The 57,671-nt window shown below is 41.1% G+C and carries 50 protein-coding genes and 1 tRNA gene (2 of these 51 cut by a window edge); 25 read left to right on the top strand and 26 right to left on the bottom strand.

Going from position 1 to position 57,671, the window contains the following annotated elements:
- Together IPO83_14660 and IPO83_14655 are read left to right on the top strand one after the other, a co-directional pair.
- A protein-coding gene (locus tag IPO83_14660; protein ID MBK9732493.1) for a class I SAM-dependent methyltransferase crosses the window boundary here: on the top strand, positions 1–418 show its 3' portion. Its footprint begins 416 nt before the window's first position; 418 of the gene's 834 nt are visible here — the last part of the coding sequence; its start codon lies beyond the left edge, outside the window; its stop codon occupies positions 416–418.
- A 31-nt stretch (positions 419–449) separates the two neighbouring features.
- Entirely contained in the window at positions 450–770 is a 321-nt protein-coding gene (locus tag IPO83_14655; protein ID MBK9732492.1) for an SCP2 sterol-binding domain-containing protein, read from the top strand.
- A gap of 67 nt (positions 771–837) precedes the next feature.
- Here IPO83_14655 and IPO83_14650 read toward each other — a convergent pair whose 3' ends face one another.
- Complete coding sequence (locus IPO83_14650) at positions 838–1,413, bottom strand: DUF2202 domain-containing protein (GenBank protein ID MBK9732491.1); 576 nt, start codon at positions 1,411–1,413, stop codon at positions 838–840.
- A 199-nt stretch (positions 1,414–1,612) separates the two neighbouring features.
- Between IPO83_14650 and IPO83_14645 the strand changes: the two genes are divergently transcribed.
- From IPO83_14645 to IPO83_14635, 3 genes are all read left to right on the top strand, one after another.
- Positions 1,613–2,710, top strand: coding sequence for a hypothetical protein (locus IPO83_14645; GenBank protein MBK9732490.1), 1,098 nt, complete (start codon positions 1,613–1,615; stop codon positions 2,708–2,710).
- A gap of 610 nt (positions 2,711–3,320) precedes the next feature.
- Positions 3,321–3,458 (top strand): hypothetical protein, encoded by a 138-nt coding sequence (locus IPO83_14640; GenBank protein ID MBK9732489.1) that lies wholly within the window; start codon positions 3,321–3,323, stop codon positions 3,456–3,458.
- Positions 3,459–3,681: 223 nt separating this feature from the next.
- On the top strand, positions 3,682–4,068 hold the full coding sequence (locus IPO83_14635; GenBank protein ID MBK9732488.1) for a hypothetical protein: 387 nt from the start codon (positions 3,682–3,684) through the stop codon (positions 4,066–4,068).
- A 25-nt stretch (positions 4,069–4,093) separates the two neighbouring features.
- Here the strand turns inward: IPO83_14635 and IPO83_14630 are convergent, their stop codons facing one another.
- Complete coding sequence (locus IPO83_14630) at positions 4,094–4,777, bottom strand: SOS response-associated peptidase (protein MBK9732487.1); 684 nt, start codon at positions 4,775–4,777, stop codon at positions 4,094–4,096.
- 328 nt (positions 4,778–5,105) lie between these two features.
- Between IPO83_14630 and IPO83_14625 the strand changes: the two genes are divergently transcribed.
- The 6 genes from IPO83_14625 (at position 5,106) to IPO83_14600 (ending at position 13,418) form a co-directional block, all read left to right on the top strand.
- The gene (locus IPO83_14625; GenBank protein ID MBK9732486.1) at positions 5,106–5,483 is read left to right on the top strand and encodes a hypothetical protein; all 378 of its coding nucleotides are present in this window, start codon (positions 5,106–5,108) and stop codon (positions 5,481–5,483) included.
- Positions 5,484–5,695: 212 nt separating this feature from the next.
- Entirely contained in the window at positions 5,696–7,189 is a 1,494-nt protein-coding gene (locus IPO83_14620) for a T9SS type A sorting domain-containing protein (GenBank protein ID MBK9732485.1), read from the top strand.
- A 279-nt stretch (positions 7,190–7,468) separates the two neighbouring features.
- Positions 7,469–7,738 carry a hypothetical protein gene (locus IPO83_14615; GenBank protein ID MBK9732484.1) on the top strand — a complete coding sequence of 90 codons (270 nt, stop codon included), beginning with the start codon at positions 7,469–7,471 and terminating at the stop codon, positions 7,736–7,738.
- Positions 7,739–7,935: 197 nt separating this feature from the next.
- On the top strand, positions 7,936–10,854 hold the full coding sequence (locus tag IPO83_14610) for a T9SS type A sorting domain-containing protein (GenBank protein MBK9732483.1): 2,919 nt from the start codon (positions 7,936–7,938) through the stop codon (positions 10,852–10,854).
- Between the two features lie 153 nt (positions 10,855–11,007).
- On the top strand, positions 11,008–11,556 hold the full coding sequence (locus IPO83_14605) for a transposase (GenBank protein MBK9732482.1): 549 nt from the start codon (positions 11,008–11,010) through the stop codon (positions 11,554–11,556).
- A 314-nt stretch (positions 11,557–11,870) separates the two neighbouring features.
- The gene (locus tag IPO83_14600; protein MBK9732481.1) at positions 11,871–13,418 is read left to right on the top strand and encodes a T9SS type A sorting domain-containing protein; all 1,548 of its coding nucleotides are present in this window, start codon (positions 11,871–11,873) and stop codon (positions 13,416–13,418) included.
- 72 nt (positions 13,419–13,490) lie between these two features.
- Here IPO83_14600 and IPO83_14595 read toward each other — a convergent pair whose 3' ends face one another.
- On the bottom strand, positions 13,491–13,643 hold the full coding sequence (locus IPO83_14595) for a hypothetical protein (GenBank protein ID MBK9732480.1): 153 nt from the start codon (positions 13,641–13,643) through the stop codon (positions 13,491–13,493).
- Positions 13,644–13,668: 25 nt separating this feature from the next.
- Here IPO83_14595 and IPO83_14590 point away from each other — a divergent pair, with 25 nt between their 5' ends.
- Positions 13,669–13,884 (top strand): hypothetical protein, encoded by a 216-nt coding sequence (locus IPO83_14590; protein ID MBK9732479.1) that lies wholly within the window; start codon positions 13,669–13,671, stop codon positions 13,882–13,884.
- Positions 13,885–14,088: 204 nt separating this feature from the next.
- On the opposite strand, the gene IPO83_14585 is transcribed toward IPO83_14590, so the two are convergent.
- A tRNA-Arg gene (locus IPO83_14585) sits at positions 14,089–14,165 on the bottom strand.
- A gap of 225 nt (positions 14,166–14,390) precedes the next feature.
- Here IPO83_14585 and IPO83_14580 point away from each other — a divergent pair.
- A complete protein-coding gene (locus IPO83_14580; GenBank protein ID MBK9732478.1) occupies positions 14,391–14,942 on the top strand; it encodes a YqgE/AlgH family protein in 552 nt (183 codons plus the stop codon).
- A gap of 708 nt (positions 14,943–15,650) precedes the next feature.
- Here IPO83_14580 and rpoB read toward each other — a convergent pair.
- From rpoB to IPO83_14560, 4 genes are all read right to left on the bottom strand, one after another.
- Positions 15,651–19,454 carry a DNA-directed RNA polymerase subunit beta gene (gene rpoB / locus IPO83_14575; protein ID MBK9732477.1) on the bottom strand — a complete coding sequence of 1,268 codons (3,804 nt, stop codon included), beginning with the start codon at positions 19,452–19,454 and terminating at the stop codon, positions 15,651–15,653.
- Between the two features lie 164 nt (positions 19,455–19,618).
- A complete protein-coding gene (rplL, locus tag IPO83_14570; GenBank protein ID MBK9732476.1) occupies positions 19,619–19,993 on the bottom strand; it encodes a 50S ribosomal protein L7/L12 in 375 nt (124 codons plus the stop codon).
- Positions 19,994–20,101: 108 nt separating this feature from the next.
- Positions 20,102–20,626 (bottom strand): 50S ribosomal protein L10, encoded by a 525-nt coding sequence (locus IPO83_14565; GenBank protein ID MBK9732475.1) that lies wholly within the window; start codon positions 20,624–20,626, stop codon positions 20,102–20,104.
- A 1-nt stretch (position 20,627) separates the two neighbouring features.
- Positions 20,628–21,320 (bottom strand): 50S ribosomal protein L1, encoded by a 693-nt coding sequence (locus tag IPO83_14560; GenBank protein ID MBK9732474.1) that lies wholly within the window; start codon positions 21,318–21,320, stop codon positions 20,628–20,630.
- Between the two features lie 298 nt (positions 21,321–21,618).
- Here IPO83_14560 and IPO83_14555 point away from each other — a divergent pair, with 298 nt between their 5' ends.
- From IPO83_14555 to IPO83_14540, 4 genes are all read left to right on the top strand, one after another.
- On the top strand, positions 21,619–22,326 hold the full coding sequence (locus IPO83_14555; protein MBK9732473.1) for a hypothetical protein: 708 nt from the start codon (positions 21,619–21,621) through the stop codon (positions 22,324–22,326).
- A 129-nt stretch (positions 22,327–22,455) separates the two neighbouring features.
- Positions 22,456–23,154 (top strand): hypothetical protein, encoded by a 699-nt coding sequence (locus IPO83_14550; protein ID MBK9732472.1) that lies wholly within the window; start codon positions 22,456–22,458, stop codon positions 23,152–23,154.
- A 432-nt stretch (positions 23,155–23,586) separates the two neighbouring features.
- Complete coding sequence (locus IPO83_14545) at positions 23,587–23,988, top strand: hypothetical protein (GenBank protein ID MBK9732471.1); 402 nt, start codon at positions 23,587–23,589, stop codon at positions 23,986–23,988.
- A gap of 193 nt (positions 23,989–24,181) precedes the next feature.
- A complete protein-coding gene (locus tag IPO83_14540) occupies positions 24,182–24,319 on the top strand; it encodes a hypothetical protein (protein ID MBK9732470.1) in 138 nt (45 codons plus the stop codon).
- A gap of 110 nt (positions 24,320–24,429) precedes the next feature.
- Here the strand turns inward: IPO83_14540 and IPO83_14535 are convergent, their stop codons facing one another.
- Entirely contained in the window at positions 24,430–25,320 is an 891-nt protein-coding gene (locus IPO83_14535) for a hypothetical protein (protein MBK9732469.1), read from the bottom strand.
- A gap of 281 nt (positions 25,321–25,601) precedes the next feature.
- On the opposite strand from IPO83_14535, the gene IPO83_14530 reads away from it, so the two are divergent.
- The 7 genes from IPO83_14530 to msrB all read left to right on the top strand — a co-directional run bounded on the left by IPO83_14530 (position 25,602) and on the right by msrB (position 34,393).
- Entirely contained in the window at positions 25,602–27,737 is a 2,136-nt protein-coding gene (locus tag IPO83_14530) for a tail fiber domain-containing protein (GenBank protein ID MBK9732468.1), read from the top strand.
- Between the two features lie 562 nt (positions 27,738–28,299).
- A complete protein-coding gene (locus IPO83_14525) occupies positions 28,300–29,115 on the top strand; it encodes a hypothetical protein (GenBank protein ID MBK9732467.1) in 816 nt (271 codons plus the stop codon).
- A gap of 42 nt (positions 29,116–29,157) precedes the next feature.
- Positions 29,158–30,177 (top strand): S41 family peptidase, encoded by a 1,020-nt coding sequence (locus tag IPO83_14520; protein ID MBK9732466.1) that lies wholly within the window; start codon positions 29,158–29,160, stop codon positions 30,175–30,177.
- A 93-nt stretch (positions 30,178–30,270) separates the two neighbouring features.
- Positions 30,271–31,314 carry a histidine kinase gene (locus IPO83_14515; GenBank protein ID MBK9732465.1) on the top strand — a complete coding sequence of 348 codons (1,044 nt, stop codon included), beginning with the start codon at positions 30,271–30,273 and terminating at the stop codon, positions 31,312–31,314.
- Positions 31,311–32,078 (top strand): response regulator transcription factor, encoded by a 768-nt coding sequence (locus tag IPO83_14510; protein ID MBK9732464.1) that lies wholly within the window; start codon positions 31,311–31,313, stop codon positions 32,076–32,078. Before IPO83_14515 ends, IPO83_14510 begins: the two co-directional genes overlap by 4 nt.
- Before the next feature lie 242 nt (positions 32,079–32,320).
- The gene (gene cls, locus IPO83_14505; GenBank protein MBK9732463.1) at positions 32,321–33,775 is read left to right on the top strand and encodes a cardiolipin synthase; all 1,455 of its coding nucleotides are present in this window, start codon (positions 32,321–32,323) and stop codon (positions 33,773–33,775) included.
- A gap of 105 nt (positions 33,776–33,880) precedes the next feature.
- Positions 33,881–34,393, top strand: coding sequence for a peptide-methionine (R)-S-oxide reductase MsrB (gene msrB, locus IPO83_14500; GenBank protein MBK9732462.1), 513 nt, complete (start codon positions 33,881–33,883; stop codon positions 34,391–34,393).
- Positions 34,394–35,305: 912 nt separating this feature from the next.
- On the opposite strand, the gene IPO83_14495 is transcribed toward msrB, so the two are convergent.
- The 12 genes from IPO83_14495 to IPO83_14440 all read right to left on the bottom strand — a co-directional run bounded on the left by IPO83_14495 (position 35,306) and on the right by IPO83_14440 (position 47,976).
- On the bottom strand, positions 35,306–35,746 hold the full coding sequence (locus IPO83_14495; GenBank protein ID MBK9732461.1) for a c-type cytochrome: 441 nt from the start codon (positions 35,744–35,746) through the stop codon (positions 35,306–35,308).
- A gap of 105 nt (positions 35,747–35,851) precedes the next feature.
- The gene (locus IPO83_14490; protein MBK9732460.1) at positions 35,852–36,643 is read right to left on the bottom strand and encodes a tetratricopeptide repeat protein; all 792 of its coding nucleotides are present in this window, start codon (positions 36,641–36,643) and stop codon (positions 35,852–35,854) included.
- Positions 36,627–38,522: a protein BatD gene (locus IPO83_14485; protein ID MBK9732459.1), complete on the bottom strand. Its 1,896-nt coding sequence runs from the start codon at positions 38,520–38,522 to the stop codon at positions 36,627–36,629. Before IPO83_14485 ends, IPO83_14490 begins: the two co-directional genes overlap by 17 nt.
- A gap of 168 nt (positions 38,523–38,690) precedes the next feature.
- Positions 38,691–39,482, bottom strand: a complete 792-nt coding sequence (locus IPO83_14480) for a tetratricopeptide repeat protein (GenBank protein ID MBK9732458.1) — start codon at positions 39,480–39,482, stop codon at positions 38,691–38,693.
- A gap of 38 nt (positions 39,483–39,520) precedes the next feature.
- Positions 39,521–40,522 carry a VWA domain-containing protein gene (locus IPO83_14475; protein MBK9732457.1) on the bottom strand — a complete coding sequence of 334 codons (1,002 nt, stop codon included), beginning with the start codon at positions 40,520–40,522 and terminating at the stop codon, positions 39,521–39,523.
- Positions 40,523–41,536 (bottom strand): VWA domain-containing protein, encoded by a 1,014-nt coding sequence (locus IPO83_14470; protein MBK9732456.1) that lies wholly within the window; start codon positions 41,534–41,536, stop codon positions 40,523–40,525.
- Between the two features lie 373 nt (positions 41,537–41,909).
- Positions 41,910–42,881, bottom strand: coding sequence for a hypothetical protein (locus tag IPO83_14465; protein ID MBK9732455.1), 972 nt, complete (start codon positions 42,879–42,881; stop codon positions 41,910–41,912).
- Between the two features lie 32 nt (positions 42,882–42,913).
- Positions 42,914–43,828, bottom strand: a complete 915-nt coding sequence (locus IPO83_14460) for a DUF58 domain-containing protein (GenBank protein ID MBK9732454.1) — start codon at positions 43,826–43,828, stop codon at positions 42,914–42,916.
- A gap of 92 nt (positions 43,829–43,920) precedes the next feature.
- Positions 43,921–44,295, bottom strand: a complete 375-nt coding sequence (locus IPO83_14455) for a four helix bundle protein (protein MBK9732453.1) — start codon at positions 44,293–44,295, stop codon at positions 43,921–43,923.
- Positions 44,296–44,376: 81 nt separating this feature from the next.
- A complete protein-coding gene (locus IPO83_14450; protein MBK9732452.1) occupies positions 44,377–45,378 on the bottom strand; it encodes an AAA family ATPase in 1,002 nt (333 codons plus the stop codon).
- A 216-nt stretch (positions 45,379–45,594) separates the two neighbouring features.
- A complete protein-coding gene (locus IPO83_14445; GenBank protein ID MBK9732451.1) occupies positions 45,595–46,572 on the bottom strand; it encodes an ion transporter in 978 nt (325 codons plus the stop codon).
- Positions 46,573–46,806: 234 nt separating this feature from the next.
- Positions 46,807–47,976 (bottom strand): NADH:flavin oxidoreductase, encoded by a 1,170-nt coding sequence (locus IPO83_14440; protein MBK9732450.1) that lies wholly within the window; start codon positions 47,974–47,976, stop codon positions 46,807–46,809.
- Between the two features lie 108 nt (positions 47,977–48,084).
- Here IPO83_14440 and IPO83_14435 point away from each other — a divergent pair, with 108 nt between their 5' ends.
- Positions 48,085–51,099 (top strand): hypothetical protein, encoded by a 3,015-nt coding sequence (locus tag IPO83_14435; GenBank protein MBK9732449.1) that lies wholly within the window; start codon positions 48,085–48,087, stop codon positions 51,097–51,099.
- Positions 51,100–51,228: 129 nt separating this feature from the next.
- Here IPO83_14435 and fdhF read toward each other — a convergent pair whose 3' ends face one another.
- From fdhF to IPO83_14410, 5 genes are all read right to left on the bottom strand, one after another.
- Positions 51,229–54,027 (bottom strand): formate dehydrogenase subunit alpha, encoded by a 2,799-nt coding sequence (fdhF, locus tag IPO83_14430; GenBank protein ID MBK9732448.1) that lies wholly within the window; start codon positions 54,025–54,027, stop codon positions 51,229–51,231.
- 3 nt (positions 54,028–54,030) lie between these two features.
- Entirely contained in the window at positions 54,031–55,695 is a 1,665-nt protein-coding gene (locus IPO83_14425; protein ID MBK9732447.1) for an NAD(P)H-dependent oxidoreductase subunit E, read from the bottom strand.
- Positions 55,696–55,889: 194 nt separating this feature from the next.
- Positions 55,890–56,558: a phosphoglycerate mutase family protein gene (locus IPO83_14420; protein ID MBK9732446.1), complete on the bottom strand. Its 669-nt coding sequence runs from the start codon at positions 56,556–56,558 to the stop codon at positions 55,890–55,892.
- A 114-nt stretch (positions 56,559–56,672) separates the two neighbouring features.
- The gene (locus tag IPO83_14415; GenBank protein ID MBK9732445.1) at positions 56,673–57,332 is read right to left on the bottom strand and encodes a CoA pyrophosphatase; all 660 of its coding nucleotides are present in this window, start codon (positions 57,330–57,332) and stop codon (positions 56,673–56,675) included.
- Positions 57,333–57,465: 133 nt separating this feature from the next.
- A protein-coding gene (locus IPO83_14410; protein MBK9732444.1) for a tyrosine--tRNA ligase crosses the window boundary here: on the bottom strand, positions 57,466–57,671 show its end. The gene runs 1,066 nt beyond the window's last position; only the last 206 of its 1,272 coding nucleotides appear in the window; the start codon falls outside the window, past its right edge — the gene reads right to left on this strand; its stop codon occupies positions 57,466–57,468.

Raw genomic sequence — 57,671 nt, 5'->3', positions numbered from 1 at the left:
GACAGTAACGGGAATGCGTTTGTTGTTTTCTTCCTTTCATCATTTCAGACCTGAATCAGCCAAAGAAATTCTCGCAGACGCCGTAAATAAAAAGGAAGCGATAGGAATTTTTGACGCGGGTAATAAAGGTATTTTTACAATGCTCTTCGGAGTCATACTTTTGCAACCCATTGCATTTTTGGTACTCACTCCTTTTTTCAAACCTTTCCGGTGGAGCAGATTGCTGTTTACCTACCTCCTTCCGCTCATTCCTTTGTGCACCATTTGGGACGGTTGCATTTCTATACTGCGATTTTATACAGTGGAAGAGTTGAAAGTCCTTACAGAACAAATTTCGCCCAATCATTATACCTGGAAAGTGGGCCAGCTCAAAAACAGATGGGGACTAAAAGTGAATTACCTCATTGGCCATCCATAACCATCATTCGATCATAAACATACCATTCAAAATGACAGCAGCAGCACTTATTCAATCACTACCTCAAAGAATGAAAGTTGGTGCCGGCCAGGGAATCGACCTCCTTTATCATTTCAAAATTTCGGGCGAACATGGAGGCGATTTTACGGTGAAAGTTAAAGACGGCGTTTGTAGTGTTGAAAAGGGACTCAGTGGTGATCCCAAATGTGAAATTGAAGCGATGGATACGGTGTATGAAGATGTGGAAATGGGACGCACCAATGCACAGATGGCTGTACTATTCGGGAAATTGAAAGTCAGCAACATTCCATCGTTGTTGAAATTCGTTGAGATGTTTGAACGTGCCGTTTGAAAAGGGTTTCCAATAAATATAAATCCATTCGGAAAATCTGTAAAAACAGGCTCCCGAACGCTACCTCTCAGATTCCCTTTCTATTCATGATTTCATTGAAATCTTCCTTGCTCAGGATTACCGGTTGATAAAGAATTCCCAACCTGTCGAGGTTCCGGACAAATGCCACAAGGTGACTCTCAGATTCATGCAACAGGTAATTATAGGTGCCTGTAATTTCTTTGTCTGTTGAATTAGCGATAGCAATTCTCAGGTCAAGAATATCCATCTCTTCCACTTTGGCAGCGGTTCTGAACGAAGCCTGAAGACTGACACTTCCGGCAGCCACCAGATCAACATACTTTACCTGTAAATCATTATCTGAAAATAAACCACGGTTATCCTCATTTACAGCCACAGGATCTTCCAATTTATATTTTTCTATCAACAACTCCACCTGCGTCATATGGTAGGATTCACTCTCCGCTGTATTTGCAAATACTTTCTGATTCCATTTCTCATTCAACGTCAAATAAACATCTCTGGACATTTTTTCCTCTTCTCTCATTTGAAGAATGGTGCTTTTTTCATTTTCTGAAATGAGCTGAGCCATTGTAGCGGTACTTGCAATTGCAAGAACTATTGCCAGAATTATTGCTTTCATGGTCTTAAATTTTGTATAAAATTAATTTCACGGACTGCTATATTTCCTGCCAATCGTCATAGCCGCAACTGATTTTTATCAGGAACGCGAAATCCCTAGCAGGATCATAAAAAAGGATGAGATTTATCACATTCCTTTATGACTACTATCAGTTATTGAAATAGGTAACACAGGTAGTTTCACAAAATAAAATCACATTATGAATACCGTGAACAAGGATGAAATACTTGAATTAACAAGCGCGGTTCACTACCGTCCTTCGGTATCAATCATTTTAACATTTGATACTAAAATGGGCCTGACAAAGGAATTACGCCATTTACTTAAAACAGCCACAGACAAAGCAGAAAAAAAGCTCCTGGAAAATTATGCTCCTGATAGGTCTCTGCCGGTAATTCAAAAGTTGAGAAGCATGATAAATAATTTAAAATTTGACAAAAGCAAAAAAAGCATTGCCATTTTTGTATCTCCTATATTAGAAAAAGTCATCTATCTTGATATCCCGGTTGAAGAAAAAATTACGATAGATGAATCTTTTGAAGTCCGTGATCTTATCTATGCAAAGGCCCTGTCGTATCGATACCTGCTGCTCGTGCTTAGCATAAATGAAAGCAGCATATTCCTCGGCAATAACCATTCCATTGAGAAACTTGATTCAGACATGCCGCAATCGGCCAATGCATTTAAAAATGACATCGCGGAAAAAGTGGCAAATTTTTCAGATACAGCAGAAAGGAAAGAAATTGTAATGGAAAAATTTTTACGTTCCGTAGATACTTCACTGGAAAAAATACTCCATGAATATAAACTGCCTGTTTTTGTATTGGGAACCGAAAGAATTGCAGGCCATTTTAAGCACCTGACAAAAAATTCTACAGCCGTAAAATCTTACGTGCATGGTAATTTTGCAGAATCGAATCATGAACATATTATAAAGGTGGTAGCTCCTTATATAACTGCATGGCAAAAAGAAAAACAGAAAGCTGTTTTAAATCTTTTGCAGGAAGCATCGGGAAAAAAGAAGCTGGCAGAAGGTATCAGGGATGTTTGGGAGGAAGCCAGCAATCATAACGGCAGATTATTAGTAGTAGAAAAGAATTACACCTTTGCTGCCTATCAGGGTAGTAGTGCTACCGTAATCGGCAATGCCGCAGATCTGTCAGTGAATGCAGGCAACATTAAAGATGCAGTGGATGGAATAATTGAAATGGTGCTTGCAAATGGTGGTGAAATTGAATTCGCGGAAAAGGACTCATTGAAAGAGTACCGGCATATTGCACTCGTAAAATTTTATTAATACCAATTAACAGTATAAGTTGAAGGCAGGTCCATAACGGACCATTTAATTGTACGATGATGATTCTGAAATTATGATTGTCAGCTGATTAAATTTCCTTACATCATCTCTCAAAACGCTAACTTCCTTTGTTACCAAGGTCGCCCTTACCTTGTTTTGAATTCCTAAACACTATGGTTGTTCGTAAGTACCAGTAAAACCCATATTCTTTCCAATCAAAAATATCAAGATGGGATTTTCATTTTTAAAAACCCGTGTTGAATAAAAAAAGCCCCGCCACCCTGAAGGCGGGGCACAAGCCAAAAAGATACTGACTACTTGCAGCCATATCTTTAGCTGCCGGCTTAATCGTTGATTTCTTTTTTCTGTATCTAAAAATCATGCTGTTTTTTTCCTCTATCACATCACCACTTTATATTTTTATCCTCTTCCTCACAGCACCAATTTCAAATCCGCTTCAAAATTATTTTCACCACATTTTCAAAACAACAACATTCATCATATGATCGTATGAAGTTTGTCATTAGCCTTCACTGTCAGAGATGAAAAGAAGCAGCCTCTTTTAAACGTACGTTGAAATGATTTTTTATGACCACCATCATTATTCATTTTGACGATCGTCATTTTTGAAAGAAAGCAAAATAGCGTGCTTTACTACAGCATACAGGAAACACTCGACTTGCATAACAATGAAATTGGTGTAAAGGAAGAAGTGATCCTGATTTTTGAATACCAGGAAACGAGGTGAAATTCATTTCAAATAAAGCATGAGGTAAAAAAATCAGAATGGAAGCGTTCCAAAATTATAATCAGATTCAGAAACTTCTTCCGCTTCCGGCACTCACAGGTAATTTTTATGCTTACAAGTGCATGATAATTGTTGTTATGGTTTTTCAAAAGCATAAAAGATCCATTGAAATAAATGCATGCGCAGATCAAACAGGTTTATCTAAAACAAATACTTAAAAAAAATGAAAACCTTCTTACACCTGCTCCTGGGCTTTGTAGCCATGTCGTCTACTTTTTCAGGAGTGCTCCTCCTCCTTCATCCCGACGGATCAACTCTGAATTTGTCGACAGAATTGCTAAATGGAACTCCATTCAATAACTTCTTTATTCCGGGGCTGATACTTTCTGTTGTTGTAGGCGGAATGCACCTTGTGGCAATCGTGCAAAACATGAAACATGCAACCAACCAGTACACTTGGGCTATGGCAGCCGGCATCACCCTTTCCGGATGGATCACCTTTCAGCTGCTGCTGATCGGTGCGGAGCATTGGCTGCAATTGTTTTACCTCGTCATCGGAATACTTACCATTTTCATCGGTTATCATTTAAAAGGCAAATGGGCGGTATGAATTTTATGATGTTGAAAGATATCAGTCAGAATCCCAAATCTGCCTGTCCGGATTTCTGATCTTCAATCTTAACAGGAATGATATCCATTAAGAAATGCGGATATGGATTCATCATTTTAAGTAATTCTTCCGGATTAAATTGAGGATTCATCCAGTTGTCCTGAATATCCTGATCTATGATCCACGGCATTCGATTGTGGTAATCCATCACCAATGCGTTGGGTTCAGTGGTAATGATTGCATACGTCAGCAGCTTATCAGCATTCTCCGGGTTCGTCCACCAATTATATAAGCCACCGTAGTAAAATGCATCAGTACCCTTCACCGTGAAAAAATATTTCTGTTTTGTTTTCTTATCGGTCTCATAAAAACCGGAAGTCTGTACAAGGCATCGTTGTTTATTTTTCCAGAGTCCTTTCCAGGTTGGTTTTATGGTGATGGAATCATTGCGTGCATTGAAGGTGCTCTTTGCATCGCTTAACTTTTTATTCCAGCTTGAAACCAAACCGAAGCGACCTGGCCTGACTTCACTTTCTCCAAGCAGAATAATATTTCCTTTCCTGCCGGGAAATAAACTTTCATCATCCTTAGTGGATATAATCAATGGCCCGGAAGAATGGGTGATGCTGAATTTTGAACCTTCCCCGGGATGATCGTGCTGCCAACGTTTGCGGGCACGGTGTTCCAGATCTTCATAGTTATAGCACATCGCATTATTAATTTTATTTGGAATGAGGCTTGAAATTTTTTTGTGATTACAGACTCAACGGCTGAATTCAAGATCATGAATGCAATATCATAAATAATGGCAATTTTTGAATTAACTATCGATCTGCTTAATTCCTAATTGCCAAATTACTCTCAACGAAGTCACTGTCCAACTCATCCTTGCTTTTCCAAATTTTCAAATTTTTCATTTTCCCATTGCATACCCTCACTCGCGCTCGTTTGCAGGCAAGCATTGAGGGAGGCGAACGAGTGCGTATGTCCTACTTCTCTATTATAATCTTATCTTCATTTTTTCAATATATAATATCATGTCAGAACAATATAAATTTCTAAACACCGAAGGAATCTACAAATTGCATGAAATATTTCGCGACTTAAAAAAGTTTACGGCTGAAGAAATTGTAAAATGCATGAAGGAGATCAATGAAAGCCGAAGAGAATGGATGTTGAAGCAGTTCATTGAAGAGGGTATGCCACTGACTCGTATCACTCGCTACAAAGTATGGCAAGATGGTAACCATCCTGTTGAATTAGTAATCAATGAGATGAGAGCTGAGCGCCTTCATTACCTGCACTATAACCCTGTTGAAGCCGGCTTTGTGTGGGAGCCTCATGATTATTGTTATAGTTCGGCAATTGATTATGCTGGTGGAAAAGGGTATCTTGATGTGGATCTGATTCAATAATTGTGCTGCAGGTTATGTTGAGAAGTGCACTCGTTCGCCTCCCTCAATTGCTTGTCTGCAAACGAGCGCGAGTCTGGGGATAAATTGATTGAAAACGTCGTTTAAGATCCAATGAATCTGATCGATTGCAGCAGCTTATCAGCCGGAATCTATTTTATAAATATTCTTGAGAATAAGGAAGTTATTTGGTTCACTAAACTAATCAAGGTGCAATGAAGAATTTGATAACATTTGTTTCCTTTGTTCCCTTTTTTGTATCAGCTCAAAACCGTAACAATGTCTGGGAGCTTGGATACTCTCTTTATTCAGCTCCAAAATCTGAAATGAGATATTTCGATGAAACTATGAACACTTCTGAAGTTTCTAGGACAATGACTTTTTTTATTACAAACGCTGGTATAAGTGACACATCAGGAAATCTTCTTTTTTATTCTAACGGAATCACTATCTCAAACAAAAATAACGATACTCTCCAAAACTCAACAAACTTCAATCCTGGCTGGGCGACCGATTTTAATGATCCGTTCGGCATGAGCAATTGCCAAGGAATTCTGATTCTACCCGATCCTGGTATTTCCACAAGATATTATGTCTTTCATGAAAGCGGTGAAAGTATATTTTCTTATGGTGCTTCTGAAGTTCAACCATTAGGATTGAGTTACAGCGTGATCGATATGAACCTCGATAATGGTCTTGGCGGAATAGTAGATACATTAAAAAACAAAAATATCATTAATGATACTTTGCTATGGGGTGGGTTAACTGCTATTAAACATGCAAACGGAAGGGATTGGTGGGTAATTGCACATAGATTTCATACAAGTAAGTATTATAAATTATTGCTTACACCTCAAGGGATTCAAGGCATTTATGAACAAATTATTGGTTCTGATTCAATGAATGACATCGGCGTACAAGCGACATTTAGTCCTGATGGAAGCAAATATTGTATTTCAAACTATGGTGGTTGGTTTGATTACATGAATTTCGATCGTTGTTCAGGGGAATTTACCGACCCTATTCAGGTCTTTAGTCCCGATTCATTTTTTTATGGTAGTTCATTTTCACCAAATAGTCGTTTTATTTTTGCATCATCTTTGTTGAATCTTTACCAATATGATACGTGGAATCCAGATATGGGCACATATCCAATTCATATTGCAGAATGGGATTCATTTGTTAATCCGTATTTTGATATTGCTGTTTTATTTTTTATGCATCAGCTTGCACCGGATGGTAAGATTTATGTTTCACCTTGGAATGGTGTTGAATATTTGAATGTAATCAACTCCCCTGACAGCTTAGGATTGTCTTGTAATTTTAGTCCTCACTCTTTTATTCTCACTCAGAATGCGTTCACCAATAATATTCCATCTTTTCCCAATTACGATTTGGGAAGACTGAAAGATTCACCTTGTGATACCATTGAAGAAACATCATCTGATTTCGTTGCAGCAGAAAATTCCAGATTTGCTATTACTCCAAATCCAGCAGCTAAAAGGATAAATATTGTTTATGAAATCAAGGACGACGCATTCTTAACTTTGTTTGATATTAATGGTAAGATAGTCGCTACTACAAACTTGTTTCACTATTTCAAAAACAGGTTAGTAGATGTTTCCTATCTTGTCTCCGGAATTTACCTTGCAACGGTAACGCAAAAAGGAAAAATTATATGGAGTGAGAAAGTTGTAGTGGCTCATTAAATATTTAAAAGGTTGCAAGAGTGTATGGTGAAGTACGATGCAGAGAGGTTGAAATACTTGTAAGCGTCCGCTCACCTTTAAAAACTGTAAAGCAAAATAATTTTTAACAATTCTTTTTCTCCGCTATAATCCCTCGCACTGCTATAAAACTAGCCCTCCGATTGGCTCACAAATCCGGCCTCTACAGGATTGTAGTGTATGTAGTGCATGGTATTATTCAATAAGTCATTGGTGCTCAATTCGATGAGCTCATTGTACTACTGCCACAATTGAAAATCCATGTTATTAGCATTCTTCTTCCCCGTCCTATTAAAGAAGCTCATTGAAGTGGGTATGCCACTGACTCGTATCGCGCATTATAAAGTATGGCAAGATGGTAACCATCCTGTTGAATTAGTAACCAATGAGATGAGAGCTGAGCGCCTTCATTACCTGCACTATAATCCTGTTGAAGCAGGCTTTGTCTGGGAGCCGCAGGAATACTGCTATAGTTCAGCAATTGATTATGCAGGTGGAAAAGGGTATCTTGATGTGGATCTGATTCAATGAAAAACCAGTCTCTAATATTACTTTACTCGTAAGGATTGTGCTGTAGGATATAATGAGAAGCGCACTCGTTCGCCTCCCTCAGTGCTTGTCTGCAAACGAGCGCGAGTCTAAGTTTAAGCTGTTTTATTTACCTAAATATTTTGAGTTAAAATTGATATCATTACTCCTACTTTGTCCCCAAATAAAATTTTCATTTTATGATTAGAAATTTACTGCCTATTATTCTGATGATTTCCATTGAATTAAATGCATTTGCACAACTGCAGCTTGTAAAAGACATCAATACCGACATTGTACCTGATGATGCGAACCCTGAACAGTTGATCCTTTTCAAGGGAAAAATTTATTTTGCAGCAACAGACTATCGTGGCTCGGAACTGTGGAGTACTTCCGGCAATGCACCGGGAACTATTCTGGTTAAGGATATTAATGCTGGTGCAAACTCTTCCAATCCTTCAGAATTCTGCGCTGTTGACGATGTTCTCTATTTTACAGCAGCCGATAGTGCACATGGGACAGAACTATGGAGAACTGATGGAACATCCGGTGGAACATACCTGGTAAAAGATACCGAATCCGGAGAGTTCAGCGGATGCAACAGTACAAATGGTATGATTGCCATTGACGGCAAACTCTATTTTGTTGCCAAAGGCGCCAATGGTACTATGGATGTTTGGGTAAGCGATGGAACTACTGCCGGAACGCAAACCCTTAATCCATTTTCTACTAACGGTACACCCAATTACTTTCAAAATTTAAATGGAAAATTGGTGTACTCCGAAAATAACCAGGTTTGGATATATGATGGTATTAACCCAGCCATTGTTGTTTATACAGTGCCTTCAGGATTTATAAACAGCGTGGTTGTACATGGTGATTATGCATTTTTTTGTGGTCAATATAGCACATTCGGCAGCGAATTAATGAAGTCAGACGGCACTATTGCGGGAACCGGTTTGGTGAAAGATATATGGCCAGGATCAAGCAGCTCAAGTGTTAGCAACATGACATCGTTAAACGGTATGCTCTTGTTTTCTGCCATCGATGGAATTAACGGCAGAGAATTATGGACCAGTGATGGAACTACCGCAGGAACCTATATGATCAAGGATATTGCCCCTGGGGACATAGGTCCTTCGAATCCTTATAGTTCAGTGCCACAGGATTTTACTGCAGCGGAATCATACATATACTTTCAGGCTTACACACCTAATGAAGGTCGTGAATTATGGAGAACAGATGGAACCGCACCGGGAACGGTGCTTGTGAAGGATATTAATACAGGCATCGGATATTCCAAACCGGCTGATTTTTTTTACCTGGATGGAACGCTTTATTTCCAGGCATTTGATAGCCTTCATGGCATTGAATTATGGAGCACTCAACCATCTGCATTAGGAGCCTCTTTGGTAAAAGATATATATCCCGGAGATGAAAGCTCAGAACCGGAATACCTGGTTGCGTTAAACAATAAAGTATTTTTCGCAGCTACCACACTGGATCAAGGGCGTGAGCTGTGCAAATCTAATGGCATTGTTACTGGAACCAAATTGGTGAAGGACATATATGGTCCTACTTTGAGTAGTGCCGATCTTGACGACGATAACTATGCTGTAATGAATGGGAATTACTTTTTTGTGGCCAACGAGGGAGTAAAAGGCTATGAACTTTGGAAGAGTGATGGGACATCTGCAGGAACGAAGATGGTAAAGAATATTTATCCTGGAGGAGTAACTGACTTCACTTCGCCTTATTACATTACCAATATTGCAGGAACTATTTACTTTGGCGGAAATGATAGTATTCATGGATATGAACTCTGGAGGAGTGACGGTACCGCAGCCGGAACAAAAATGGTAAAAGATATTGCACCCGGAACAGAAAGTTCCTTTCCAGCCCTGTTTTGTGAAGTAGGTGACTTACTCTTTTTTCAGGCATTCGACCCAATTCATGGAACCGAGCTTTGGAAGAGTGATGGCACTTCAGCCGGAACAAAAATAGTAAAGGATATAAATCCTGGTGTACTGTCTTCTGATCCATCAGAGCTGTATAACTACAATGGTGTATTATACTTTGGCGCGGGCACAGAAAATGAAGGAAGGGAATTATGGAAATCAAATGGTACTGCTTTTGGTACAAAATTAATTAAGGATATCAATGGCAGTAACGAAAGCAGTGAGATACTTGATGTTAAAAGCCTTGGAAATATAATTGTATTCAGTTACCGGTTTGGTGACTACCCATATAGCGGCGGATTATACAAAACTAATGGCACTCCTGCCGGAACAGTGTTGATTTCTGCTGGACAATTTACATCCACAAGGGCCTCAAATGGGTACTTATATTTTTCAGGAAAAACAGGATCTCCTCCGGACTATGAACTTTGGAGAACAGATGGGAATACTGCAGAACTTTTTTATAGTATCAGTTCAGGAACATCCAGTTCGCTGCCCTACCTGTTTGCTGATTTGAATGGAGTGCTCTTGTTTTCTGCCGATGGTGTTGGGGGAAGGGAATTGTATCGCACCGATGGGACTATTGCAGGAACTTATATCTTAAAAGATATTCAACCAGGTTCAATAAGTTCTAATCCTGACGATCTTAAAGTGATAGATTCTGTGGCCGTTTTTATGGCCTATACGGCTGATCATGGTGTTGAACCCTACCGGACCAATGGCACAACAGCGGGAACATACCTTATTGGAGAAGTGGTTCCGGGTTCATCCGGAAACATTTTCCAGGAACCTAATTTTGGTAATGTGGGTAATGCTGTTCTTTTTTTTACTAACGACTTAATTCATGGTTACGAATTATGGAAAATTGAATCACCATTCAGGATATTGGAAGATACGCTGTGTGTTGAAAGTAATCTGTCACTTGATGCGGTTGTTGCTCCTAATCCTTTTTCCAATACCTGCAACCTGTATATTACAGGTGAGATGTTAGAGAAAGTGACAGTAACAATTTCAACTATTACGGGCACTTTAGTTGATAAGTTTATTACAAACTGTGGAACAACAGTTGAAATAGGAAGAGATTTAACTGCGGGGGTTTACCTGGTGCAGCTAAAACAGGCAATCAACACTAGGGTATTGAAGCTCATAAAAACAGATTAAGCAAATTGATTATTTTAGGAAGGATGAAGGTTCCCAAACGAAAGACCCCAACCACTCGCGCTCGTTTGCAGACAAGCAATTGAGGGAGGCGAACGAGTGCGCGTTCACTTCTTTATTTTAAATAGTATCTTCATTTCTTCAATCTATAGTATCATGTCTGAACAATATAAATTTCTGAATCCGGAAGGCATTTATTTTACTACTTCTACTATCGTAAATTGGATTGATTTATTTACCAGGAAGGACTATGCGGAAATCGTTCTCAATTCTATACGCCATTGCCAGCAGAAAAAAGGCCTGGTTATTCATGGATGGAATTTGATGCCAAGTCATCTGCATTTAATTGCAAGCAGAAAGGGTAGCCATAAATTGCATGAAATATTCCGCGACTTAAAAAAGTTTACTGCAGATGAAGTTGTAAAATGCATGAAGGAGATCAATGAAAGCCGAAGAGAATGGATATTAAAGCAGTTCATTGAAGTGGGTATGCCACTGACTCGTATCACGCATTATAAAGTATGGCAAGATGGTAATCATCCTGTGGAATTAGCAACTAACGAGATGAGAGCTGAGCGCCTTCATTACCTGCACTATAACCCTGTTGAAGCAGGCTTTGTCCGGGAGCCGCAGGAATACTGCTATAGTTCAGCAATTGATTATGCAGGTGGAAAAGGATATCTTGATGTGGATCTGATTCAATGAAAAACCAGTTTCTAATATTCCTTTACTCGTAAGGATTGTGCTGTAGGATATAATGAGAAGCGCACTCGTTCGCCTCCCTCAGTGCTTGTCTGCAAACGAGCGCGAGTCTGGGTTTATTAAAGACACCTACAAAGCATGGAGAAAATCACACAATGCGCCTAATACTTTTATTACTTAAAAAAACTTGCCAACTACCCCCATTTTTGAAACAAGAGATTTTTGTTTAGAACCCTTATCAGCTAAAGGGCACATCGAATTTTACTCTATTTTTAGTCGGACAATAATGATAAAATAATTCAAGTAAAACATTGTATATGAACAACAAAATTATTTCTATAATAATGTTTTCGATCTTCATGCAGCTTGAAATATTAAATGCTCAACCAGGAACACCGGACATGAGTTTTGGCGATAATGGTCATGTTCTTACTTTGATTAGCTTAGGTTCTAAATCTTATACTTCTGCCTTACAATCTGACGGTAAAATTATCGCGGCTGGAATGGCGATTAATAATGGTCCGGGTGGTGGGTTTGAATATGACTGGGCACTTGCCAGGTATAATACTGATGGAACGCTTGATTCTACTTTTGCTTATGGAGGGTTAATTGTTCCGGTTAAATATGGATTGCCAAATTCGATAGGAATCAGCACAGACGGTAAAATTATTGTTGCAGGCCATACCAATGACAACTTTCTTCCTGCAATCGCGAAATTTAATGAAAACGGATCTTTCGATACTAGTTTTGCTAATGGAGATTTGTTGCTTCCTGATAATATTGAATTTCTAACGACAATTGAACTCCAGACAGACAACAAATTAATTGTTCTAGGAGTAACAATTGATTCTATGCAAATTAGCATTAATAAGTTGATTAGATATAATGTGAATGGTTCTATTGATAGTACTTTTGGTACGAATGGAATAGTAATTATTAATTTTGACAACGAAAGCTCTTGGTATGGAACGTTAGCTGAACAGCCAGATGGCCGCATTTTGGTAGGTGGTCAGGTATATAATGGAATAAACAATTATGATTTTGCTGTTGCCAGATTTAATTCCAATGGTACGATCGACTCAACTTTCAATGATATAGGAATAGTTATTAGTGATATTAATCACACCGATAATCTAGTTAAATCAATAATTGTTCAAGCTGACGAAAAGATTGAATTCACGGGAATTAATTTTGATGGAGTGTTACACGGATATGCTATGGCGCGGTATAATATCGATGGAAGCTTAGACGTCAATTTTGGCGATAATGGTTTTGTTATTACGCCCGAGAATAGTATTCTTAGTTATACGTGGGATATTGTTGTTCAATCAGATGGAAGAATGTTTGTGGCGGGTGGCGCAACTAATGGAAACGGACAAGATTTTGCATTGCTTTGTTACAACTCAGATGGTTTCCTCGATACAACCTTTGCTTCGACAGGAATTGCAATAAACAATGCTGGCGCACTTGATGGAGAAGCAACTTCAATAATATTACAACCTGATGGAAAAGTACTAGCCATCGGATATATAGGCGATAAGTTTGCACTAGTTAGATATTTTACAAGCCTTAATACAGCAATTCCAGATCTTGCTATTGAACAAAATTCACTATTCTTCTATCCCAATCCTATAGCGCAAAACGGTGTGGTTCAATACTTTCTTCAAAGGACTCAGGAGGTATCGATTGATTTAATTGATATGCAGGGAAAGGTAGTATATTCATTAATGAGTCATGAAATCCAATTGAAAGGAAAACATGAATTGACAGTTATATTTCCAGAAATGTTAGAGCCAGGCATGTATTTGATTTCGGTTTCGTCAAAAAGTGGAGATGATTCAATTATCAAAATTATTAAGGATTAACATCTAATAATTTTTCAGCCTCTGGTTGGTGTTTTCACCAACCAGCATTAGAACGGTTGGCTTAGTCATCCATCATTCATATCTTTCGTCGTCCCATATTTCTTTGTCATGTTGGGCGGAATTTATTTCAATGAACGCACCGAGCTGAATTCCTAACTCATCCGTACCATTCCATCGTATGCTCTGACTCGCGCTCGTATGCAGACAAGCAATTGAGGGAGGCATATTAAAGCAGTTCATTGAAGTGGGTATGCCACTGACTCGTATCACGCATTATAAAGTATGGCAAGATGGTAACCATCCTGTTGAATTAGTAACCAATGAGATGAGAGCTGAGCGCCTTCATTACCTGCACTATAACCCTGTTGAAGCAGGCTTTGTCCGGGAGCCGCAGGAATACTGCTATAGTTCAGCAATTGATTATGCAGGTGGAAAAGGGTATCTTGATGTGGATCTGATTCAATGAAAAACCAGTTTCTCATATTCCTTTACTCGTAAGGGTTGTGCTGTAGGATATAATGAGAAGCGCACTCGTTCGCCTCCCTCAGTGCTTGTCTGCAAACGAGCGCGAGTCTGGGGAACTGTATTATATGCCGACTGATTTCCTATGTTTACCCCATAATAAAAAAACCCTTGTAATCTGATGATTACAAGGGTTTCAATGTTGTATTGGTGATCCCGGCAGGAGTCAAACCTGCAACCTTCTGATCCGTAGTCAGATGCTCTATTCAATTAAGCTACGGGACCGTAATTAGTCATTGGTCATTTGTCATCAGTCATTGTGTTGCTGCTCAAGTGGCGTTACCATACCATTAACAATTCACCATTCACCAAAACAAGGCTGCAAAAATAAATTTAATTTCCGAATGAACGAACATCATCCACACTTATTCACATTGAATGAAAGGCTGCTGATTTTTTTTGGAGTTTCAATTCCAATGCAGTTACTTTATCGCACTAACCTGTAACATTATGGAGAAGGTTGCTTCGGGAAAAATTTTAATCGCAGAACCATTTATGGAAGATCCTTATTTCAAAGGCGCTGTGGTTTTTTTGTGCGAGTGCAAAAATGAAAATGCATTCGGACTCATCCTCAACAAACCTACTGAAATGAAAGTGCATGAAGTGGTGGAAGATTTTCCGGTAGTTGAAAATCACATCTTCTATGGTGGCCCTGTACAACCAAACACGCTGCATTATCTTCACAAGCGCGGGGACCTGCTCACAGACAGCACCAAAGTGAAGGAAGGTATTTACTGGGGTGGCGATTTTGAACGCCTGATATTTCTACTGGAAACAAAACAGATTCAACAATCAGAAATACGTTTTTTCTTCGGCTACTCTGGTTGGGAAGAAGGCCAGCTGACGCGGGAAATAAAAGAAAGTTCCTGGTTCATCGGAAAAGGTCTTGCTGCCTATCTCTTTGAAGAAGATCCGAAAGAACTCTGGCGCACTGTATTACACAATATGGGTGACCGCTACCAGGTGTTTGCCGACTTCCCCGAAAATCCAAGTCTTAATTAATGCACTGACTTTATAAATGTATCAGGTCTAAAAAACCATTCAGTATCCTTTCTCCATATTTGAAGAGAAAAAATATAATAACGAGGTAAAAAAGAATTCGCAAAATGGTTCTCCAGGGTATTTGTTGTCGTCTCCGCGAACTTCTTCTTCCCATATATTGATGGTTTTTGTGGTCAAATGTAGTTGAATTGGGTGGGTATTTTTATGGGGTTATATGGCTATATGGTTGAATGGCTATATGGTCATCTGGCCAAAAGGCTAAATTGTTGAACTGTTAAATTGTTCGGCGAAGCCGGAGAATAGGGCATCTATCAAAGTCATCTTATCAATTGCGAAATCGTTCAGTCAATGCCGTCATCTCAGATTTGCAAAGACACTTCAATCAATGCATCATTGCTTGACCGATCTGCCCTATCTCCGGATTCACCGCAACCATTTAGCCATTTAACAGTGTAACAATTCATCCACTCATCTAACCGCATATAAAGTATAACATATTGATTACTCCTTGTGCAACTATTCTCCGGCTTCGCCGCAACCATTTAGCCATTTAACAATGCACCCATTCAATTTCTACACTACTGTCAAACAAATCATCATCAATAAATTTCCTCAAGAGAGAATGCGAGAAATAAAAAAGCCACCCCGCTTTCGCAAGGTGGCTGCTATTCAAAATTCCGGCGTGGAATCTTTTATTAAAACAGGATCCTAATCAAACTTCAGATCAAGTGTAAGACCTCTCAATTCATGCACCAACACGTTGAAGGATTCAGGCACATTCGGCTTCGGAAGGTTCTCCCCTTTTACGATGGCCTCATACGCTTTCGCTCTTCCTACAATATCATCAGACTTGATGGTCAGCAATTCCTGGAGGATGTTCGATGCACCGTATGCTTCGAGTGCCCAAACTTCCATTTCACCGAAACGCTGTCCGCCGAACTGGGCTTTACCACCCAATGGCTGCTGCGTGATGAGGGAGTAAGGACCGATGGAACGCGCATGCATCTTATCATCCACCATGTGTGAAAGTTTCAGCATATAGATCACACCAACCGTTGCAGGCTGATGGAAACGGTCTCCTGATTCACCATCGTAGAGATACGTTTTACCCAAAGTAGGCAACTCTGCTTTTGTGATATAAGCTTCAATCTCATCAATAGATGCACCATCGAAAATCGGTGTCCCGAATTTAATGCCCAGCTTCAATCCAGCCCATCCTAAAACGGTTTCATAGATCTGACCAAGGTTCATACGTGAAGGAACGCCCAACGGATTGAGTACGATGTCGACCGCTGTTCCATCTTCAAGGAATGGCATGTCTTCATCACGCACAATCTTCGCAACAATACCCTTGTTACCGTGACGACCTGCAAGTTTGTCTCCCACCTTTAGCTTACGCTTCTTGGCAAGATAAACCTTTGCAAGTTTCAATACACCGGAGGGCAATTCATCTCCGATGCTGATATTGAACTTCTCACGTTTGTAACGCCCTACTTCTTCGTTGTGCTTGATCGTATAGTTGTGAAGCAACCGCTTGATCAGCTCATTCGTATGGTCATCATTCGTCCAGTTGCCCTGATCAGCTTCCTGGTAATTGATATCATTCAACACCTTCACCGTGAACTTCACTCCTTTCGCCACCACCACTTCTTTGTACACGTTGGTAATGCCTTTCGAAGTTTTGTCCTTCAGCAGCTTCATCAGCTTTTCAATTAATGTTTCTTTGATGATGCCAACTGCCTTGGAATGTTCCTTCTCTAATTTTTCGAGTGAAATCTTCTCTTTCGCTTTTGAATTCTTATCTTTTTTAGCGCGGGAGAAAAGCTTTTTATCAATCACCACACCTTCCGTAGAAGGAGGCGCTTTCAACGAAGCATCTTTCACATCACCTGCCTTGTCGCCAAAGATGGCGCGCAACAGTTTCTCTTCCGGAGTAGGATCACTTTCGCCTTTCGGAGTAATTTTTCCAATCAGGATATCTCCTTCTTTCACATGAGCGCCCACGCGGATGATACCGAAGTCGTCGAGGTTGCGGGTAGCTTCTTCACTTACGTTTGGTATATCGGGAGTCAACTCTTCTTCTCCCAGTTTGGTGTCGCGCACTTCCAGTTCATATTCTTCAATATGAATGGAAGTAAAGATGTCCTCCCGAACAATGCGCTCACTCAATACAATAGCATCCTCGAAGTTGTAACCTTTCCATGGCATGAAAGCCACCTGCAGATTCTGTCCAAGTGCCAGTTCACCATCCTGCGTTGCATATCCTTCGCAAAGAATCTGTCCGGTCTTCACCTTGTCACCTTTCTTCACGATAGGTTTCAGGTTGATACAGGTGCTTTGGTTCGTCTTCTTGAATTTCAATAATTTATAAACAGTACGACCGGTATCGAAGCTGGTCATATCCTGCTCTTCAGAACGTTCGTAGTTTACCACAATCTCTTCCGCATCCACATATTCAACCACACCATTTGTTTCAGCATTCAGCAACATGCGGGAATCCACAGCAGCTTTGCCTTCGAGACCTGTTCCAACAATCGGTGATTCCGGTTTCAACAACGGCACTGACTGACGTTGCATGTTTGAACCCATCAACGCACGGTTGGCATCATCATGTTCAAGGAAAGGAATCAGGGAAGCAGACAAACCAACAATCTGGTTAGGCGCCACATCCATATATTCCACTTCAGATGGACCAACTATCGGGAAGTCACCCTGGTGACGACTCTTGATACGTTCAATCTTGAATTCGCCTTTATCATTGATCGGCACATTGGCCTGCGCAATTACTTTTTCATCTTCTTCGTCTGCGGAAAGGAACTCTACTTTCTTCCGCAATTCCACCTTGCCATCATGTACTTTCAGGTAAGGTGTTTCAATGAATCCCATGCGGTTGATCTTTGCATGCACACACAGTGTAGAGATCAAACCGATGTTCGGTCCTTCCGGCGTTTCAATGGTGCAAAGACGGCCATAGTGGGAATAGTGTACGTCACGTACCTCAAAGCCTGCGCGTTCGCGGGAGAGACCACCGGGACCAAGCGCCGAAATACGACGCTTGTGGGTGATTTCCGCCAACGGGTTGGTCTGATCAAGGAATTGTGACAACTGTGATGTTCCGAAGAAGGAATTGATCACAGAAGAAAGTGTACGTGCGTTGATCAGATCGATTGGTGTGAACACCTCATTGTCGCGCACGTTCATACGTTCCCGGATGGTACGGGCCATACGGGCCAGACCAACACCGAACTGAGCGTACAACTGTTCACCCACTGTTCTTACACGACGATTACTCAGGTGATCAATATCATCTACAACAGCTTTATCATTCACCAACTGTACCAGGTATTTCACAATCGCCACGATGTCTTCCTTCGTCAATACCTTGGTATCAAGCTCCGTGTCTTTTCTTAATTTCTGATTGATTTTGTATCGGCCTACTTCACCCAGATCATAGCGTTTATCAGAGAAGAACAGCTTCTCAATAATGCCACGCGCTGTTTCATCATCAGGCGCATCTGCTCCGCGCAACTGGCGGTAGATATACTGAACCGCTTCCAATTCTGAGTTGGAAGTATCTTTTTGCAGCGTGTTGTAGATGATGGAATAATCAGCACCGACCGTTTCTTTCTGAAGGATAACTGTGTCAACACCTGTTTCCAGGATATTGGCGATGTCATCTTCCGATAAGATGGTATCACGTTCCAACACCACTTCGTTACGCGTGATTGTTACCACTTCACCCGTATCTTCATCCACGAAATCTTCATTCCAGCTTCTCAATACACGAGCTGCGAGCTTACGGCCGATGGCTTTCTTAAGGTCAGCTGCTTTTGCAGGAATTTCATCCGACAATTCAAACAGCGTCAATATTTCTTTATCAGTATCCCAACCTATTGCACGCAACAAGGTGGTTACCGGGAATTTCTTTTTACGGTCGATATAAGCGTACATCACATTATTGATGTCCGTCGCAAATTCCATCCAGGCGCCTTTAAAAGGAATCACCCTTGCAGAATAAATGCGGGTTCCGTTCGGGTGAACGGACTGTCCGAAGAACACGCCCGGTGAACGGTGCAACTGGGAAACCACTACGCGTTCCGCACCATTGATGAGGAAGGTACCTTTCGGTGTCATGTAGGGAATATTTCCCAAAAACACATCCTGCACAATCGTTTGGAAATCGATGTGTTCAGGATCGTTACAACTCAGGCGCAGCTTTGCTTTCAGGGGAACGCTGTGCGTTAATCCGCGCTCGATACATTCTTCAATCGTATAGCGGGGAGGATCTACAAAATAATCCAGGAACTCCAATACGAAGATATTCCGGGCATCACTGATCGGGAAATTCTCAGTGAACACACGGTAGAGGCCTTCGTTTCTCCGGTTTTCAGGAGTGGTTTCTAACTGGAAAAAATCTTTGAATGACTGAAGCTGAATGCCGAGAAGATCAGGGTACTCGAGCTTAATCTGTGTCTTGCTGAAATTGACTCTTTCGTTAGTCTTTGATGCCATTTGATTTTTTTGAAACCTTTATTTTCGTTAAAAAAGGGAATCAGGTTTCCCCTTTTACGGCGGAAAACCTGATTAATAAGATCGTTTTGAATCCTCATCCTCGATTCCTCTCCAAAAGAGAGGGAAAGGTCAATTTTCAAAACGCTCTCCATCAAAAAAGAATCTTATTTGACTTCAACCTCTGCACCGGCTTCTGTAAGCTTGGCCTTGATTGATTCAGCTTCCTCTTTAGAAACGCCTTCTTTAACAGGTTTCGGAGCACCGTCTACCAGGTCCTTGGCTTCTTTCAAACCAAGTCCGGTAAGGTCTTTCACAACCTTTACAACGGTTAATTTCTGACCACCTGCTGCTTTCAGAATAACATCGAAAGCGGTTTTTTCTTCTACTACTGCTGCGGCTGCACCACCACCTGCTGCCATTACCGGAGCTGCGGCTGCTGGTTCGATACCATAGTCATCCTTCAGTATTTTGGCGAGTTCGTTCACCTCTTTTACTGTCAGGTTAACCAGTTGTTCAGCAAATGTTTTTAAGTCTGCCATTTTAGTTTTGATTTATTGATTCGCGAATTGATTGATTGATAAAAAAAACCGTCAGTTGATGCGCAGGTAGAGGAAGCTTCCCTTTAACACCATCATCAGGCAAAGGTTTTAGTTTTGAGGTCTGTCCTCCAAAGTTTTTAAGATACCGGAAAGCTTCTGTCCGCCTGACAGCAATCCACTGATCACGTTCTTTGCAGGTGACTGCAACAAACCGATGATCTCGCCCACCAGTTCGTGCTTGGTCTTCAGCTTCGACAGCTCTTCGAGATTGTTATCTCCGAGATAGATCGCGCTGTCGATGTAAGCTGCTTTCAGCACAGGTTTGTCGCCTGCTTTTCTGAATTCTTTGATCACCTTGGCAGGAATAGAACCTGTTTCGGAGAACATTACAGAAGTTGGTCCGTGCAGTGCATCAAACAAGCCATCATAACCACTACCGATGGACTCGAGCGCTTTCCTGATCAATGTATTTTTGGCTACTTTAAATTCTACGCCTTGCTTGAAGCAGATACGACGCAGCTTATTGATCTGCTCCACATTCAGATGAGAAGCATCAGCCAGGTAAAAATTAGTTGCTTTCGAAAACCTCTCGGTCAACTCTGCAATCGCTACTTTTTTGGTTGCCTTATCCATCTTAGTTCATGAGCGGTTTAGTGTCAATAGATATAGAAGGGCTCATGGTGCTGGCCATGAACACACTTTTAAGGTAGGTTCCTTTAGCGGAAGATGGTTTCATCTTCACGATAGTATGTATGAGTTCGGTAGCATTCTCCAGAATCTTCTCTTTCGGGAAAGAAACGCGGCCGATAGATGCATGGATTATTCCCTGCTTGTCTACCCGGAAAGCGATCTTACCACCTTTCACTTCTTTAATAGCGTCTGCCACGTTTTCTGTAACTGTTCCTGATTTAGGGTTCGGCATGAGGTTACGCGGACCGAGGATCTTACCGAGTTTCGCGATTTTAGGCATTACGCTGGGAGTAGCGATGATGACATCGATCTCCGTCCAGCCTTTTTCCACTTTTTCCACGAATTCCTGTAAGCCTGCATAGTCAGCACCTGCTTCTTTGGCTTCAGCTTCCTTATCAGGATTACAGAAAACCAAAACGCGTTTGGTTTTTCCGGTTCCATGCGGGAGGTTCGCTACGCCACGAATGGCCTGGTCAGCTTTGCGGGGATCTACTCCGAGCCTGATGTGCAGGTCGATAGAGGCATCGAATTTAGGTGTTGAAACTTCCTTGATCAGGTTCGATGCATCCGACAAGGTGTAGGTCTGGGCACTCTTAACTTTAGTGTTGACCTGTTTGCGTTTCTTGGTTATTTGCAATGGTTTTCTGGTATAATTAATGAGGGTGATCCCAAAAATGGGAATGCAAAAGTAAGGAAAGATTTGGAAAAAACAAGGGAAATTTCCAAAGTGAAATTATATCTGTCTCTCCCCATTTCTCACTCCTATCTGCGAAATCCTTTCTTTTGATTATCAAATTATGCAAAGAACAAGGCTGAGTAACGGTCAATATCATCATCTATTTGAATTATTGAACCCAACATTGTAAAATTGAAGAACCATTAAGTTACGTTTTATCTATTCAGATGAAAAACAATCCTTTTGAGTAATTATGCTTTTGGAAAAAATAAAATCTCTAACAAGGGATATAGGCCTATCTAAATTAGATAGTCAGTTTATCCCTATATTCGATGAACTTGCTGTTATTCTTATCCTTGAGACGCAACTTTGCATCGGCAGGGAGAATATCGAAAAGTGGAATCTTGCAGAGATTGAATTCTATTTTAAAGGCGATCAAATTCATCAGGATGATTATTGCCATTGTCATCCGCGACAACTATTGCATGGTAAATGGTACTTTCATCGTAATCTTTCTGGAAATTATAAATCACCAAACAGAATGGGAATGGACTTATGTCTTGGCAATGGAAAGAATCATTTTGGAATTCTTATCAGGGCTATAACCAATACGGAATACATTTATGGACCATCATTGATAGCAAATCATGTGCAAGAGATTACTAATAAGGCATATTCTGATCTTGAAGAACTGAATGTTTTTGAAAACCAGATTCTTTATCTTCAAGATCGCCAATATCAACCTGAACCTATTTTTCAATCATTTCGAGTAGGATTGAGCAAAAAAAATCTGCAATTCAAAAATGCCCCATATAGATACTTCGTACTTCCTCGCAAGAAGCATACTGATAAAGAGAAAATTGCTCTGTCTTGGATAAAAGAAGAAATCTATTCCATTGAAAAGGTTCTTTCAATTTTTGGATGGAAGACGCTGCCTAAATCTATTGGCGAATTGGCAGGAAATTAAAAATACGGGATATGAGCATTATAAATTACCATTCCAAAATCTTGAAAGAAATTGCCTTTTAATAAATTTAAGAATAATGTTCATTCTTTCCTTGCCAATAAAACTATCACTGACTAAACAAAGACATCTATGAATAAAGAATTAGAAAGTTTGTATGAATCAAAATGGAACGAATTGTCTATTGCAGTGAAAGACATAAACAATGATTCGTTAAGAGAAATTAAGCCCGCAAATCCGCTATTGATAAATATTGATAATGAAGAGGAATATATGAACGCAGACCTGCGTATTATGATATTTGGTCAGGAAACAAATGATTGGCATCAAAAATTTAATTTAGACAAAAAAATCACCTTAGACGGTTACCGAAGCTTTTTTGAAAGGCAGTTTGGAACCAATATATATCCTGGTCAATACTGGAATGGCTTTAGAAAATTTAGAAAAATGATCTTGGAGGACAAGCCCAAATTACAAATCGGATTTCTTTGGAATAACATTGTCAAAATAGGGAAGCTTGGATCAAAAGGGTTTCCACCAGACTATATTTATGAAATTGAAAGAAAGCATTTTTCTGTCGTAAAAGAAGAAATTGAAATCACTAAACCGAATGTGATTCTCTTTCTTACTGGACCAGACTACGATGAAGTTATTGCAGATAACTTTGGACATTTAACATACAAAAGGATTTCTCCATTTACTGTAAGACAACTTTCAAAACTGGAAATGAATGACGTGCAATTCGCTTTCAGGACTTATCATCCAAATTACTTATGGAGAAATAACATCTCCAAATATTTTTCTGCAATTATTAAAGCAATTGATTTATAGACAAAACAAAAGTCTTTAAATTGTGTGAATAGACTTTAAAGAAAGACAAAAAAGTATCAAAAGGAACTACTTTTGATTTTCAATAAATAGTTAACCCACATGAATAAAATAACACAAAAATTTCAGAATGGTGTTGCTGTTTTTGCCCGAAATCACAAAGCACACTTACATGAAGGATTGAAACTTTCTCAAAAGAATCCCGATGCGCTATTCCCATTTCGGTCTGTTATAGCATGGGCTACTGCAAAAAAAGCTGTGCACTTTAAAAGACCAATCTCTTTTCTTAGCCGATAAAAGAATTCGTCTCTTTTCATGAGATAACAAGTTGCGCATCAAATACAGATGCAATAAATTTGTTGCAATGCCGATACTGGCAGCAGCATAATAATCAGCCACCACATGATTCTATCCGTAGTATCAGAGTTGCAGCAAATGTCTTCACCGGTTGTGCATTCATCGCACCTTGGCCTTGTTGTTGTCGCATTAGCAATGCTAACATCGCCCGCAAATTCGCAGCAAGAGCAGCGATTTCCTGACGTAGTTGCAGTGGACGTCAAAGTTGCTGCGCCAGGTGTCTTCGATTTCTATGTTACCGTTTCTTCGCCGTATGATACTCCCTCAAGATACGCTGACGGCTTCCACGTCTCTACCACAGAAGGAATAGTGCTTGGTGAACGTATCTTGATGCACGATCATCAAACTGAGCAGCCGTTTGCCCGTGACCTTTACGGAATAAAGATCCCGGAAGGCATTGCAAAGGTCATTGTCCAGGCCCGGGACCAGAAATACGGTTATGGCGGAAAGACTGTTGAGGTCATGCTTCCGGCTCGGTGAAGTCACACCGCGTTGGTTCTGATTAAAAAAATCAGTCCTTTTATGCAAGAGATCTTCTACTGGTTCACTCAGTTCATTTTTCCATTACAAATCCCAAACCCAAGCTGGATGACGTTACTGCGGCAGCTGATAAGCTGTCTGCTTCGTATGAAGATGCAGTAGAAGGTGCAAAACGAAAAAGCTTCAGATGCACATGGATAAAAAATCGCTTAGCACGCTGATTGCTCAACTGGCAGTTTATAGTGGAAAGAAGACATGGTACAGGGCGGTTGCAACGGGATCTGGAGCAACGGGAGCGCCGAGTGATCCGGCATGGGTGATGGTTCCTTGATTGAAGAGACAGGTCGCGTACGGAAAGTCGCGACCTGACTCTTCACTACTCGCTATCGTAAGAAATCTGATAAATACTTCTTTGCCCGAAGGCAATCCAAAGAAAGAAGATCAGAATATCGGAATGACCGACGGCGGGTTATTCACAAAAACCATATACGTAGGACCAGCGAAAGCAGGAGGCGTTGTGAAAGATCCAAGAAATACTCCTGAATGATTAAACCGGAAAACAACATTTTGACTCGGATCAGTAACGTAAAGGTTTCCATCAGGACCAAAAATTAAGCCATGAGGATGTATAAGTGATGGGTGGGAAGCAAAAACACTGAGGAAACTCCCGCTGCTTCTATCATACCGCAATACCTGGCCCGTATTAAAGTTAGTTGCAAAAATATGATGTCCCGGACCTACAATAAAGTCTAAGGAAAGATGATAGTTCAGATCGGTTTTGGGAATGAGCACATCAAGAAATTTTCCGGTTCGCTGATCGAATCGAAGCAATGCCTGCGCATCAGCCCCAATCCCATTGTAAATTACAGATATGAGAATATACTGATCAGATTGCAAGCGCATTGTTAGCGGATAGGCTGAATCGTATTTCTCTAAAGTCTCCTTGAGATACGTATTTTTAACATACACATCAATCAAAGAGCCTGAGTCAGCATGGTGCCGGTTAATATTTCCATTAAGGTCAAATGCTAAAAGTTCGCCTTCATTATTAATCAAAAAGTTACAGGCCCCCATACCACTCGCTTTCACACAGGTAGAAATGAAGTTCCCTGTTTTTCTATCATAGGATTCTATTTGTGTGGCGCTTATTTCATTATTTAGTTTTACATATAACCTTCCATTATGTCCTAACACCGGACAGGAGTAACCTGCCTTAGAAGCATTCGGTGGGCTGGGACTGCCCACCAGAAAGGGAGTGATATATGCAAAAGTAGTTGTGTCGTGTGCAGAAATATTTCTTCCCAACATACTACCAATCAATAAATAATCCATGTTTTTAGGTTTGTAATTTCAAATATAACAAATCATTACTTCTATCCTTACTAGTAGCTGTAAGAAATAATAAAACCTTTAACAGAGCCATCTCAAAATTGATACTTCATGCCGAATTTAGAAGCAGGTGCGTGACGGGATTGCTCATGGAACAATGATGTATGACATATTCCTTCCCGTAAAATAAATGCATCTGCCCATTCAATAAACATATTTCATAGATGTGCTTTTACGCCCTACTTTTCCGATAGCATAACTGCTATCACCAAAAACGAATTACCATGAAAACATCTTCTCTATTCCTTGCTGCAGCAACAATTTTTTTGCTGCTGCATACAGCGGAACAAACTTTTGCACAAGCCAACACTTCGTTGTCAAACCTTGTATCCCCGACTGCAGTTAACCAGAGTTTGCTTCCGGGAACCGATAATAAATCCAGCCTGGGCACCTCCGCGAAATCCTGGAAGGATCTTTATCTAGATGGCTACCTATACATCGATGGGGGAAGAGCCATTACCAATGTCGGTACCCTGAACTGGTTCTTCGGCTACAATGCAGGCAATACTTCTCTGACTGGTACTGACAACACCGGTATAGGATCCGAGGCGGGCAGCGCCCTGACCTCTGGCTCAAGAAATGTATTCATGGGCAACTTTACAGGATTACATACCACCACGGGCTACGACAATGTGTACATCGGTGACGCTGCAGGCTACATCAGTACTTACGAATATGAAAGCACACTCATTGGTTCTTATGCTGGCTTCAACAATACCACGCCTCAAACTACGGCCGTCGGATACCAGGCCCTTTATTCAAATGCAAATGCTAATTATAACAGTGCATTTGGCTATAAAACAATGTATTCAAATCAATATGGTACGGACAATACCGCTACCGGATACAGAGCGCTGTATTTAAATGTAGATGGTTCGAATAATACCGCTACCGGAAAAGATGCTTTGTTTCATAACATCAGCGGCCTTGACAATACCGCCGTGGGTCAGGAATCATTGTTATTGAATGAAGGCGATTTTAATACCGGCGTTGGCGCCTATACATTGCTGGTAAACGTGAATGGAACCGGTAATACAGTGATGGGCACTTTTGCAGGTCAGAATACAACGGCTTCCTATAATACATTTCTAGGGAGCAGTGCCGGGATACTGAATCACGGGGGTGCTAACAACACCGCTATCGGGGCTTCCGCTTTGCAGAATAATGATGATGCGAATGACAACACTGCCGTAGGTTACCATGCCGGTGAAAACACCACTGCTTCTTCCAATGCATTCTTCGGATACTATTCAGGCAATGCCAATACCACCGGCACGTATAATAGCTTCTTCGGCAACAATTCGGGGATTGCCAACACTACCGGGAGTTACAATATGTTTTTCGGTAGATACTCCGGTTACCTGAATACCGATGGCAATAACAATGTAGCTATTGGGTACAGTGCGAACTCCTTAGCGGCTTCTAATGATAATTGTACATTTTTGGGAAACGATGCTGATAATACAACATTAACTGACCGGAGCAATAGCATGGCTTTGGGCAATACGGCGAGAATAACTGCCAGCAACCAGGTTCGTATCGGTAACGCTGCTGTAACTTCTATCGGAGGTTATGCCGGATGGACCAATCTGTCCGATGGCCGCTTTAAGAAAAACGTATCTGAAGATGTACCCGGCCTGGAGTTCATCACGCAACTGAAGCCCGTTACTTATACATTGGATATTACTGGTATCAGACAAGCTAATGGGGAAGATACAGAGGAGCGCAGCAAAGGAACTGCTGATGATCATCCTGCTGATCTGGCATCCATAGCTGACAAAGAAAATATAGTGTACACAGGATTTATTGCGCAGGAAGTTGAGAAAGCAGCAAAAGCGCTGCAGTTTGATTTCAGTGGTGTAGATGCTCCAAAAAATGAAAGTGATTTTTACGGATTGCGCTATGCAGAATTTGTAGTGCCGCTGGTGAAGGCAGTGCAGGAGCAGCAGTTGCTTATCGAACAACAGCACGCGGATATCAATGATCAGAACATCCGGATTGAAATGCTGACGGCAAGAATTGAGAAGCTGGAAAATCTTTTAACTCAGGCAACTGGTTCTTCTTATGAACAAAACATACTAACATCAATGGATCTAACGACGGCGAAACTTGATCAAAACATACCGAACCCGTTCAGCCAAACTACCACGATCAGCTATTACGTTCCTGAAAATGTAACAGGTGCACAAATCAATTTTTATGGAGAGCATGGACATTTGATTAAATCTGTTTCTATTCATGAAAATGGTTATGGTTCGCTCACCATAAAAGCCAGCGATCTTGCTTACGGCGTCTACCAGTATTCATTGTTGATTAATGGCAGAACAGCAGCCACAAAAAAACTGGAAATAATAAAATAGCAATTCGCAACGAAAGCTTTCACCCCTCTTTGCTATCGAAAGATGACGGCGTTGCTATTATCAGTGAATAGCTTTACCGTTATTAAGGCTGCAATGAAGAAACCGAATAGAAAACGGGATTGCTCTAAGCGCGCTGCGGACAATGATGATGTTGATGCACCGCTTGTAAACATAGGGTGACGTCGTTGCTTATATCAGCCATTGCTTTTCCCGCCAGTATTTAGTGCTTTAACGGCATTGGTGGGACAGGATCGCAATGACGGCTATAATTGGGCGGGATGTTCGATGAATCCTGAACACAATGACGGCTTGATTGCGTCTTCCGTTCTCTTTGAGATTCACCGTAACCATGTAGATATTTAGTGGTCTTACATATTAAAATACATAATGACCGTTTTGATCGCATATATAATGACGTTGCATTGATGCTGTTTTACCAGTGGCCTCCTTCGCTTCAATAAACTGTTATTACAGTTCAATTCCCATTTCATCCGTTTTAAAGGAAAGCACTTTTGCAGGGAAGAATGCTGCAACACCTTTGCTTCATCAAAAACAAAAACTCATGAAATTTTATTCTTTAATGCTCTTGCTACTGGCATGGACTGCCTTGCATGCCCAGGATACAAGTCAACACTTTAACCGTCTCGGTATGCAGTTAGGCGGACAACAAACTCATTTGCTGGATGCACAATTTTCTCCTTTAATATACAGAGCGAATGAAATAACTGCTGATCTGTATTATGAGGGAAAGCATAACAGGTCGAACTGGAAGGGTTCATTTTCTTTCGCTACAGGAACATTGATTCCACCCGCATATGGTGACCGTAAACTTTACAATACCACGGAAGACATCTACGGAAATATTATCACGGATTCTTTCTTCGTAGAGGGAAATACACTCACTGCTGTGCTGGAGCTTGGCTATGAATATGATGTGGTACGCAAAGCATCGTATACGATTAGTGCCGGTGGCGGCATCCGCGAACAACTGATGTATCCTTCCACATTTGTGAACCTCGGTATTATCAATACCGCTTCCCTTCTTGCAGCTGCAACCATACATTTTCATCCTGATGCTAAAAATGATTGGACTGCAGGTCTGCAGCTTCCAGTTGTTAGTCTGAATTCCCGTTTCCCCTACAGCGGTACGGTGTCTCAGCCAGAAATGAAATTACTGGGTGCTTTCTTTGATGGAACGCAGTTCGTTTCCTTAGGTCATTATCAGCAAGTCAATCTGCAACTCGGTTACCATCGTCAATTGTCGGATAAGTGGCGCATTGGTGCGACCTATGAATTTGAGTGGCTGAAGGATAATGAAACCCTGCCACTGAAATTATTTTCCAATCTCCTTGTAGCGACAGTTGATTACACGTTTTGAACATGCAAGAAATTTCTAAACAGTTACTCTAAAAATAACAACATGAGAACGCAACTCCTTCTCCTCTCCTTTCTTTCTATTGCATTTGCTTCGTGCGAAAAAACATTACTTGAACCGGAAGTGTCCAATGATCCTGTTTCCAATTTCGAAGCACTATGGAAAGGATACGATGAATGGTACGGACTTTTTGACGCTAAGGAAATCGACTGGCAGGAAACTTATAATCAATACAGCCAGTTGGTTACGATGCAGACTACAGATGCCGGATTAAAAGAGATCTTTCATTCCATGATTGATCCGCTGAATGATAACCACGTGTACGTTATTACTACCGCGAATGAACCACGCATTGAATCCGGAATTTTTGATACGTTGAAAGTGCAGACAGATTTTTCACTGGATGTTGTAAAAGAAAATTATGTGACAGGGTTCACTCATTACGGCGCAGCGATAGATTATGGTACATTGCCCGGTAACATCGGCTACCTTCACCTTGGTGATTTCATTCCTTCACAGCATTTTTTTGAAGATGCATTGGATCAGATTATGGATGAGTTACAACACACTGATGGAATGGTGATCGACATTCGCGATAATCCGGGAGGCAATGATGCTACTGCTCAATTGGTGGCAGGAAGATTTGCATCGCAGCAGGCATTGTACATGACGGTGCGGAAAAAATCAGGACCCTCGCACAATGATTTTACGGAACCGTTTGAATGGTATGTGCAACCTGAAGGGAAAACTCAATATCTCAAACCGGTAATTTTACTTACTTCACGCTGGACGGAAAGTGCAGGAGAAACATTCACACTTGCCATGCAGCAGCTTTCTACTGTAACGCAGTTAGGGGATTATACTTCAGGTGCTTTTTCTGATAACATTGCCCGTGAACTGCCCAACGGATGGTTTTATTTTATCAGCATTGGAGATTACAGGGATGCGTCGGGAAACAGCCTGGAAGGCATTGGCGTGCAACCGGATATTCAACTGGTAAATACAAAAGAGGAAACTCTTTCCGGTGTAGACAAAGAGTTGGAAAAAGCCATGGAATTGCTTTAAAATTTCCTGATACTTATCTGTGCTCCATCAACATTCTTGCAACCTGAAATTTCATCTTTACAAAAAATAATACTGAATCGCGTGAAGGTGCCCATGAAAAAAACTTCTGATGTTCTACAGGATAAATACCTGCGTTTCATCGGCATGCCTTTACTATCGGTGTTGTATACCATTGCCGTGAACGCAGGTGCAATCATTTCAGAGAACAGGTCGTGGTGGAAGCAGTTGCTCACCGATTTTATATTCGTTTTTATCTGTTGGAGCATTGCAAGAGAAGTGATCGCTTTCTGGAGAAGAAGATATCCGGGTTTTGCAAATACTTTCCTGCGGATGGTGCTGCTTTTTATTTCTACTGCTGTAGTCTCTATGGCAGAAGGGTTTTTGATAACCGGATTATTGAGTTTCAGCAATTACTATGGCGAAGTATTTTCCATCACCGACTATTTCTACACCGGTGGTTTAATTCTTGTTTTCTCGATGATGATAGTGTCTATTTATGAACTCATGTATTCACTTACTGAATGGAAAACACTTGCGGTGGAAGCGGAATCTTTGAAAAGGGAAAATCTGCAGAGCCAGTACGATTCATTGAAAGAACAGGTGAAACCGCATTTTCTTTTCAATTCACTCAATTCACTCATCGGATTGATCGATGAAGATCAGCACCGGGCAAAGAAATTTGTAGAAGAGCTGTCATTCGTTTACCGATACCTTTTGCAAAGCAATGATAAAGTGCTGATCACCGTAGCTGAAGAACTGGATTTCATCCAGGCTTATTTCTTCCTGTTGAAAACAAGGTTTGAGAATGGGCTCCTGATGAATATTGCGGTAAGCAAAGAAGATATGGATCAATTGATTCCACCGCTCACTTTACAATTGTTACTGGAGAATGCAGTAAAACACAATGAGGTCTCTGCCGATTTTCCTTTGCAGGTAACGATTTCGTCTGAACAGAACAACCGGTTGGAAGTAACTAATGACTTGCGTCCGAAATCAGTGCAGCTCAACTCTACACAAAAAGGTTTGGCCAGCATTTTTTCGAAATACAAGTTGTTGCATGCTCCTGCTCCGGAAATAGCTGACAGCAATGGGAAGTTTATTGTTTCCGTACCGCTTATAAAAAACTCAAACAGATGAATATTGCCATCATAGAAGATGAAGCCCTGGCGGCAAGAAGGTTGAAAGATATCTTGATGGAAATCGATCCTGCTTTTAAAGTGATGGCGATATTGGATTCGGTGAGGAAAAGCATTGCATGGCTAAACGATCATCCTGCTCCAGATTTGTTGTTGATGGACATAGAGCTGGGAGATGGGAAAAGCTTTGACATTTTTGAGAAAGCATCTGTAAGCTGTCCGGTTATATTTATTACAGCGTATGATGAATATGCAATCAGGGCCTTTAAAGTAAACAGCATCGATTATTTATTGAAGCCTGTAAAGCAACAAGAGTTGCAGCGAAGCATAGAGAAGTTGAAACAGGTAAAGAAACTGTATTCTCAAAAACAACAGGAGGGTTTGATTCAATCTCTGCTGCTGGAACTTCAGAAACAAAATACCTTGCGCGAACGCTTCCTTATAAAACAAGGTGACCGTTTGATACCTGTAGAAGTATCCGAAGTGGCTTACTTCTTCACCAGGAAAAAAAACAACTTCATCAAAACATTTGATAACCGTGAGTACATCATTGATCAGACGCTGGATGAAATTGAAATATCTCTTGATGCGAAGAAATTCATAAGAGCGAACCGGCAGTTTATTGTTACACTGAACGCTATTGTAAAGGTGCACTTGTGGTTCGGATCAAAGCTCAAGTTGGATTTGAAACCGGATTCTGAAGAGGATGTTATTGTGAGCAGGGAAAAGGCGACGGCGTTTCGACAATGGTTGGGGGAGCAATAGCTGGACTGGTCGCGGTGGAATGCAATTGAAGAATAAGAAACGTTGAATGCTCAACTCATTTAATCATTATAAACAGATTGCGTATTTATATAAATCATCCTCCGGCATGTCACCGTTTTCATTTATTTTCACTTAACAACAATGTCTTTAAATCATCAATCAGTGCTTGAAGCAGCCCTAAAAGCGAAAGCTTTCCTGCAACCACCTTGCCTAATTAATTTATCTTGATGGAAATTAACAGCATGACTCCATACCCTTATGTAAATTTATTATTATTCATTGCTTTCATTCTTATCACTATCCGTGTAGCAGTAAAAGTGATTCTTGACACGCAAAATTCCACCAAAACATTAGCCTACCTGCTGATAATATTTTTCCTGCCCTTCATAGGAATCATCATCTATTTCACTTTTGGAATGAATTACAGAAAGAACAAGCTGTATAAGAAAAAACTATTCAAGAATAAAGAATTACGGGACCGGTTAAGACAATGGGCATATACGGAAACAAGTGAAAACCAGGAGCTATATGCAACTACCATTGGCAACAAACAGGGACTTGTATCGCTGTTGTTAAAAGATTCGTTTTCACCATTGAGCAACACAAATTCAGTAGAGCTGCTGATCAACGGCGAACAAAAATTTCCCGTGGTGCTGAACGCACTCGAGCAGGCTGAGCAGTACATCCACATTGAGTATTACATTTACGATGATGATGAAATTGGCAACCTGATTAAAGATCTGTTGATACGGAAAGCAAAGGCAGGTGTCACTGTCCGATTGATCTATGATGACTTTGGCAGTCATGGCATCAAGAAAAAAATTGTTAAAGAGCTGCGTGATGGAGGTGTTGATGCGAGGCCATTTTATGAAATTAAATTCTTCTTTCTTGCTAACCGTTACAACTACCGCGACCACCGGAAGACTATTATCGTGGATGGAAAAGTGGGATTTATTGGTGGCATCAACATTTCCGATAAATACATTAATGACAGACCCAAACCCTTATTCTGGAGAGATACGCACCTGAAAATAAGCGGCGAATGCATTTATTCACTGCAATATCTTTTCATTTCGAACTGGAATTTCTGTTGCGACAATGAGCTCGACCTGGTGCCGGAATTTTTCCCACCTGTTAGAAATCAACAAAACAAATTAGTACAGATTGTGGGAAGTGGTCCGGATTCTGATCGTGCTTCTATCATGCTTTCATTTTTTACAGCCATTGCAACAGCTCAGACAGAACTCTTCATCACATCACCCTATTTTGTTCCGAACGAAAGCATTCTGGATGCGATTAAAAAAGCTGCATTAAGTGGCGTTGATGTAAGAATACTGGTTCCCGGAATTTCTGATTCGAGGTTCGTAAATTTTGCATCAAGAGCTTACTATGGGGAATTACTGATGGCAGGCGTCCGTATCTTCCTGTATAAAAAGGGATTCATTCATGCCAAGACTATTGCCGCCGACGACAATCTTTCCATTGTGGGAACCGCTAATATGGATCTCCGCAGTTTCGATCTTAACTTTGAAGCAGTAGCGGTGATTTACGACCAGCAAATCAATAAACAGCTAAAGGCATCTTTTCATAATGATGTGAAAGACAGCGAGGAAATTTTAGTTGACGAATGGATGAAAAGAAGCAAATGGATCGTATTGACAGAAGCCATTGCAAAATTAGTGTCACCGATATTGTAGTAAGTATTTCTCTGCACGCAAAAGTCTTAAATAATCTTTCCGTAGTGAAAATCCTATTTACGATTTTCGTAAACCTGAAAAGAAATCTTCCTGTCCGTGAAATTAATGACCGTCCTGCTTTTTATCTTTTGCTATTACGATTGTCAAAATCAAACCGCTTCTTCATTTTCAAAAAATAAAAATATGCATCCCGAAAATCCCTATTACTCCAGAACCGATACTACAATACTTCATGTTGCTGACACAGAGTGGAAAAAGGTGTTGCCTGATTCCATTTTCGAGGTAGCACGCAATAAGGCGACGGAATCGGCTTTTACCGGAAAGTTTTGGAATTACGAAGGCTTGGGAATCTACTATTGCGCCGCCTGTGGCAATGCACTTTTTAAGTCTGATTCAAAGTTTGCGAGCACCTGCGGCTGGCCGAGTTTCTTTGAAACCATTCGTGAGAAAAGTGTGATCTATCAACCTGATCATTCTTACGGCATGGACCGGCTGGAAGTATTGTGCGGGCGTTGCGGTGCGCACCTTGGACACCTGTTCGATGATGGGCCACCTCCTACCGGGAAAAGATTTTGTATGAATTCTGTCGTGCTTGATTTTGAACCGGAGAAAATATAAAACCGGTGGATTGCATGCAGTAATAAATGTATTGAAGCATTCTTCTTGCTGATGATGAATTGAAATAATAAGATGCACTAACGTTATTCAGAAAAACATCATCGGGATTGGTCTCGTGGCCATGAACTGATATCAGGCAAAAGTCGAAGGTGCTCCCTGAGCGATTTCGAAAGGCGCACCGCAGCCTAACAATTAATTGCTGAAAATTCGGGCGCTTCGGCTTCGCTCAGCGACCGAATTTTCACTCTCTGAGAGAGGAGGAGAAAATATTGAATCAATTTCGCGGAGCGAAGGAGTCGCTCGCAATGTCGCAAAGCTCGCAAAGGAAAGAAGGGCATTTAACTTTGCGTGCTTTGCGCTTTTGCGGGAAATAAAACATTAGAATTGTTATACACCCAGAAAGGAATCGCTCACAAGGTCGCAAAGATCGCAAAGGAAAGAAGGGCATTTAACTATGCATGCTTTGCGCTTTTGCGGGAAAAAAACATTGGAATTGTTATACACCCAGAAAGGAGTCGCTCGCAATGTCCCAAAGATCGCAAAGGAAAGAAGGGCATTTAACTTTGCGTGCTTTGCGCTTTTGCGGGAAATAAAACATGGGAATTGTTATACGCCCTGAAAGGAGTCGCTCGCAAGGTCGCAATGATCGCAAAGGAAAGAAGGGCATTTAACTTTGCGTGCTTTGCGCTTTTGCGGGAAATAAAACATTGGAATTGTTATACACCCTGAAAAGATTCGCTCAAAATGTCACAATGATCGCAAAGGAAAGAAGGGCATTTAACTTTGCGTGCTTTTAGTTTTTACGAGAAAAAAAATAACGGAATTGTCATACACCCTAAAGCAAAGGATACTATAAAAGTCCGCACAAAACTTTCAAGTTGAAATGCGTCGCTACTAAGGAAATCCTATAAATCAATGCTGTGAATGTCCGGGCAACGAATCCACATTCACCATAGGTTTTGTGCTTCCACGATGACAGGTTACACAAGTGATGCGCTCCAGTTTATCATCTTTCATTTTACCAATATACTTTGAGTTAATAGCCGTCACCATTCTCATCATCTCCCGTGCCGTTGTTTTCTCAGGTTTGGTGTCACTGGCGAAATCGAAATCCATCTTACCATCTGCAGTGGGCGTTCCTACATGACATTCGATACATTTCACACCTAAAGCTGTGGAGAAATTACGCATGGTTTTAATCAACTCATCATGAGAAATATCTTTAGGTAAGACTTTTAAGTTTTGTGGTTTAGGTGGTTCATCACTTCTCACCTGCCCCGTGGAATTAAGGATTAAAATAGTGCAGATCAACAGCAGTACAGATAAAATTTTTAACGTAGCGGTGGCTTTCATGTGGAATAAATTTCCGGTAAAATAATAAATAGTTTTTTCAGAAGATCAAAACATTTGAATAAGAATACAATCACATGTGAGAATATCAATTTATTGGATGCAAAATCAAATGATCTCAAAACCTTCCTTTCTCATCCAGCCTACTTTACCGTCTTCCAACCTGATCTTATTCCAGTCACCAACACGATCAAGAATCAGAATAGCTGCACCTTCATGAATCAGGAAAAGATCACCTGCTCCTGCATCAGGAGCACTTTTTACAAATGTATTTCGAACGATCACTACAGCCAAGTCTGCTCTTACCTCATGCTCATGCTGAATAATAGCTAATGACAAAGCGGAAAATGATACGACAATCAACAACATCGCAAATAAATTCAGGATTTTTCTTCTCCATACAAATAAATAAAACACAATCACCAAAAGGCAGAGCCAGATTGTAACAAGGGCAAGCATGCTCCAGCCTTTGGAGCTATTATAGGAAATAAAATTGTTCCACCACGTGATGAGGGCAAGTTGCGGAACAGGTTGAATTGCATCAACAGATTTCAACTTTGCCAGCTTCAGGTTATAAATAATGTCTTCGTCCTTTGGAGATTGTTTAAGCGCCCGTTCATAATTGAGAATAGATTTACCAATGCTGTCCATTCTGTAATAACAATTGCCGAGGTTGTAGTACACTTCTGCATTCTTAAAATTCTGCGAAAGCAATTTTTCATAATCATCTGCGCTCTCCCTAAATTGTTTCGCTTTATAAGATTCCCCGGCACGATTGAAAAGTTCAATGGCTGATTGCGCGAACAATTGATTATGAAATAAGCATGCGATAGTGAATGTAGTTGTTAACAACATCCATTTCAAATCAATGGTCATCACATTTCTAACTTCTGATTTCATCTTCGAGGTCTGCAATTAAATTAAGCGCGGTGGTATAATCGATTTTCATCCCGGAATCATCTGCTGATGGCGCGTAAAGTGATACTTCACATGAATTCAGAAGTTGCTTCAATCTCGCTATTGTATCTGGCTTCACATTTCTCGCAAATAATTTTTCATCCACTGATTCTTTCGAAAGTTCCGCGAGATCAATGTTCAACTTGTCGCCGAGATAACCCCAGATGGCAAGCGATACTTCCTCATAAAATTTCTTCTTCTCCTTATGTGCAAGGTTCTTCTCTGCCTGCAGCAAACGTTTCTTCGATACCTTCAATGCCTTTCTTCTTTTTGTTCCGGTAATATCTGCAGCAAGATTTTCATTTTTCTTTCTTACCGCGAGTAAGCCGATAAAAGCAAGAAAAGGAAATGTATATAACGCTATAAAGCCTGCTGAACCAAAAAATGAATTTTGATCACGGTCAAATTCAGGGACTGAAGTTTTGATATACCTGATGTCTTCGCCCAGCATAGAAATATCGCGTTGTGCTGTGTAAGATGAAGATCCGGTATTCGCATTTTTAGAAGGTTCTCCTGTTATTTTCAGCGGAAATTCAGGCGCATTGATCGTAACATATTTACCCGAAGCAGGATCGAAATAAGAAAAATTTTGTCCGCCAATTTTATAATCTCCCGGCAATCGTGGTACGATCAGATAATCATATTGCTTCGATCCGCTGATGCCAGCCTCATTGTTTGAAATTTTCTCTTTCACCTTCGGATCATACACTTCAAAACCACCGGGCAACTGAACAGATGGTGCATCAATCAAACTCAGGTTGCCACTTCCCGAAATTTTTATCGTATAGGTTACCGGGTCATCTGTTTTTGTTTCTGTTGCAGACAATGATGTTTCAAAATTAAATTTGCCGACAGCGCCCGTAAAATCTCCGGGCCTGCCATCTTCCGGCAAATCTTTCACATTTACTGAAGCAGCTTCTGTTTTCAGCTTGAGCGGCACATCCTGTGCCTGTCCCATGTTGAAGAAATTTTCAAAAGGATCATTCGACTTCGACTGTACCACGATACGCGCTGAGGTGGAAATTTCAGCGGGTGTTATCTGTAAAGTACCCGAACGTTGCGGATACAAATTGTATCTGAGAATATCAATCACGTAATATTTCTGTCCGTTGAATATCTCAACGGCCTGCTTCCTGTTTGGATCCAACTCCACTTCTTTACTCCAGAATCCATCCAGCGATGGTGCTTTGCTGAGCGTGAAACCATTCAGGTTCTGACGGAAATAAAGTCTGTAAGTTGCAGTCAGCAATTCCCCTTTATAAACAGCGCTTCTGCTTAACAATACTCTTACAAAGACATCATCCTTCAATTGCTTTGCAAGATCGGCATTGCTTTGCGGTTCTTGTTGTTGTTGATTGTAAGTATTTCCCTGTTGTGTTTGTTGTTGGGAAGAAGGAGCAGTTACTGTAATGCTTAATTCATTTGACTGCATCGTATTGCCACCTACTTCAATTGTTGCTGCGCCGATTTTAAAAGTGCCTTGCTTTTTAGGACGAAGCACATATGTATAACTTGCAGATTGAGATACGCTGCCATTGATGATCTGCATACTTGACGATGTATTCGGACCACCGAGCAATGAAAAATCATTCAGCGATGGGAGTTTCAGGTTACCGCCATTTGCATTTTCTACCGTGAAAGTGAGATTGAAATTCTGATTCTCCGGAACTGATTTCGGAGCCGTTGCAGAAAATCTTACTTGTGCATGAACGAAAGACTGGCATGCGCTCATGAACAATACAATGAAGACAAGTCTTATCGCGATGGTTTGTATTTTAAAAGTAAACTGCATTATTCCTATATAGCATGTTGTGAATCGCATCAATTAATTATCATTTTATTTAAAGCCCATCGACAGGCTCAGGAACGGTGCCTTGCGAAGAAGCGCTTTCCATCGATGCCGCTCCCCGAACTTGTCGAAGGGTACTTTCTATCAGCATTACAAATTTCAAAGAAACGCCACTGCGACTGTTGAAAGAAACCACTTCAATTACCAGTCCTTCTTAATTCTCACCCTCACCCCTTTCATTTGTTTCTTCTGCATTTTCTGATTTACTTTTTGTTCTTCATTTTCAAGTGCAGCTAATAACTGGTCTGCTTCCTGCCTGGTAAGCCCGGATTTTTGAGGTTGTTGCTGCTGGTTGTCTTTTTGATCCTGGTTATTTGCCTGTTGATCTTTGTTTTCCTGATCCTTATTTTGTTGGTCTTTCTGATCCTGGTTCTGTTGATCTTTATTCTGCTGGTCCTTCTGATCCTTATTGTCCTGGTTCTTTTGATCCTGTTTTTTATTATCATTTCCGTCTCCATCCTGATTCTTTTGCAGCATGGCATTGGCAAACGCAAGATTGTATTTTGTATCCGCATCAGCAGGATTGATCTTCAAAGCATTTTTATAGGCGGCAATCGCATCTTCATATTTCTTTTGTTCCAGGTAAGCATTTCCAAGATTGTGAAAAGCTTTTGCCTGCATGCTAACATCCGCATTTGTTTTTGCAGCAAGCTGGAATTGTTTCTGCGCATCCTCGTAGCGCTTTTGTTCATATACAGCATCGCCGAGGTTAAAAGTTGCTTCGGGCATATTGTTTTTTATGTCGAGTGCTTTTTTGTAGTTCGCTTCGGCTTCTGTAAAATTTGACTTCTGGTATTCATTGTTGCCGGAACGTGTTTGTGTTTTTTCCGGCTGGTTGGAAAAAGGGATTTGAGCATTCGAATAGCGTATGCCGATGAACGCGAAGCACATAATTGCGAAAGAAAATCTTGTCAATATTTTGAAGAAGGCCATGATCCTATTTTTTCATTTTTAGTGGAGTTTAATACCATTTAAAATCTTAAAGAAAACCTGGTTTTCCTTTCACTCAACCACCATTCAACCATTAACAAGACGGTTGCAATAGCCAGGCACCATTGAAAATAATCGTCAAAGTCGGTAAAGATCACTTCTTCGAATTCTTTTGTGCTGATCCCTTTCAATTCTTTCAGTACAGCGTCTACTTCATCATTTCCGCTTCCCAACAAAAAATATTTCCCACTACCTTTCGATGCAATGTCGCGCAACATTTGCTCATTGAGTTTCGAAAGCACGATGTTACCGCTTTCATCCCGTTTAAAATCATTGCCCTCCGGAATTGGTGAGCCGCTTTCTGAACCCACGCCAATCGTATAAATCTTCACGCCTTCTTTTACTGCTTCCGCAATTTTTTCATCCACTCCTCCTTCATTGTCTTCGCCGTCTGTAATGATGATGAGCGCTTTGTGGCTATTATCACCTTTTACGAAACCCTGATTTGCAAGATCAATCGCTTCCGCAAAATTTGTTCCTTGTGTAGGGATCATGACAGGATTTATAGTACGCAGGTACAACCTGGCAGCACTGTAATCCACCGTCAAAGGCATTTGCATGTAAGCATTACCTGCAAATACAATCATACCTAACCGGTCGTTGCTGAGTTTATCTATGAAATTTGAAATGAAATTTTTGGACCGGTCCAAACGGCTTGGCTTTACATCTTCACTCATCATGGAATTGGAAACGTCGAGTGCAATCATCACATCAATTCCTTCGCGTTTCACTTTTTCCTGCCTGGTGCCCAATTGAGGATTTGCAAATCCCAACACAATAAAAACATATGCGAACAGCAACAAGGTAAACTTCAACACCTGCTTGCGGTTAGAGAAGTCAGGAATCATTTGCAATACAAGTGCTTTGTTACCGATTCTTCCAATCGCCCTGCTTCTCCACCAATAAAAAAACAGGAATAGTAAGGTTACCGGAAAGATTGCCAGCAACAGCCAGAGATATTCTATATGTTCGAAACGAAACATTCAGGGTACACTTTTTAAAAAGAGGTAACGCAATAAAATTTCAACCAGTAAAATTAGTCCGGCTAATAAAACGAATGCATGAAATTTCTCCGTCTTTCGCTGAAAAGCACTCATTTCAATTTTTGTCTTTTCCAGCTTGTCAATCTGCGCGTAGATTTCTTTAAGTTTCTTATTATTCGTAGCGCGAAAATATTGACCTCCGGTTTTCTTTGCAATATCTTTCAGCAATTCTTCATCAATCTGAACGTCCTGGTAGTCAAAAATAAAATCACCATCAGGACTCATGGCAACGGGTGTCATCGCTTTGCCATTGGTACCGATTCCAATTGTGTACACTCTCACTCCATATTGCATCGCAATATCGCAGGCAGTTAGCGGATCAATCAGTCCTTTATTATTTACGCCGTCTGTCATCAGGATAACGACCTTACTTTTCGCTTTGCTTTCTTTCATGCGCTGGGTTGCAGTGGCCAGGCCCATTCCAATAGCAGTTCCGTCTTCCAGCAAACCATTCCTGATTTGTGATAATTGTTTTTTTAAAACAGCATGATCGATGGTTGCCGGACATTGCGTAAAACTTTCTCCGGAAAAAATAACGAGGCCGATACGGTCATGTGGTCTTTCATCAATAAAATTCGTGGCTTCCTTTTTCGCCGACTCCATCCGGTTTGGAGAAAAATCCTTCGCCAGCATGGAAGAAGAAACATCAATAGCAAGTACAATGTCGATTCCTTCTGTAGTTACCTTTTGCTCATCATAAGAAGTCTGTGGCCGGGCAAGCGCTACGAGCAACAATAAAATAGTGAGCACACGCAATGCCGGCAACATTTTCTTTAGTGAAGCTCTTAACGGATTTCTATAACCTGCAAAGGAGCGCGTGGAAGACAGTTCCATAGCAGGATTATTTTTCTTAGCAAGAAAATACCACCATGCGATCGCCAGCGCTATTACTGCGGGAAGGAGCCAGAGAACCCATTGGTCAGCGAAAACTATATGTGAAAGGTTGCTAAACATGGATTAGATATCGAACAGATTCAATTATTCATTTGGAATAACGAACACCGATTAACGATTTTTGATTTTAGAACGAGTTTGTTAATGAAGCTTTATGCTATTAGTTGTTCTTTCTTACAGGTTTAAGGTTTAAGCTTTCATTTGGAATATTGATTAATGAGTTTTGATTTCAGAACGAGTTTGTTTATTATTCGTTGGGTTCACTTTTGTTTTCTTTTTATAATTCAGTTTTCAAATTGGTTGCTGCAGTTGCAATGCTTTTCACAAAAATTGAAATCAGTTCATTGATTTCAGGCAAAGCCTTTGCAATCAATGATGGTTGTGCTGACAAGGATGCCTGGCGGATAATTTTCGATATTATTTAACATCACATCTACTCCTTCACCGTTTCCTTCATCTCTGTCAAATCAACAAACTGATAAGCTCTCTCCAACACCCTCACATTTTCATCCGGCATCGGAATTCGCTTTGCAAATTTTACAAGATCACCTTCATTTAAAACAGTCAGTAAATTCTTCTTTGCATCTTCACTCATTGCATAGTCATTGATGTCTTCCCTGATTTTTTCTGTAGTCGATTCCAGCGCAAACCAGTTGTATCGGTATTCAAGGTACAGTCTCAAAATATCCGTCAGCCTGCTATAATACTGCTTGATTTCATCCTTCTGCCAAAGTTTCTCTTCCTCCAGCTTTTTTAATTCTTTTCTTGCCCAAACATGCGGTGGATCTTTCGGTTTTGGCCTTTCAATCACTTTTGGTTTCCTGTTTTTTCTTCTCCACCGGAAATACCAAACCATCGCTATGATGATAGCAATCAAAAGCAAGCCTCCTGAAATCAGCGGAATGAATTCATTAAATGTATAGGGCACATCAACGGGTTCCTTGATTGCTTTGAATGCCTTCGAAGTATCAACAGGCAACGTCGAGACCTGAATCATAAAGGAGTCTGAATACAAACTGTCGACACTTCCGTTTTTACTTTTGAACAATACCAATACCGGACCAGCACGATAGCTTCCCGAATCGTAAGCTGATACCGTATATGTTTGTGTGAATGCTTTACTTTGATCATGAATAGCAGTATCAATCTTTGACACCTTCACCAGCTCCATTTTTCCCACCGTGTCTTTAACCGCCGGCAAGCTGACCATGAATTCATCGGAAGCAAGCACCGTAAGTTTTAATTGCAGAAAGTCTCCGATTACGATGTGCGTGGAATCAGGCTTCAGTGTTACTGATTTGTCTTGCGCTGAGATATTTGTGTGTGCAAAGCATATAATTGCCAGCCCTAACAATGGTGCATGCAATAAAAACTTTCTAAGAATAGCGTGGAACCATTTCTCCATCGCAGATTTTTCCTTTCCAATTTTCATTCCCGTCATCTTCTCATCTCCCGTTGTTTAAACATATTCATCAAAGCAATAACATAGCTGTCCTCCGTTTTTATGGATTCCAGTTGCGCGCCGCTTTTTCCAAAAAGGTCTTTTACAAAACGAAGATTTTCCCTGAAGTCTTTCGTGTATTTTTCACGCAATGTCCTTTTCGAAGTATCGATCCAGAATTCTTTGCCGGTTTCCGCATCCGCCACTTTTATCAAGCCGATATTTGGAAGATTAACTTCCCTTTCATCATAGATGTGCAAACCGATAAGGTCATGCTTTCGTGCGACGATGTTCACCGAGTTTTTCAATTCTTTACCATTTCCATTTTCGGTAACCGGATTCATAAAATCTGATATCAGGAAGGTGATGCATTTTTTCTTCACCACGTTGTTCAAATATTTCAATGCTTCGGCCATGTTGGTTCCCGTATGCATTGGATGAAAATCATAGATCTCTGAAATGATGCGGAGGATGTGTGTCTTTCCTTTTTTTGGAGGAATAAATTTTTCCACCTTGCTGCTGAAAAAAATCACGCCTACTTTATCATTGTTGGTGATGGCGGAGAAAGCAAGGATGCCGCTGATCTCGGCGATGATGTGATTTTTAAATTCATTCTGCGTTCCGAAAAAAGACGAACGGCTCACATCAATCATGAGCATCAATGTAAGTTCACGTTCTTCTTCATATACTTTTACAAAAGGTTTATCATGCCTTGCGGTTACATTCCAGTCAATCGTCCGCAGGTCATCACCAAACTGGTATTCACGCACTTCACTGAAAGAAATTCCCCTTCCCTTAAACGCAGAGTGGTAACTGCCCGAAAAAATCTGGTTGGACAACTTCCGCGTTTTGATCTCGATGCGACGGAGTTTTTTACGCTTGTCGGAGGAGGAAGGATGAAGGTTGATCATTGGGTGTGGCAATGTTGTGAGTTGTCAGTTGTCAGTTGTCAGTTGTCAGTTGTCGGTTGCGAGTTGTCTGGTGTCTTAAGTCGATTTTTTGGTTACTTCAATTTTGCTGCTTGCAGATAGTTGATGAATCCGCTGAGAAGTTTTCTGCATTCGATTAAAGTCTCCAATAAAATTTGCAATTCTTTATCGGTTATATAGCGAAAGTCGAACGCCAGGTAAAGCTCAGCTTCCAACTCAAATAGTGAACCTCTTGCAATGAATAAGAACTGCAATGTTTCCTTTTTGTATTGCCTGCCGCATCCTTCGGCAATATTTGCTGCAACTGAAACAGAGGCTCTTCTTATTTGAGACGTGAGTCCATAAAGTTCAGATTTAGGAAATTGAGCAGTAAGAGAATATACACTCACTGCAAGGACTCTCGCTTTCTTCCAAACATTCAATTCAGTGTATGTCGAATATTTTGTCATTACAAATTTTATAGCTCCATTCAACTTCAATCAGTCAACACCTGACATAACCTCACAACTGTCAACTGTCAACTGTCAACGCTAAGGAACTTCCACCGCATTCAATATCTCACTGATCACATCTTCCGGTGTCACATTATCGGCTTCTGCTTCGTAAGTGAGTCCAATCCGATGACGCATCACGTCGTAACAAATAGCACGAACATCTTCAGGAATTACATAGCCTCTTCTTTTTATAAATGCATATGCCTTAGCTGCTACAGCAAGATTGATACTTGCACGCGGCGAACCACCATAACTGATCAGTGGTTTGAGCTTGTCGAGCTTATAGTCTTCCGGTTTGCGGGTGGCGAAAACAATGTGCAGTATATAACGCTCAATCTTTTCATCCATATAAATTTCCCGCACAGTTTTTCGCGCGCTTAGAATGTCTTCCTTGTTCACGACAGGATTAATGATTTTGTCAGCCATCTGCATGTTCTGACGAATGATCATTTGCTCTTCATCAATCTTCGGATAATTGATCACTGCTTTCAGCATGAAGCGATCGACCTGTGCCTCTGGAAGCGGATAGGTTCCTTCCTGTTCAATCGGGTTTTGCGTTGCGAGCACGAGAAATGGTTCATCTAACAAGAAAGTTTTGTCGCCGATAGTCACTTGTTTTTCCTGCATCGCTTCCAGCAATGCTGACTGCACTTTAGCAGGTGCGCGGTTAATCTCGTCCGCTAAAACAAAGTTGGCGAAGATGGGACCTTTCTTCACTGCAAATTCACCATCCTTTTGGCTGTAGATCATCGTTCCAATAAGATCTGCAGGAAGAAGATCAGGTGTAAACTGAATGCGTGCAAACTTTGCATGAATGGCGGCTGCCAGTGATTTGATGGCCAGCGTTTTTGCAAGTCCGGGAACACCTTCCAGCAGGATGTGTCCGTTGGAAAGCATGGCCAGCATCAGACGTTCAATCATGTATTTCTGACCGACGATGGTTTTGCCCAGTTCAATATTCAACAATTCCACGAAAGCGCTTTCGCGGTTGATGCGCTCATTCAGTGCAGCGATGTCAACTGTAGTATTTTGTCCTATTAGTTCCATAGCGTTTTTTAACGGGGGTCAAAAATAAGAGGTTGGATTCTTATTTTTAAAACTTTAGCTTTTTCTTAAGATTTCGGGGAATTAAGAATTAAGAATTAGGAATTAGGAAGAAAATTGCTTTTCCGGTAATCATACAGGAAAGAGTTTGGTGTTTTCTGAAAGTTTTACCCGATCAAAAAAACAGAATATTCTTTGTCAACACATTACTCATGCACCCGCCGCAGCCCGATATCCCGGCAATTCCACCGTCTCATAATCATCAATCATATTCACATAGTGAATAGTGGCACCATCTTGTGACTCCTTAAAATTGAGAATGAACTTCGCACCCCAAACAAGATTTTCCCTTTTATAGGAAATACGTGAATGAACGTGATTGGCAAATGTTTCATCAAATGCTTTGAAGTAAACCAGGATTTCGATGTCTTCTTTTTCCCAGTCTTCCATCGTCTTGCCATACAACGGGCTCTCTTCATTGATAGGATGTACAACTGTCCAGGTCAATGGCAGCATATTGATACGATGACGTTCCAGTTTAAGCGGATAAAACATCCTGCGTTCCTCTCCATTCACCACATCAATCTTGTTCAACGTAACCTGCACATCGGCATCCACCAATTGCGAAGTACGTTTATTGGCGATTCGGAACATGAACGCAGTTTCCGATTGATAAGGTGAAACAAGCGCATTGTTGCTATGAATAATGCGCGCACTGGGCCTTGAAAATTTACCATATAATAAACCGGTTGCCAATGCAAAAATCAACAGGCCTGTCATGGCTTCGAAGGAGGCCACCCAACTTGTAGCAGGTCCGACCGGAGCAATTCGTCCATATCCAACTGTAGTTAGAGATTGGGCGCTGAAAAAGAAGCAATGTTGAAAGGCTTCCCATTCAGAGGTGCCACTGTAAGCGGTGAGTTCATTCACACCTATCAGGAAATATATTGCGGCAAAAAAACTATTCACGGTGAGAAAAGTGATCAGCACCGTAAGATTAAATTTCCACCACGACATGGTGATAAGTCCGTGGTACATTTCGTAGGGTTTCAGCCAGGGGAGCCCTTCAACGATCACATTAAATGATCCATTTGGTTTGAATGAATGCCGGTTGCGCGATTGCACCTTCGCACTCAGACCTGTACTGTCGTCATGACGCAATGATTGCGGAGTTTCCTGTTTTATCATTATTGAAGTTTTATTGAGTTTGACGTTTCAATGCAAAAGTGATGAAGCGATAGGAGTTGTGCAAGTAATGTACGCAATCAACAATTGGCGGCGTCAACGTAATGATACCTGCTGCATCATTGCAAACATCGAACCCTTTGACAGGCTCATGGAGCGGATGCGGAACGGAGCGAATGTTGAAGCAAGCATTTCTTCATTCAATTTTAGCCGCCTATCAATGCTTTGTTTTTCTTTTCAAAGACCCATTCTGTCGTTTTGAATACAACTGAATGGCCCGTCATAAATTAGTGCAACGCAATAATTACAGGTATCGCAGGCAGAATGAAGCAATTCCGAGCGCAAAAGTTTATTGATGAAATCAGGATCACGAATCAACGCCCGTGCAATGGCAACGGCATCAAATCCCGCTGATAAAACCTGTTCAATATTTTCTTTTGATAGTATTCCGCCTACATAAACCAAAGGCAGCTTTAATGCTTTACGAAACAGCCGCGCATCTTCCAGGAAATAATTTTCGGTGAATGGAACTTCTTTCACCAGAAACTTTCCAAAATATTTAACAAGAATGCTGAGCATCATACTTTCTGTATGGAGTGCAAGTGTATTAACCGGCATTGCTCCCCGCAATACATACATTGGTGCGCGACTCACAAATCCTCCGCTCAAAACAAGTGCATGAACGCCGGCATTTTCAAGCATGGCTGCAACCTGCAGCGATTCATCGATTTCCATTCCTCCTTCAAAACCATCGCGCATATTCATTTTTACCAACACAGCAGTCTTTGTTGCTGCTGCCTCCATCACTTCATCGATTACCATTTTAAGAAATCTCATCCGATTGATCAATGATCCTCCGAATTCATCTTTGCGATGATTGGTAAACGGAGAAAGAAACTGGCTGATGAGATAACCATGCCCTGCGTGAATTTCCACCGCATCAAATCCTGCCTGTTGTGCTAACCGGACAGCATTGCCAAATGATTTTGCCATTTCCGGAATTTCAACTTTTCGCATTGCCCTGGGAAATGATGGAGCATACATATTGAATCGTGCAGAGGGAGCAACAGGTCGTGTACCGGTAACACTTCGCTTCGACATATTTCCGCAATGGCCAAGCTGAATCGAAGCGGCAGCACCCTGCGCGTGAACAGCATCCGTCAACTTTCTCAATGGCGGAACAACTTCTGCGCGCAACCATAACTGATGTGGAAAGGAAAGTCCGTTTTTTGATACGGCGGCATACGCAACGGTCGTCATTCCAATGCCTCCCGCAGCAACTGACTGATGATAATTAATCAACTTTTGAGAAACTCCATGCTGCGGACTCATGCCTTCGAAAGCAGCGGCACGAATAAACAGGTTGCGAAGTTTCAATGGACCGATTTTTACAGGTGTGAAGAGCATGAGTTGAAAATAGGAAAAACATTAAAGAATAAATTCCTCCGGCAACTTTTTATCTGAAATGATCCATCACACACATTCCGGACTTATGTAAATGTTTCTATATTTACGATGCCGGTTCCTCTTTTACTTTCGAACACCATTATTCAATCTTCAGGTCTTCTTACTTTGAATAGTTCCTTGCATTTTCCGCAGTATTCTTTCGCATCGCAATTATTTCAATTGTTGCGGCTCTCCTGTTTTTTCTTTTGGGTACTTACCGGTTGTATCCTGTATGGGTCGGATTGCCTCGGCCAGCAATCGGATGAAGTAGCGTTGATAACCTATAACCTACTCAACTATCCTGATCCGGGAAATATCACAGCAGATACTGCACTTCGAAATCCATACTTCAGAACAATCATCGCTGCAACCAATCCTGATCTTCTTGTTGTAGAAGAAATGAATTCTCAATCGGGAGTGAATGGTTTTTTGACGAAAGTGATGAATGCTTACTCACCCACCTATTTAGCAGCGGCTTTTATTGATGGCCCCGATACCGACAATGGCCTGTTTTATAAATCAGGAAAGTTTGTTTTTGTCAGCAACAAGAAAATAAAAACGGATCTGAGAAACATCAGCGAATTCAAACTGGTACACATTCTTTCAGGAGATACCATCAGAATATATGCAGTACACCTTAAAGCAAGTTCAGGAACAGCAAACGAAATACAACGTGCTCTTGAAGTGGACAGTTTGAGAAAAGTTACCAATGCATTGCCGGCAGGATCAAATTTTATTGTGTGCGGTGATTTTAATTTTTATGCTGCTTCGGAAAGCGGATACCAGAAACTCTTGCAGGTAAATGGCAGCAATGAAGGGCATTTTATCGATCCGATAGCCATGACAGGTTCATGGAACAACAGCAGTTATGCAATTCATCACACCCAATCTACGCGGACGAGATCATTTGGCGGTGGATCAACCGGTGGCATCGATGATCGTTTTGATTTGATTTTATACTCGAAAGCAATCAGTCAGACTGGCGGAGTAACTTATGTAGCAAATTCTCAAACCGGCTATGGAAATGATGGCAATCACTACAACGATTCCATAAACAGGATGCCGAACAACGCGGTTTCCTTGAACGTTGCGAACGCGTTGCACTATGCATCTGATCATTTGCCTGTGATCGGAAAATTTAATTTTCAGTATGGTGGTGCAGCACCTCCGGATGTTGGTGTGCTGGCATTGAATTTACCTGCTTCCTCCATCTGCCCGGTTGCCAATCAAACATTGCAGGTGCAGGTGAAAAATTTCGGAACTGATACTGTAAAATTTCCTTCCCATAATTTACAAGTGATAATAGTAACAACGAATCCTTCCGCGGGTAATCATACATTTTCTAAAACAATCACCACAGGTTCCTTAGCAGGAAATGCTTCTTTCAACATTACATTCGACAGCACCTACAACATGAGTACTGCAGGAACTTATACTTTCAATAGTTATACTGTAATGACTGGTGATGTAAATGCGGCAAACAATGGAATGAGTCCGGCTTCTGTCCTGGTGAATACGAATCCGGCAGTAACCATTTCTCCTGCAGGACCGGTTTCCATCTGCAACGGATCATCTGTTACACTTACTGCAAGCAGCGGCAATAGTTATTTATGGTCTACAGGAGCAACTACACAATCGATAGTTGTTTCAACTGCAGGAAATTATTTTGCGACGGTGACATTATCGACCGGATGTTATTCTACATCCTCACCGGTTGTTGTTTCCAGTATTAGTCAACCCAATGGAAATGTATTTACCGAAACAATGGGAAGTGTAACTACCACTACAGCAATTACCCTTCATGAAACGAACAATGGATTTGATAATGATAACCTCACGCTGTCAGGGACTGCAGACGTGCGGAACACACAAAGTTCGTCCGGAGTTTATGCAGGTGCCTCGGGCGGTGCAAATATTTTTATTACGAATACTGCAAACAGAAATTTTATTATTTCCGGTATCAATACTTCAGGACTGGCTGATCTTCAACTTTCATTCGGAATATTCAAAAGCACAACAGCATCCACAGGTGGAGATTTATTAATTCAGTACAGCAGTGATGGCATAACGTACTCCAATCTTGCTTTCCCCGCTTTACCATCGGGCAGCGGCACTTCCAATTGGTATTACCGTACAGCCAGTGGATCAATTCCTGCTGTTGCTAATCTTTGGATAAAGTTTACTCAAACAGGAACCGTCACGCAATACAGGATTGATGATGTCTTATTAACGTATTCAGGCAATGTTCCGTTAATATCATCCAATGGATCCACAACAATTTGCAATGGAGAAAGCGTGGTGTTGAGTGTTAACATTAATTCAGGTTATTCTTACGCCTGGAAAAAAGACGGAACCATTATTCCGGGTGCAACAAATCAAAATTTATCTGTTAATACAAACGGGTCATATGTGTGCAATGTCAGCAATGCATGCAGTACTGCGAATTCCAATTCAATAACAGTACTGGTCAATAACTGTACTATTACCGTCCATTTAAAATTTTTTATTGAAGGATATTATATTGGTGGAGGAATGATGAAGCCGGTTTTGAGTAATGCAGGAATTGATACAGATCCTGCATCCATACAGGTAGATACAGTAACAATAGAACTGTTTGATGCCGCAACAACCGATCTTCCGGTTGCTTCCTTCAAAACTGTTTTACAGACGGATGGTCTTGCCAATTGTGTTTTCCCCGGAGAATTGTCCGGTAATTCCTATTACATTACCATACATTATAAAAATGCTTTGCAAACATGGAGTGCAGCTCCGGTGCTTATGGACACTTCCGTATTCTATGATTTCTCATCCGGCATAACACAAGCTTTTCCCGATCCTTTTAATCCAAACCCGCAAATGGTTCTTTTTCCTGCTGATGGAGTCTGGGCGATCTATAGCGGAGATATTGATCAGAATGGTTCTATAGATGGCGGAGACTTTAATGCACTGGAACCGGATGTTACCTTACCGGATTTCGGTTATAATATATCTGACATTACAGGTGACGGCATTCCTGATGGACAGGATTATAATTTACTGGAGCCTACTGTGAGTTATGGGTTATTTGTTGCACATCCGTATTGAGAGGGTTGGCCAAATGGTTACATGGCTGAATTGTTAAATTAAACAATTAAACCATCCAACTAACCCGATCACCTGTTCAGGAAATCTTTGAGGTAAACGCGCGCGGGTTTTTGAGATTACACCAATCTGCTAACCCACTTTATATTTCCCTTTACTCTTCCTGATATTGCAGGCCACCACTTTATATTCCGGGCACATGGCTTCACTGTCGCTGATGCTGGAAGTGATGTTGTTGAGCATGATTTCAGGAAAATGAAATGTTGAGCTTAAAATACCCGGCTTCACTTCATCTGTAATCCTGGCTTTGATGTCCACCTTTCCACGAGCAGATTCAACGCATACCATGTCGCCATCCTGAATGAAATGTTTGGAAGCATCTGCTTCATTAATCAATAAAACATCCTCCGTAAGAATATCAGCATTACGTGTACGGCGTGTCATAGCGCCGCAATTGTAATGTTCGAGTTCACGATTGGTAGTGATGATATACGGAAAAGATTTTCCATGCTGTGTGATTTCTGCAGACTCTTTGAAATCGTTGTATACAAATTTTCCTTTGCCTCTTTTGAATGAATCCACATGCAATATCTCTGTGTCATCACCACCGGGAGCTACCGGCCACTGTTTACCATTATCGCCCAACTCATCCCACTTTACACCGGCAAAGAAGGGAACGATCTGCGAGATCTCCTGCAACATTGTATCAGGATCATAGTCAGGTTGCGCATAACCCATCCTGTTCATGATGTCAGCAATAATCTGTCCGTCACATTTTGTTCCTTCTATAGGTTCCACAATTTTATTGACACGCTGAATTCTCCGTTCACCATTGGTAAATGTTCCGCTCTTTTCTAAAAATGAAGCACCAGGCAAAATCACGGTGGCCAATTTTGCAGTTTCAGTCATGAATAATTCCTGCACCACAAACAAATCCAGTTTCTGCAAGGCAGCCACTACATGATGTGTGTTAGGATCTGTCTGCGCCATGTCTTCTCCAATCACCCAAATGGCTTTTAACTTATCGCTTAATGCAGCATCATACATCTGCGGAATTTTATAGCCGAGGTGAATCGGCAATTTCGCATTGTAAAACTCTTCGTATTTTTTATGGTACTCCACATTTGTTACATCAAAATAACCTGCTCCCTGGTGTGGCTGACAACCCATATCAGCGGCACCCTGCACATTGTTTTGTCCGCGTAAAGGATTTACACCAACACCTCTCCTGCCGATGTTTCCGGTGATCATGGCAAGGTCTGCGATCAGCATTACAGTATAGGTTCCCTGAGAATGTTCGGTCACTCCCAATCCGTGAAAGGACATTGCATTCTTTGCAGTAGCATACGTAATAGCGGCTGCTTTTACTTCATTGCGATCAACACCAGTCAATCGCTCCATCTCCTCAATATTCAATGCTAAAATCTGTTGGCTGAATTCATCATATCCTTCCGTACGGGATTGAATAAAGGAAATGTCTTCCAGCTTTTCCTGAATGATGTAATACAACATCATGTTCAGGAGTGCAACATTTGTTCCCGGCCTTAACTGTAAATGATGATCTGCATATTTGGTAAGTTCTGTTTTGCGCGGATCAATGATGATCAGTTTTTTCCCCTTCATCGCTGTCTGCTTCAACTTTGCTCCTGTAACAGGATGTGCATCAGTTGGATTAGCACCGATCACCATCATGCAATCGGTATATTCTAAATCAATGATTGAATTTGTAGCTGCACCGGTTCCAAACGTCCGTTGCATACCTAATGCAGTCGGCGAATGACATACACGCGCGCAACTATCAATATTATTCGTACCGATAACAGCACGGATAAATTTCTGCATGATGTAATTCTCTTCATTGGTACAACGGGCGGAAGAAATACCGGCAATGGCATCAGGGCCAAACTCAGTTTTTATGTGAGTAAGTTTCTCTGCTATAAAATCATACGCCTCCTCCCAGGTCGATTCCACAAATACTCCATCTCTCTTTATCATCGGACTTCTTAATCGATCCGGATGATCATAGAAAGAGAATGCATAACGTCCCTTTAAACAGGTATGCCCGCCATTCGCCGCCGCATCATAAGGCGCCTGAATAGATTTTATTTTTCCACCTTTCACTGCTACTTCGAGGTTGCAGCCAACGCCGCAATACGTACAAACCGTTCTCTCTTTGGTATCAAACACAATTGACTTCGATTCAAAAATATCACTGATAGCAGAAGTCGGACAAGCCTGTGCGCAGGCACCACAACTTACACAGTCACTTTCATTGAAACTTACTTCCTGGCCTTTTACAATGTGACTGTCAAAGCCTCTTCCTGCCATGCTCAGCACAAATTGTCCCTGTATTTCATCGCAGGCACGTACACAGCGAAAACAATTGATGCATTTAGATAAATCTGAAGTCATATAAGGATGACTCAGATCCTTTTTCTTATCCAGATGATTTTTACCTGCCGGATAACGAACATCTCTTACACCAACGCGCGCAGCAACGGTTTGCAATTCGCAGTTGTTGTTTACTTCGCAGGTGAGGCAATCCAAAGGATGATCGGTTAACACCAGTTCAATGATATTTCTGCGAAGACTTTGTATGCGATCAGAATCCGGAAAGATGTAAGAGCCGGGAATTATCGGAGTGTGACAAGCAGCCTGTGCTTTCGCCGGACCATCTTTTACAAGTGCAACATCCACGCTGCAAACCCTGCACGAACCAAAAGGCTCAAGATTAGGCGCATCACATAAAGTGGGCACGGCATCTTTTCCAAAATGCCGGCGCATAAAGGATAAAATTGTTTCGCCTTCCTTCAGGTCATAAGGCTTATTGTTTACATAAGCAACCTGCGAAGTCAAAAAACCATTCTTCACCGTTCCATTCTGCTTGTGTTGAAGCAGTGCTGCTGATTGAGTGATGGTTTCTGTTTTCATCAATTATGCGTTTATGAAAAAAGGTGTCAATTCTTCTTCGAAATAGTGCAGTGCATTGCGCATGGGCAAAGGTAAACCGCCACCCAATGCACACAATGAACCTGCTTCCATCGTGGTAATTAAATCTGTAAATAATTCTTTATCAATTTTATAATCTTCCTGTTGTGCTTTTTGAAGCAACTCATATCCTCGTGTCGCGCCCAATCTGCAGGGGAAACATTTACCGCAACTTTCATGCGCGGTAAATTGAAAGAGGTGCTCCATATATTGTATCAATGGAAAAGTTTTGGGAATGCAAACCACCGACGCATGGCCCAACAGGAATCCGTTTTGCGAAAATGATTCAAAGTCAATCGTCAGGTCATCAATTTTTTCTACAGGTACCAATCCACCCAACGGACCACCGATGTGCATCGCTTTGATTGCTGTTGTAAATCCTTCTCCCATTACATCAATCACATAACGCAAAGATGTTCCCATATCCACTTCATAAATACCGGGACGGTTAAAAAATCCATCCAGTGAAATCAATTTTGTTCCTGTTGATTTTCCCTTTCCAATCGAAGCAAATGCAGCTCCGCTATTTTTTAAGATAAACGGAATACACGCTAATGTTTCCACATTGTTTACTACCGTGGGTTTATTAAACAACCCACGTTGCACAGGATAAGGAGGTCGCACGCGCACTTCCGGACGTTGACCTTCGATGCTGGAAAGCAAAGCAGTTTCTTCACCGCAGATGTAAGCACCTTGAGCAGCAATCACTTTAAATTCAAAATCAAAACCTGAACCTAAAATGTTTTTACCGATGTAGCCTGCTGCTCTTATATCGTCAATTGCTTTCTTCGTGATATGAATGGCTTCAGGGTACTCACCTCTTATATATACCACTCCAACAGAAGCCCCGGCAATAAATCCTGCGATGATCATTCCCAATAAAACGGAATGCGGTTGCTGTTCCAGCAAATACCGGTCGCTATAAGCACCAGGATCACCCTCGTCAGCATTACAGACAATAAATTTCTGTGTGCCTTCTGCTTTTTTGCATGCATCCAATTTAAAGGCAATGGGAAACCCTGCTCCTCCTCTTCCTCTTAATCCCGAAATTTTTAATTCTTCCAGCAATGATTCAGTTGGACTTTCGAGCACAGTTTTTAAAATAGAATAATAACTTTCAATACCCGGAAAGACACCTGTTAGAACCTGCGTACCAAAATGCGCCACCTGGTATTGATCGTTTATAGCAAAAGGTGAACTGTCTACGGACGTATTTCTAAAATCAGTATCAATAGCATTCCCGGAAAAATTCTTTCCGCCAAAATGAAAGGCGCTGTTCTCATGACAGCGGCCCAGGCAACACATCTCTCCGATTTCTTCTTCATTAAAATGATGTCGCAATTTCTCTTTTATAGCATCCTGCGTTCCGGCAGTTAGGCAGGCGCTTCCATTGCAGACATATACTTTCTTTCCTTTGTTTTCAGGTCTCAGAAAATCATAAAAACTCACTGCACCATATACATTCGCTTTGCCCATCACAAAATCTTCGGCGAGTGTTTCTATCTGCTTTTTGGAAAGCGTTCCTTCCGAAGCAGCAGCCAGCCCAAGCTCCTCAAAAAGGCTTTTATGCAAGCCTTTTCTTCCTGATAATTCGCTTAGATTTTTTGACATGGCTACAGCTCGTAATAGAGTGGTTTACAAATGTAAGGTATTTGAGGTTTGTTTTGAAATAGGAGAAGATCAGATATGTCAGCAGCTGTTTTGAAATGAATCAGCATACATACTATGAAGGAAATTTCTGATGGACCTTCTCCAAAGGAGAGCCGCTCGCTCCATGGTCGACATAAAAGTCGATGTACGGGTGATTAATTTCTTCCGGGATATTGGTAAGGATGATGCGGTTCATGAAACTTCAGTGGGGACATCAGTTCATATTTGTTATTGTCACGTTTCTCCATTACAAAATACTCGCAATTGCCCGGATTGGCTACGGTTTCAAATTTCTCCACTGTCCAACGATACCACCGCATCAGGAATACGCGGATAGTCATACCATGGGTTACGATGATGGTGTTTTCAGGAAAGTTATCTTTTTCGAAATCGCGGAAAAGTGTGTCAAAGAAACCACTCACACGATCGTACACATCAGCGCATGATTCTCCATCAGCAAACCGGTAGTAGAATGTTCCGAAAGCATCCCGCTCACTGTCGAGCATTTTATTTGTATCCATACTTCTAAGGTGTCCCCACTCCTGTTCGCGGATACGTGGTTCTTCCCTGATTAAAATCCGGTTGTTGTTAAAACTTTGTAAGATTCCTTCACTGGTCATACGGGTGCGCCAGTGAGGAGAAACATACAGCATGAGACTTTCGCTTCCGATAAGTGTTGCGAGTTTTTTTCCCGCATCAAATGCCTGCTGTATACCTTTTTCACTCAATTCGAGTGCATAGTCGGGGCGCTCCGCGTACACGGAACGGTCAACATTTCCTTTGGATTCACCGTGTCTTATCAGGACTATTCTTTTTGGTTTCATTAACTGAAGATTTGAATTTTTCTACGATGGTTCAATCTGATAATGATTTTCCAAATCTAAAAAGTATGATCCAATGAAGTTAGCATTACTTAATACGGATCACCATAACATTACCTACTGCATCTGGTCAGCATTGAATGTAACTTTAACCAGCAATGCTTCCAACTCACTCAACATCATCGCTGTAGCTCCCCAAACCTTATGACCCTGTATATTGTAATAAGGAGCTTCTATTTGAAAATTGTTAATACCCTTAAATATTGCATTTTCTTTTAAAGAAGGATTCATGATAAGCCTGATGTCAGTTTCAATAATTTCTTTTACTTCAGCATCATTTTTTTTCAGCAACGGTTTTTCATTCAGGTATCCCAAATAGGGTTGAACCATGCTGTTGCTGACCGGAATGAAAAGTCGGGTGAGTGCACCAAGTATCTCCACTTTGCGCTGATCCATTCCTGTTTCCTCCTGTGCTTCACGAAGTGCAGTGGTTTGTAAATCGTTGTCTGCTGTTTCAAATCTTCCTCCGGGAAAACTAACCTGACCACTGTGGGCACCCTGTTCTTCAGGACGAAGCATGAGCAACGTGTATATATTTTCCTGGTAAGGAAACAAACAAATCAATACAGCGCTCGGACGTGGATTTTTATTTGCCAATTGATCATATTCCTCCATCGTTATGCGACGGCCCGGCGCCATTTTAAATTGCGCCGTTTCACCTGGAAGCGGTTGTGATAATTGCTGCTGAAGTTTTTTTATGAAGGATTGGAATTGCATTTCGGGTTTGAAATGTTTAGGTTGTTGTTAGTCCTTAGTCCTTAGTCCTTAGTCCTTAGTCCTTAGTCCTTAGTCCTTAGTCTTTAGTCTTGTTAGAAAATCCTATTTTGTACGTTCAATTTAATTCCTAATTCTACTCAGCTATCACCAAAAAATAATTCTTCTTCCCTTTCTGCAATAAGAGATATCGATCATTGATAAGGTGACTGGTGTTGATTTTTTCTTCGGGAGAAATATTCTTTTTGTTGATGGAAGCACCGTTTCCCTGGATGATTCTTCTTGCATCACTTCGTGACGGGAGAAACTGAGTTTCATCCACCAATAATTTCATCACTTCTA

This window comes from Chitinophagaceae bacterium (assembly GCA_016717285.1).
Taxonomy (GTDB): Bacteria; Bacteroidota; Bacteroidia; order Chitinophagales; family UBA10324; genus JACCZZ01.
Note: the sequence above shows the minus strand (reverse complement) of the source record. Positions and strands in the feature narration are given on the sequence as shown.

Coding starts and splice junctions, on each gene's coding strand:
- IPO83_14655 (MBK9732492.1), top strand. CDS start 450: ATGACAGCAGCAGCACTTATTCAATCACTACCTCAAAGAATGAAAGTT.
- IPO83_14650 (MBK9732491.1), bottom strand. CDS start 1,413: ATGAAAGCAATAATTCTGGCAATAGTTCTTGCAATTGCAAGTACCGCT.
- IPO83_14645 (MBK9732490.1), top strand. CDS start 1,613: ATGAATACCGTGAACAAGGATGAAATACTTGAATTAACAAGCGCGGTT.
- IPO83_14635 (MBK9732488.1), top strand. CDS start 3,682: ATGAAAACCTTCTTACACCTGCTCCTGGGCTTTGTAGCCATGTCGTCT.
- IPO83_14630 (MBK9732487.1), bottom strand. CDS start 4,777: ATGTGCTATAACTATGAAGATCTGGAACACCGTGCCCGCAAACGTTGG.
- IPO83_14625 (MBK9732486.1), top strand. CDS start 5,106: ATGTCAGAACAATATAAATTTCTAAACACCGAAGGAATCTACAAATTG.
- IPO83_14620 (MBK9732485.1), top strand. CDS start 5,696: ATGAAGAATTTGATAACATTTGTTTCCTTTGTTCCCTTTTTTGTATCA.
- IPO83_14615 (MBK9732484.1), top strand. CDS start 7,469: ATGTTATTAGCATTCTTCTTCCCCGTCCTATTAAAGAAGCTCATTGAA.
- IPO83_14610 (MBK9732483.1), top strand. CDS start 7,936: ATGATTAGAAATTTACTGCCTATTATTCTGATGATTTCCATTGAATTA.
- IPO83_14605 (MBK9732482.1), top strand. CDS start 11,008: ATGTCTGAACAATATAAATTTCTGAATCCGGAAGGCATTTATTTTACT.
- IPO83_14600 (MBK9732481.1), top strand. CDS start 11,871: ATGAACAACAAAATTATTTCTATAATAATGTTTTCGATCTTCATGCAG.
- IPO83_14595 (MBK9732480.1), bottom strand. CDS start 13,643: ATGCCTCCCTCAATTGCTTGTCTGCATACGAGCGCGAGTCAGAGCATA.
- IPO83_14590 (MBK9732479.1), top strand. CDS start 13,669: ATGCCACTGACTCGTATCACGCATTATAAAGTATGGCAAGATGGTAAC.
- IPO83_14580 (MBK9732478.1), top strand. CDS start 14,391: ATGGAGAAGGTTGCTTCGGGAAAAATTTTAATCGCAGAACCATTTATG.
- rpoB (MBK9732477.1), bottom strand. CDS start 19,454: ATGGCATCAAAGACTAACGAAAGAGTCAATTTCAGCAAGACACAGATT.
- rplL (MBK9732476.1), bottom strand. CDS start 19,993: ATGGCAGACTTAAAAACATTTGCTGAACAACTGGTTAACCTGACAGTA.
- IPO83_14565 (MBK9732475.1), bottom strand. CDS start 20,626: ATGGATAAGGCAACCAAAAAAGTAGCGATTGCAGAGTTGACCGAGAGG.
- IPO83_14550 (MBK9732472.1), top strand. CDS start 22,456: ATGAATAAAGAATTAGAAAGTTTGTATGAATCAAAATGGAACGAATTG.
- IPO83_14545 (MBK9732471.1), top strand. CDS start 23,587: ATGTCTTCACCGGTTGTGCATTCATCGCACCTTGGCCTTGTTGTTGTC.
- IPO83_14540 (MBK9732470.1), top strand. CDS start 24,182: ATGGATAAAAAATCGCTTAGCACGCTGATTGCTCAACTGGCAGTTTAT.
- IPO83_14535 (MBK9732469.1), bottom strand. CDS start 25,320: ATGGATTATTTATTGATTGGTAGTATGTTGGGAAGAAATATTTCTGCA.
- IPO83_14530 (MBK9732468.1), top strand. CDS start 25,602: ATGAAAACATCTTCTCTATTCCTTGCTGCAGCAACAATTTTTTTGCTG.
- IPO83_14525 (MBK9732467.1), top strand. CDS start 28,300: ATGAAATTTTATTCTTTAATGCTCTTGCTACTGGCATGGACTGCCTTG.
- IPO83_14520 (MBK9732466.1), top strand. CDS start 29,158: ATGAGAACGCAACTCCTTCTCCTCTCCTTTCTTTCTATTGCATTTGCT.
- IPO83_14515 (MBK9732465.1), top strand. CDS start 30,271: ATGAAAAAAACTTCTGATGTTCTACAGGATAAATACCTGCGTTTCATC.
- IPO83_14510 (MBK9732464.1), top strand. CDS start 31,311: ATGAATATTGCCATCATAGAAGATGAAGCCCTGGCGGCAAGAAGGTTG.
- cls (MBK9732463.1), top strand. CDS start 32,321: ATGACTCCATACCCTTATGTAAATTTATTATTATTCATTGCTTTCATT.
- msrB (MBK9732462.1), top strand. CDS start 33,881: ATGACCGTCCTGCTTTTTATCTTTTGCTATTACGATTGTCAAAATCAA.
- IPO83_14495 (MBK9732461.1), bottom strand. CDS start 35,746: ATGAAAGCCACCGCTACGTTAAAAATTTTATCTGTACTGCTGTTGATC.
- IPO83_14490 (MBK9732460.1), bottom strand. CDS start 36,643: ATGAAATCAGAAGTTAGAAATGTGATGACCATTGATTTGAAATGGATG.
- IPO83_14485 (MBK9732459.1), bottom strand. CDS start 38,522: ATGCGATTCACAACATGCTATATAGGAATAATGCAGTTTACTTTTAAA.
- IPO83_14480 (MBK9732458.1), bottom strand. CDS start 39,482: ATGGCCTTCTTCAAAATATTGACAAGATTTTCTTTCGCAATTATGTGC.
- IPO83_14475 (MBK9732457.1), bottom strand. CDS start 40,522: ATGTTTCGTTTCGAACATATAGAATATCTCTGGCTGTTGCTGGCAATC.
- IPO83_14470 (MBK9732456.1), bottom strand. CDS start 41,536: ATGTTTAGCAACCTTTCACATATAGTTTTCGCTGACCAATGGGTTCTC.
- IPO83_14465 (MBK9732455.1), bottom strand. CDS start 42,881: ATGGAGAAATGGTTCCACGCTATTCTTAGAAAGTTTTTATTGCATGCA.
- IPO83_14460 (MBK9732454.1), bottom strand. CDS start 43,828: ATGATCAACCTTCATCCTTCCTCCTCCGACAAGCGTAAAAAACTCCGT.
- IPO83_14455 (MBK9732453.1), bottom strand. CDS start 44,295: ATGACAAAATATTCGACATACACTGAATTGAATGTTTGGAAGAAAGCG.
- IPO83_14445 (MBK9732451.1), bottom strand. CDS start 46,572: ATGATAAAACAGGAAACTCCGCAATCATTGCGTCATGACGACAGTACA.
- IPO83_14440 (MBK9732450.1), bottom strand. CDS start 47,976: ATGCTCTTCACACCTGTAAAAATCGGTCCATTGAAACTTCGCAACCTG.
- IPO83_14435 (MBK9732449.1), top strand. CDS start 48,085: ATGCCGGTTCCTCTTTTACTTTCGAACACCATTATTCAATCTTCAGGT.
- fdhF (MBK9732448.1), bottom strand. CDS start 54,027: ATGAAAACAGAAACCATCACTCAATCAGCAGCACTGCTTCAACACAAG.
- IPO83_14425 (MBK9732447.1), bottom strand. CDS start 55,695: ATGTCAAAAAATCTAAGCGAATTATCAGGAAGAAAAGGCTTGCATAAA.
- IPO83_14420 (MBK9732446.1), bottom strand. CDS start 56,558: ATGAAACCAAAAAGAATAGTCCTGATAAGACACGGTGAATCCAAAGGA.
- IPO83_14415 (MBK9732445.1), bottom strand. CDS start 57,332: ATGCAATTCCAATCCTTCATAAAAAAACTTCAGCAGCAATTATCACAA.